Consider the following 57,671-nt stretch of genomic DNA (forward strand, 5'->3'; position numbering starts at 1 on the left):
GGCGAGCATAACGGAACATTCCGTGGAAACAACTTGGCTTTTGTGACAGCGAAAGAAGCCATTGAGACTTATTGGAAAGATGATGCGTTTGAAAAAGAAATCAAACGTAAAGGTGAGTACATTCATCAGCGTACACAAGCCATCGTGAATGAGTTCGGAGAAGGCAATTTCACGTTACATGGTCGAGGCATGATGCGTGGTATTAACTGTGTGAGTGGCGAGTTAGCCAGCAAAATCACTAAGAAATGTTTCCAGCATGGTTTGATGATTGAGACATCCGGTGCAGACGATCAGGTGGTTAAGTTTTTATGTCCATTGATTATCAGTGATCAAGATCTAAAAGAAGGCATTGATATCCTCGAAAAATCCATTCGTGAGATCTGTGCGAAAGAAGATGATATGCCAGAAGCCAAAAGCTACTTTGATGAGAATTACGACATTGCCGTGTAAGCGGTGATGTTACTTATTGCATTGATATTGGATTAATAACAGATTTTAAGAGGATTTTATGTTTGCACGTGATTTAGCACAATGTGAAAAAACCGAGCGTCGAGTCGTATCTCCTGATGGTAATTGGGAAAGTACACGTTTGATCCTGAAGGAAGACAACATGGGGTTTTCTTTCCACATTACCACTATTTATGAAGGCAAAGACTTCGATATGCATTATCAGAACCATTTGGAATCTGTGTACTGCATTTCTGGTGAAGGCGAAGTTGAGAGCCGAGAAACAGGCCAAAAACACGCGATTAAACCTGGCGTTGTGTATGTGTTAGATAAGCATGATCCACATACATTACGTGCTTTTAAAGAGTTGAAGCTGGCTTGTGTTTTCAATCCCCCTATCACAGGTAACGAAGTGCATAACTCAGAAGGTGCCTACGAACTATTGGATTAGGCGGAAAAAGTAGGGCGGCAGCTAAAATTGATATCAAAAAGTGCTTAAAATTTTTACAGCCTTGTGACAATATAGCGACAATTTTTCACTTTGATCATTTTGGGTGCTTTTGCCCCAACAAAATATTGGATTTGTAATGGGACAACATACAGTTGAGAAAATCGGCGGTACGTCCATGAGTGACTACTGTTCGGTTAGAGATAATATTATTTTCAAACCGGCACAAACGGGTAATTTTTACAATCGTATTTTTGTGGTATCCGCTTACGGTGGCATGACAGATAAGCTGTTAGAGCATAAAAAAACAGGTGATGCTGGTGTGTATGCCTTGTTTGCACAAGAGCGCAAACAAAATCATTGGTTTCCTGCTTTGCAAGAAGTTCGTCAAGCTATGATGGCGATTAACCATGAGCTGTTTGATGCAGGAGATCTACGAGATCAAGCTGATGCGTTTCTTGGCAGTCGTTTGCAGGAAGCGCAAGAGTGCTTAGAAGACTTACACCGTCTTTGTCAGCATGGTCACTTCTCAATCAGTGAGCATTTGGCAACCGTGCGTGAAATGTTGGCCAGTATTGGCGAAGCGCACAGTGCTTGGAACACAGCTCACTTGTTGCAACGTGATGGCGTAAATGCGGTTTTTGTTGATTTAACGGGTTGGAACAGTCCTGCTCATATGTCCTTGGATGAGCGTATTTTAGATGCCTTCAAAGACATAGACCTAAGCAAAGAGCTTCCCATTACAACCGGTTATGCTCACAGTGAAACGGGTTTAATGTCGACGTTTGATCGCGGTTACAGTGAAATGACGTTCAGTCGTATTGCGGTGTTAACCAAGGCGCATGAAGCGGTGATTCATAAAGAGTTCCATTTGAGTAGTGCGGATCCTCGTTTGGTGGGTGAAACCAATGCGGTTCCAATCGGTCGTACAAACTACGATGTGGCCGATCAGTTGGCCAACTTAGGAATGGAAGCCATTCACCCGAAAGCAGCGAAAGGTTTGCGTCAAAGTGGTATTTCATTGCGTGTGAAAAACACCTTTGAGCCAGAGCATACTGGTACATTAATAACCGGTGACTACGTCAGTGATGCACCTTGTGTCGAGATTATTGCGGGTTGTCGCGGTGTGTTTGCAGTTGAATTATTTGATCAAGACATGGCCGGTGACATTGACCAGTTCGATGGCGCTATCCTGAAAGTCTTGAAGCAATTTAATGCGCATATTATTGCTAAAGACATCAATGCAAATACCATCACGCATTATTTGGCGATTAACCTAAAAACGCTAAAACGTGTTATGAAGGTGTTGAGTGAGCGCTTTTCTGAGGCTGAAATCACTCAGCGTAAAGTGGCTATCGTATCGGCCATTGGCAGTGATATGAAAACCACAGGTATGCTAGCGAAAGCAGTAAAAGCCATCGCCGAGCAAGAAGTGAACGTGTTAGCGATGCACCAATCTATGCGTCAGGTCGATATGCAGTTTGTGATTGATGAAGAAGATTATGAAAAGGCCATTTGTAGCCTTCATAAAGAACTGGTTGAAGTGCACAACCACGGTCGAGCAATTTGCTTAGCTTCTTAATAGGCTGAGGCTCTTTTAAGGCCAGGCTAAATTCAACAACATCAAAGCCCAAATGCTTAGGCATTTGGGTTTTTTTATTGCTTAAAAGTTATGTTTCTTGATCATGATGAACAATAGGTGGTGCTTTGTTAAAGTCTTCTGCAGAAACAGCTCGGCTCACATAGAAACCTTGACCAAAATCACATTGGAAGTCAGCTAGCATTTGCCATTGTTGTCTGGTCTCAATGCCTTCGGCCAATACCTTGATATTCAACTTGTGCGCCATTGCTATAATCGCTTCGACAATATTTCGGTCATTTTCGTCTTCGGTAATGTCTCGGACAAAATGACGATCAATTTTCAATAAATCCACGGGCAGGTTTTTCAGTTGAGCAAGCGATGAATAGCCTGTTCCGAAATCATCAATGGCGATGCAGATCCCCATTTGCTTAAGCGTTTGAAGTAAGCTTTTCGCTAATTTTATGTCTTCAAGAATGTCTGTTTCAGTGATCTCAAAACCGAGCTGTCGAGCCGGAACTTGATATTGAATTAAGAGTTTTTCAACGTGACTGACAAAACGAGGGTCGGCTAATTGTTGAGAGGCTAGGTTTATGTGCAATAAGATGTCAGACAATCCCGCTTTTTTACGTTCGGCTAAATAAGCAATACCTGTCTCAATCACCCAATGGCCAAGTTCAACGATTTGTCCGGTTTTTTCCGCCACAGGAATGAACTCATTCGGGAAAATTAGGCCTTTATCAGGGTGATTCCAGCGTACTAATGCTTCGGCACCAATGACCCTGTTGGTTTGCAAATCAAATTGAGGTTGGTAATACAGTACGAACTCTTGATTTCTTAGGGCCTGGGAAAGGTCATCTTCGGCTTTAATGGTGTTGTAGGTGTTGACCTTCATACTTTCTGTGTACAGCGAATACTGGTTTTTTCCCAATTGTTTAGCATGATAAAGTGCCATATCTGCGTTTTGCATTATGGTAACCAAGTCATAGCCATGTTCTGGAATCATGGCAATACCAAGGCTGGTACTGAGAGTGAATTCTCGTTGATTAAACTTAATTGGGTTGTGTACGCTTTTTAGTATCTTAGTCGCAAAGGCCTCGGCTTCTTCTGTGCTTTTAATGTCCCCTAATAGAATGCCAAACTCATCGCCCCCTAAACGCACTACTTGATCTGATATACCTTTGAGAGCATTAAGGCGCTCAGCAATAATCACCAGAACCTGATCTCCTATATCGTGACCAACGGTGTCGTTAATGCGCTTAAAGTTATCTAGGTCAAAATAAATAAAAGCCGAAATGCGACTGCGTAATTGGTTCTTATACAGTGTATTGGGCAAGTTATCCTGTAAATAGCGGCGGTTAGGAAGACTGGTTAATGGGTCTCGATAAGCTAAATCTTCTAGAGCTGCGGTTTTTTCTTTTACCAGCTTGCTTAATCTTAAAGGTTGTATAAGTAGGGCATAGAGAGCAATTGAAAGTAAAAAGCCGATAATAACGCTAACGCTATAGCCTTTAAATTGATTGGACGCTAGTTCATCAGCGATGTTTTGACTTATGGTCAGGGTCCAAGTGCCGACGGGCAATACCAGTTGGCTTGACGATCTCAGCTCGCCAAGGGATTCAGCAGAAGAAGAAAGTGTGACGCGTTCAACTTTATCATTGTGTGGACGCCATAATTCGTACTGATAGCCGTCTTGTTCTAATTCTTTTAGTTGCGTTGCGTCGATTAAATCGTCTAAATAGACGAGGGTCGATGCGAGGCCCCAAAAGGATTCATTATCTTGGCCTTGATTCAAGTAAATTGGTGCCCGGGTGATAACGGCGACGCCGCCTTGAACCAGTGGTACGGGACCAATGGCAATCATCTTTTTAGTGATGATGGCTTGTTGAGTGGTTTCATGGTAAGGAGTGGAGTTGATTATGTCTAAACCAATGGCTGTTTCGTTACCTGCGAGCGGGTAGATTTTTTCAATAATACCATTTGGAGCCAATTGAATGTTTTCAATACCGCCAATGGATTCAATCAGTCGGTTAGCATAGCTATCAAACCAAGGTGAGTCACCATTATGCAATTCCACTTCATAAGACATGATTTTGGCGGAAGTAAAGGCGGAAGCTAGACGTCGTTCTAAGGCTGAAGCCTGTGAACGAGATAAACCATTGAGAATGGATGATTTTTGATGAACGATTGAGTTACTGGCAGACTGAGTCCAATAGCCACCAAGTAAAACAATGAAGCAAAATGCAATGGATACAATCACCAAGGCTAAGGGCTGCTTAAGTCGAGCTTGTTTCAAAAAAATGTCCTGTTTCCTTAAGGATTACTAGAAAATCATATTATGTCTAGTATGACGCGTCCGCTTCTTTTTGTTAATAAATGTATGCTCTAGCGGAGGATTTAGGGGGAAAAATAAAAAAGCCAAACATATCAACAATATGCCTGGCCTTTTGACATTACAAATAAAGCATTAAGCGAAAGCGAGAACCATGCCTGCGACGGCAATAACGCTACCCGTAATGCGATTGATAATAGGGGCCTGAATACTGGCTACAACGGCACCAAATGCCATACCAACGCTATGCAGCAAAATAGTCGCTGTTGCGAATCCTAAAGTATAAACGGCGCCGTTAGCCGTTAGGGGCATTTCTAAACCGTGAGCAGCACCATGGAATAGAGCAAAGAATCCCGCAACTAATGCGCAACTAAGCAATGAAAACTTGGCGCTGGCTAACAGTAGAGCCCCCATAAACAATACGGATAAGACTATGCCCTGTTCAATGAAAGGGACTTGAATGCCCACTACGGCCAGACCTCCACCAACAAGCATAGTGGTAACAAACGCAGCAGGAACGGCCCAAATAGCGCGACCACCTAAGGTTGTAGCCCAGATGCCAACAGCCACCATGGCCAATAAATGATCCAACCCACCTAGTGGATGAAGAAAGCCTGTCATAAAGCTATTAGTGTGTTCGTGCCCTGGGTGAGCAAGAGCAAGAGCGGGTAAAGTGGCCATCACAGCCAATACGATTTTAAGCGTGATTTGACGCATAATCTCATCTCCTAAAAAAACATCGAATACCATATTAAATGGCAAAGTAAGGCCACCGCTCTTGCGGCTGGAACTGAGAATGATTCTAACACAGCTATAGAAAAGATGGATTGAATGAAACAAAAGAAGACTTGGGTTTTATTCAGTTTGATGGGCATTTATTAGAAAAGGCTTGTCCGGGGACAAGCCTTTTTGTTTAGTAAAGGAATTGGTTGCCTATTTGATGAATTTCACTTGCTCGTGAATATTCTTCAAAATGTTACCTTTACGTTCATTAAAGGTTTTTTTGTTTTCTTCAAAGATGTTGCGACCTTTCGTATCAATGGAAATAATCAGTGGGCCAAACTCGCGCACACGGCTAACCCAAAGGGTTTCTGGCATTCCCAGATCTTTCCATTCAGCTTGTTCAATCTCTTCTACTTTGGTGGCCGCGACCACAGCGCAACCCCCAGGGAAAACAGCATGAACTGCTTTGTTTTCTAAACAGCCTTTGGCGGTTTCTTCACCCATACCGCCTTTGCCGATAATCAATTTCACCCCAGTTTCTTCGATGAACTGGCGCTCAAATTTTTCCATACGCATACTGGTCGTTGGGCCAATGGAAACCATTTCATAGGAACCATCTTCTTTCTCACGAACAATTGGGCCTGCGTGGAAAATAGCGCCATCTTTAATATCGACAGGCAATTTTTGTTTTAGCTCAATCAGACGTCGATGGGCAACGTCACGACAAGTGACAAGATGGCCTGTAAGATACACAATGTCGCCGACGTTTAGATCTTCTAATGCTTCGTCAGAAATAGGGGTGGTTAGTATTTTTTTACTCATAGAGTGACTCCATCGTGAGACAGTACTTCATAGCTTAAATCTGGGTTAAATTTGATGGTGCCACGACGGTGAGCCCAACAACCTGTAGAGACAGCTACCCCGATAGTAGAAGGGTGACGAGCGGAAGACTCAATGTTTACGCCCATGACAGTATTATCGCCTGTCAAACCTTGAGGTCCGATTCCTACTTCGTTTAGACCGCTTTCCAACAAATCTTCCATTAAGGCTGCTTTGGCATTTGGATTACGAGTATCTACCGGTCTTAGAATGGCCTTTTTAGATAAACGTGCGGCCGTTTCAACTGAGGTGGATACACCCACACCGACTAATAACGGTGGGCAAGCGTTGATACCACGAGAAGTAATAACATCGAATACAAAGTCAGCAACGCCCTCGTAACCTTCACCAGGCATCAGTACTTTGGCTGAACCTGGTAAAGTACAACCACCACCGGCCATGTAGACTTCAATCGTTGCGGTATCTTCACCAGGTACAATGTCCCAGTCTAACCATGGGATTTTAGAACCAGCGTTAGTACCTGTGTTTTTCTCGTCAAATGTTTCAACCGCATTATGGCGAAGTGGACCTTGACGAGTCGCTTCCAAAGTCGCGTTGCGAAGGATATCTTCCAGTTCACCTAACAAAGGGAATTTTGCGCCCGCTTGGATAAAATATTGAATTACCCCAGTATCCTGGCAGCTAGGACGATTCAATTTATCCGCGGCATCCTGGTTTTCCGCCATGGTGTCATAAATTTCGATGGCCATGGGGTTTTTTTCTTTTTGACGCAATTCAGCTTGTTTGTTTTTCACATCGCGTGGAAGGCGCTTACCAATATAGCTTGTGAACTTTGTCATGACGTCAGACATATACTCAACCGAGTTTTCGTGACTCATCAAAGCCTCCTTATTTACTTCTGTCTTTTTATAGAAATGATGGATTTATTTTAGTATTTATTTGAAATGAAGGTTAGAATATAAGGAAATTCAGTCTTTCCTAGGAGGAATAAATGGATACATTATCTGAGTTTACTTTTTTTATTGCTTTATCTCGTAATGGTAGTTTGTCCTCGACAGCAAGAGAATTAAATCTAACACCGTCAGCTGTCACAAAAAGATTGTCTAATTTAGAGTCAAGGCTAGGTGTTCGTCTTATTAACCGAACAACCCGACGTTTAAGTTTGACGAATGAAGGAGAGATATATTTAAAGTATGTAAAAAATATTGTGAGTCAAATAGACGAGATGGAGTCGGTGGTTTCGAAAAGAAGAGATTCACCGAAAGGTTTATTAAGAGTGAATGCGCCATTAGGGTTTGGGCGAAATTATATCTCTCCTATTATTTCTGAGTTTATTAATGAATATCCAGATATTGAAGTTCAGTTGATCTTAACAGACCGTCCCATTAGTTTGCCTGACGAATCGATCGACGTCTGTATCCGTTTTGGCACTGTGCCGGACTCTCGTGTGTTTGCTCGAAAAATTGCCCCTAATCGACGTCTTATCTGTGCTGCGCCAAAGTATTTTAAAGCCCGTGGGAAGCCTGTTGTACCAACCGATTTACTGTCTCATAACTGCATTATTATTAAGCAAAGTCAGCAGGTAGCAACGGCTTGGCGGTTTATTTTGGATAATACTGAAGAGGTGATCAAAGTTCACGGCAATTTGGTGACCAATGATGGTGAAATCGCATTGCGCTGGGCGTTAGATGGTCATGGTATTGTGATGAGAGCTGAATGGGATTTAGCGAAATATATTCGTCAAGGAAAGCTTGAAGTGGTGTTAGATAATTATGAAACACCTAATGCTGATATTTATGCGGTTTATATGGAGAAATTGAATTTGTCAGCGAGAGTGACTTGTTTTTTAGATTATTTAAAAGACAGTTTTATCGGTGAAGATAATACACGATCTTTTTGGTAAACAAGTCACTCTTAATGCTGTAAGCGATATTTTCTTAGGTGTTTTTATTTTCCTTAGAAAAGTATTCCGCTTGGTAATCTTAATAATAAGATTTCTTTCATGCAGAAGTAGAATAATAAAACAATCAGTATTGAGATTATGATATTAATAACCACTCGCATTGGTTTTGGTTTTTCAAATGTGGAAATGAACATGATGGAAATAAAGGCGATAATGGCGGCTAAGCCAAAACCTATTTTTGCCATGAAGATAGTCCACAATAAAATAACCAAAGAGACACCAGCTTGTCTTTTATTTGGTAGAAGTTTGGCGTTCTGATTAAATCCACCTTTTTTAATCGCTAGCTTAATAAATAATACAGCGGATAAGAAAATCATGGCGCCTGCGATGTAAGACGGGAAAACCGCCCCTAGGATCGACATGTTTTTCGTGTCATTAAATAACACTATGCCGACACCAACTAAGGCAAGAACAAAGACTAATACACTGGGTTTGCTGCTTGGCTCTTCAATAACCTCACGCTTCTTCTGTTTACGTGCTGCTAAAATTGGGAATAACAGCGCAATCACACAGCATACTATGATGCCGATCGAGATTGGTCGACCAAAAAACATTTCTAATGTGCGACCTTGAGCAGAACCAATCAAGTAAGTTTGCACAAAGCCTTGCTCGGCAATTTTACCCAATACTAAGCCCAGTACGATCGGTGAGGCGCTAAAGCCGAGTTTGGCTAAGAACCAAGCGGCAACACCCAATACAAACATAACGAAAGTATCGTGCGGGTTGCTGTGGATAGCATAACTACCAATGACGGTTAGGAAGGCGACACAGGGAACCAAAAGCTCTTTTGGTGTTTTAGAGATGGATTTGTAGGCATATTTACCCAAAATCAATCCAACTGGCAGCATCAGCAAGGTCGCAATAATTAGGCCATAGATAAAGGTATAAACAATGCTACCTTGATCTGTGAACAAAGAAGGCCCAGTTTTGATACCTTGAACCAACAAAGCCCCTAAGATAATGGCGTCTGGAGGCGTTCCAGGAATACCCAAAACCAAGGTAGGAATAAAACCACCACCAACCGTGGCATTGTTTGCAGATTCAGTTGCCACTATGCCTTCAGGTGCACCTTTACCAAATGTTTCAGACTCTTTCGAGCTTCGACGCGCTTCAGTGTATGCCACTAAACCGGCAATCGAGCCGCCAGCACCAGGCAAGATGCCAACAACGGTTCCTATGATGGAACTGCGCAACAAGTTAAATTTACGCTTTAGGATTAAACCAAAGGCTTCAGATAAAGACGACTTTCCCTTGATGGATTCAAATTTTAAGTGTGGTGCTTTGTTTGCTACCAAATCAATGATGACTGGAATACAGTACAAACCAATGATAGCAGACGTCAGATCAATACCACCCAGCAGGGAAACTTGATCAAAAGTAAAGCGTACATCACCGCCAACAACGGCCACCCCAACAGCAGAAAGCAATAAGCCAATACAAGCGCCTATTAACCCCTTAAGAGTATTGCCGACGGATAATGCGGAAATCAGTGTAAGGCCAAATACAGCCATCCAGAAATATTCAGATGGACCAAATGCCAACGCGACTTCGGCAAGAGGAGGAGCAAGGAATAGCAAAGCTAACCCACCGACTAGACCACCACCAACAGACGCTAACGTTGCCAAAGAGATGGCCAACGCCCCTTTACCTTGTTTTGCCAAAGGGTAACCGTCAAAGGTAGTCGCAATGGCAGAGGGAGTTCCTGGTGTGTTGACCAAAATGGCTGCGAAAGCGCCACCATAAATTGCCCCAGTGTATATGGCCCCTAGTACGATGAGGCCAGAAGCTGGCCCCATCACATAGGTAAATGGCACTAAGACAGCAACAGCCATTGTTGCAGAAAGCCCCGGCATGGCACCAATAATGGTACCGGCAATTACACCCACTAATGCCAACAACAGATTTAGTGGTGTAAGGGCTTCAATTAAATAGCTTACTAGTTCCATTTAAATTACCTATCAGTTACTTGATTAAACCCAAAAGTTGAGCGACACCTTGGTATTCTGCTTTATTTGCCTCGATGAATGCGTCCATGTTTTCGTAAGCGATATCAGTCAGTACAAAGCCATTGTCTTCCATTTTCTTAACGAACTCTGGGTCTTTGTTGATGTTACCAATGATATCAGACAGTTTTTGACGTACGTCTTCAGGTGTGGATTTAGGGACAGCAATACCACGGTATGCGCCACCGACTAGGTCAATGCCTAATTCCTTGAAGGTTGGTACATCAGGGAAAGCAGACAGTCTCTTTTCAGAAGACACTGCAAGCATACGCAGTTTGTCACCCGCACTTGCACCAGACGTTGCATAAGCAAAGCCAGCCATTACCTGACTCCCCATAAGAGAGGTCATAGCAGGCCCAATACCACTGAATGGTACATAGGTAGAGGTTACGCCGGTTAACTTGTCAAAGGTTGCTTGACCAATGTGGTTAGCTGAGTTTGAGCCAGAACCTGCGAACGTTACCATACCTGGATTTTTCTTCGCATAGTCAATCAGTTGACCTAGGTCTTTAAACTGACTATTAGCAGGTACAAAGATAGCGTTTGGTGTGTAGTGGAAGTAGTAAAGAGGGGTCAACTCGTCCGTTGTGTAACCCGAATCTTTTACGATAGGTTGCATAATACTATGCGGGATGTTGATCCCCATGATGGTGTGGCCATCACTTTCCATACCGTTTAACTGTGACCAAGCTACAGCACCACCGGCTCCAGGCATATACTGGATAACGGCTTTTTCACCAGCGTATTTTTCAAATACGGATTGCTGAAAGCGAGCAGACAAGTCTGATTCACCACCAGCATTAAATGGAATGATGTAGTTGATCGGTTTGCTAGGGAAGTCGTTCGCCACCGCACTTGTTGCTGTTACGCTAAGTGAGAGGGCAGTTAGCAAAGGTACGAAAAGAGATTTTAAGTTCTTATTTTTCATGATGTTCGCCTTTTTTAATTATTGTCAGCGATAAAAACTATAACGGATATAAAAGCCCTTACAACCAGCGTGGGTTAATACATTTTTGAAAATAATTCAATAATGAGTTATTTGTTTTGTTTTTATCAAATTGCATTAATATTACCCATTATCATATCTTTTACCGCCATTGAGGTCACTCGATCCTTACAATGCTTGCCATAGGGCTGAGGCCACTGGTCCTAATGGTTTATTGGCAATTTTGATTAGGCAGTAATGCATCTCAATGCGACAGTCGTAATCCCTAAGCTTGAGCTCTTTTAATTGTTCTTTAGCAAGGGCTTCCCGTACAAAATATTCAGGCAACCGTCCCCAACCCATGCCGGATTGAATCAGCGATAATTTGGTCGCAAAGTTATTCACATACCAATATCGCTGAGCATCTTGCACACCAACTTTTATGCCTCTGGTTAGCATCCCTGAGTCCTTCACAACTACTTGATAGGTATCGACTAATTGTCGAACACTGGTTAGAGAGTCAAATTTCTGAATTAACTTTTCGGTGGCCACATTGAGTAAATAACCCTGTCCTATCACCTTGTATTCCAATTGATTATTGCGCATTAGTTGGTCCGGTAGCGGAGAGATGGCGAGGTCGACTTTGTCTTCTTGCAGTTGCTCAAGTGGCCCAGAGAGATACTCTTGGCTAAGCACGATTTGAGTCGAAGCGAATGCTTGCTGGACTTGTTCCAAGGCTGGCAAGATTTGCTCTATTTCAAAAGAAGCTTCAATCGCCAAGCTGATGGCGCTTTCTTCTCCTTTTGCAAAGCAAGTAGCGGTATCCAATAAGTGGCGGTGTTCAGCAATCACTTGTTTGGCTTTCTGATAAATCACCTGGCCTTGTGCATTGAGTTGCATGCGGTACTGTTCGCGATTAAACAAAGGCAAGTTTAACTGTGATTCTAATTGTTTAATGGCGGCAGTTAACGCGGGTTGTGTTTTGTGTACTCGTTCTGCCGCTTGGCTCAATGAACGGCTTTCTGCGACCGCGATTAATACCTTGAGTTGATCAATCGAAACCATAATAAAACCTGATGAAGTTTATAATAATAAATAAATATATTTTATATTAATGCATGATGGATAATTTCGCTATTAAACAGATCTCAATGAGGAAAATATTATGAAAGCGACATTAAAAATCTGGGCCCCAACTCTTTTATTGGCCTTGCCTTTGATTCTAGCTGGCGTGGCCAAATTGTCTGGAGTGCCAGCCATGCATCAAAGTTTTAATATGATGGGCTTGCCTGAATGGTTTGGTTACTTTATCGGCGCTTTAGAGCTATTGGCGGGTGTCGGTTTATTGGTACCTAAATGGGCGGCTTTGGCGGCAACTGGCATGGTGCCAATTTTGTTAGGCGCGGCATACTTTCATTTGGCTTACGCTGTGCCATCCGCGGTGCCTGCTTTGATCCTTTTATTATTAGCTCTTGTCATTGTTACGCTGCGTCGTAAACAGGCTATCTGGTATCCCGTTTAATCTTGACTTGTCTCATTATTCGCTGAAAGTCTGGGAATTTCCTCTGACCCATTGAGCGCCATGTGATAAAGTGGCGCCTATTATGAATCCACACAAAGCAGAGTTACTCTGCTTTGTTGTTTCTCAAGATAGGATAAGCTCGTGTCAGATACCCAAACTATTCAGATCAAACAGTTAGAAAAACTTCGTACAGCTTGGCAACCCGCGGTTGAGTTTCTTTTTGGGGAAGCGGTACCAGAAGCGCGCTTTTCAGGCTTTGAAATTGGTGAAGAAGTGGCGAAACCCGTTGCTGTCTTTGATGAGAATACGCCTTATCAATACAAAATATTGATTCCAGCGCGCAGTTTTACCAATCAGGTCATTTTATTGGCTGATGTTTTACAGGAAATGGTCAAAGGGCTTTGGCCAATGGAAAAAGATGCCAGCCGTACCAATTTATGTGAAGGTGTTGCCGTATTTGGTGCCATTACTGGCATTAAACAAGTGTTCGGAGAGGAAAGTGTTGATTCTTATCTGAATGCTCTAAAAGAGCAGGCTTTCACCTATTACGATGCTTTTTCCTATGTGGCTATTTTGTTGGCCGATGATCCTCAAGCGATTAAAAAACTGCGTGCTGTTCAGCCATTATTGTACAAGGTTGAAAAAGCGGATTTTGATCAAGCGGGACTCAAAGTCGAGCGTAAAATGAGAGACATCTTGTTGTTAACATTTCGTGGCTAACCATCTACATGAAACATTAAAAAAGGCCGCTATTGCGGCCTTTTTTAATGTATTGCTGTTACTTGGCTTTTGCCTGCAGTTCTTGTAACTCTTCGCTAAACCAAATTTTACGCTTGAAGCGAGGGTTTTTCGAAGACATGTCGATCTTATAAGGATTGGCTTCTTGGTGATCAGGTAGACCAAGAATGTTGCATAATTCTTGAGCCAACCACTTTTCAACTTTAAGGACCACCATCTTCTTACGCAGACGACCTTGCTCATCACGATTCAAAATCGTTGGCAGCGTGTTTAATGTCAGAATCTCTCCCAAAGCAGGGTGTGCCATACGTTCACGACCTTCATCGCTGGCATAGAAGTGAGATACAGCAAAGACCATGCGTTGCGGATTAATCTGTTGCAAGAATTGGCAGGATTTCACAACGGTAGAACCGGTACGAACCATGTCGTCAAACAGAATGATGCTGGCACCGTCTAGGCCGTCAAAAGTGTGTTCACTTTCTTTATGTAGGGTAATTTCAACCTTACGCTCGGCGGTACGTTCTTTATCCAACATGATGAATTTGGCTTTGCTCAGACCAAGGCGATTAAACATCTCTTTGACGAAATCACGAGCGCCTTTGTCTGGTGCACAAAGTACCAGACCTTCACCGTCTTTACCGTAATGTAGAATGTCTGAGTTTAGTAAGTAGTGAGCGTAGATTTCGTAAGGGATTAGATTGTGGAAGTCGCCAGCAAAGACTTCATTGAAGATTTTCTGCACAGAATCGGAGTGATTGTGAATCGTCATCACTGTATCAACGCCAGAAAGCTTTAGTAGCTGAGCATATAATTTGGCAGTGAAGGGTTGGCCGTCGAATTTTTTAATGTCTTGGATGTCGCGTTCGAAACTGGTCTCCCCTAAGTCTTTGCTCGGACCACGATCTTGGGCACTGTAGAATAAGTCGGGCTCCACTAGAATGACGCGTTCCGCTCCGTTTTCTTTCGCTGCTCTGGCTATGATCATATTGGCCATGGCCAGTTCTTGGCGGCTTTTTATATGACTGCCTGTACTGACAATCACCACGGATTTACCGTTTAACTTTTGGCCAATGTTTTGAAAGTCTTGCTCGTCTGAAATGAAGCGAGGACAGAACTCTGAGTTCATGAACTGTTTCATACTGATGAGGTCAGCAATGTCATCAAATTGGCCCATGGCATAGGCAATATCAATAGCAAACGGATTGTCAGATGAGTTACTAACAATTACGACATTAGTTGACTGACTGGTCGACAAAGTCATGAAAGATCCTTAACTAAGGGGTAGGGGAAATTTGCGCCAATTTTAATACTTGTTGGCGCGTTTCGATAGGGCAAATGATGGATAAATTCCATTTTTCACAAAGATGTGTGTTTGCTTATCGTATTGCTTCTCATCTAGCGAAATGAATAGGCCAGATGAGAAGAGGGTTGAGCGGTTAAACAATTAACCTTGTTGACAGTGCTGGTAACAGCTTGGTGACCTTGGGCACACGGAACCGCGTGAGCAGATCAACCTAGCATCATTATCGATACCCCGTTCAACCCAATTAATATTGAGAATACGAGCGACACTCAACAAGTCTTTTTTGATGCTCTTGGGGATTTGTGACGAGCCACTGTTGGCAACACAGGCTTGTTTGAGATCATTGGCAATGCTCAGTGCATCTTTTCCTTGAGCGGCGATGGCTGGATTAAGGTCAATACCAGAACAAAGAACATGGCTTTTACCTGCCAGATCTTCCACCTTGACGGATTCACAAGCATAGATCCGCGCTTCATCGCCAACGTTTAGAATGGATATCTGTGCTGAGGTGCCGGTAAAGGATTCATTTATCATGCGAAATACCGCCCAATGTTGGCAGGGATCTTCCACTAAACTCATATTGCCCCAGGGCAAAGGAATACCATTACCACGATAGACGGCTTTGAGTTTTCCGGGGGCATAAGCATCAAAATAATGCCAGTGAGGATAGGGGGAAGCGGCGGTCATACGGCGCATAGCAACAGACTCTGAAACACCGGCCAATTTCGCCGTATTGATTTCATAACCATTGCGATCTAATAACTGTCTAAAGGGTACTTTTGGACACAATAAAGCGCCTGCAAAAAAACTGCACTCAAAGTCACGCCAGGCTAATAGAATGTCTTGTGCATCCATGCCAGAGGTTTGTATCTTGGCATTTTTATCTTGTAAGGGCGTAATTTCATTCCGGCCAGTCACTAAGACATTTTTCATACCGTCTTTATCGTGTAAAACCGCATGACCTATGTGTACCGCCAAATTGTATTTCAGACGTTGGGTCTGATTTTTCATGATTTGGTTGATGTAAATGGTGCTTGGTGGATCAAAAAACGAGGTCACTACATGGTTTTCATCAATGCCCATACTCTCCAGTACGGAAAGTGGCGTTTTACGAAACCATTTAATTTGCATGCCCATCTGTTTCGTAATGGCAATCAATTCATCAATGCTTATTGGCAAGCGTTTTAACCCAACTTCTTCTGCGGCTCTCTCTAAATCGGGAAAGTGATTTTGATGGTGTTCTTGGTGCGCACGAATCAGTAGGTGTGCGAATTGGCGACCGCTGGTACCGGTTTGTGACAACATTTCCGGTATGGCAATTTGCAAAATTTCATTTGAGAACAAGAAATTGGGTTCCAGTGCCATACCACTAATGCCTCCGCCCGAACCTTTTGAGGGGGTAATGGCATCTTCTTCTGGAATGTCGTCCAGAAACCAACTGACGGTTTTTTGAAAAACCTCCGCAATGACTTCTAAAACCTCTTCACTCGGTACTCGTTTGCCTCTTTCAATCATCGACAAATACGAAACCGATGGTGCGGATTCAGGGTCAAGTTTGATGCAACGTGAAGACAAGTCTTCCATGGTCAAACGGTTACGTTTCCTGAGGTTACGGATTTTTGTGCCAAGAAAATGGGCTTTGCGATTTAAGCTATTTTTATTTTTCATTTTTGTAAAATTTACACTGTGTAATTCTTATTGTGAAATTTTAGGTTAGTCCGACATAGACTATAAATCAAGCAAGTGATTAGACATTTGTGAAACCACATTGATTGAATGTGGCTTGATGAAGATAAGAATAAAGGTAACCAACATGACTATGCCGCAACCCAAAAATAATAGTGTGATACAGCCCGACTTTAGTCGCTTCATCAACGAAGAAGTATTGCCATTGCACAAGATGGATGCCAATCAATTTTGGCAAGACTTTTCGCAATTGATTGAAGATCTTTCTCCTATCAATCGCCAACTTTTGGCAAAACGTGACAGCTTACAACAACAAATTGATGACTGGCATTTGGCTCGCAAAGGCCAACCAATGGACATCAATGAATACGAAGCGTTCCTACGGGAAATTGGTTATTTGGTAGAAGAGGGTGAGGATTTCACCATCACGACCACGAATGTAGACGATGAAATTGCCAAGCTAGCAGGGCCGCAATTGGTTGTGCCTGTTAAAAATGCACGTTTTGCTTTGAACGCCGCCAATGCTCGTTGGGGCAGTTTATACGATGCTTTTTATGGCACAGATGTGATTGCCAAAAACAATGGTCTCGAGACAAATAAAGGCTATAACCCAGCTCGCGGCGAAGCGGTTATTAAAAAAGCGAAAGCATTTTTGGACGAGGTTTTCCCATTAGAAAATGGCTCTCACCAAGATGTGTCCAGTTATGTCGTTTACTACCATCATTTGTTGGCATTTTTTGAAGATGGCAGTCAATCCGGCTTGAAACAAGCTTGTCAGCTGGTGGCGGTAAATGGCCAGCGCAGTGAGCCAGAAGCCATTTTATTGCGCAATCATGGCCTACATGTGGAAATCCAGTTTGATCGTAATGGTGTTAATGGTGCGAAAGATAAGGCCAATATCAACGACATTCTGGTTGAGTCGGCTCTGAGTACCATCATTGACTGCGAAGACTCCGTCGCTGCGGTGGACACAGAAGACAAAATTGAGGTGTACCGTAATTGGCTTGGCTTAATGCAAGGCACGTTAGAAGCCAGCTTCAAAAAAGACGGTGAGATACAAACGCGCCGTATGAATCCAGATAAATTCTTTACCGATCTGGATGGGCAAGCTTATCCATTACACGGTCGCTCATTGCTGTTAATACGCAACGTTGGCCACCTAATGGAATGCGATCTTATGCAGGATGGTTTGGGTAACTTCGTACCAGAAGGCATTGTCGATGCAGTAGTCACCTCCTTGATAGCAGCTTTGGATTTGAAGAAAACCGAAGGTTTACGTAACAGTCGTACTGGCAGTATCTACATTGTTAAACCAAAAATGCACGGCCCAGAAGAAGTGGCGTTTAGCTGTGAGTTGTTTTCCCGAGTTGAAGACATGCTGGGCTTAGCCAGAAACACGCTAAAAATCGGCATTATGGATGAAGAGCGTCGTACTACCTTGAATCTGAAAGAATGCATTCGTGCAGCTAAAGAAAGAGTGGTGTTTATCAACACTGGCTTCTTGGACAGAACCGGTGACGAGATTCATACCAGCATGCAAGCGGGGGCTTTTTTACCGAAAGAACAAATCAAATCTCAGGCTTGGATTCAAGCTTACGAGAATCGCAATGTGGAAATCGGTTTGGCATGCGGTTTACCCGGTCGAGCACAAATTGGTAAGGGCATGTGGGCCATGCCGGATGAAATGGCAGCCATGATGGAAGCCAAAGTGACGCACCCTAAATCCGGTGCGAATACGGCTTGGGTGCCGTCACCAACAGCGGCGACTTTGCACGCTTTGCATTATCACCAAATCGATGTGTTTGCGCGTCACGAAAGAGTGAAACAGCGCACGCCAGCCAGTCTGAAAGATTTGCTGACAGTGCCCTTAATTCCCGACAACTTAACTTTGTCTGAGAAAGTAATCGAGCGAGAAGTGGATAACAACATTCAAGGTTTGTTGGGCTACGTTGTGCGCTGGGTTGAAGACGGTGTGGGCTGTTCCAAAGTGCCAGACATTAACAATGTTGGATTGATGGAAGACAGAGCAACCTTACGTATTTCCAGCCAGCACCTAGCGAATTGGTTGCTGCACGGTATTTGTAGCAGAGCGCAAATCGAAGAGTCTATGCAGCGTATGGCTAAGGTTGTGGATGAACAAAACCAAGCCACACCAGGATACCGTCCTATGTCTGAGCAAGGGGCAAACAGCCAGGCCTTTAAGGCTGCGCAAGATTTGATATTCAAAGGAGTGATTCAAGCTAATGGTTACACAGAGCCTTTGCTTCACGCCTACCGAATAAAAGTAAAACAAGCGTGAATTTCACGAATACATAACCCAATTTAACACCATAAAGAGCGAGAAATACTATGCAAACTTATAAAAATAAAATGCAACAAGCGAGTCAACTCATTGGTCAGCAAGGTACGACTTGGGCGGGAATGAACCCAGAGTATGTCGCTCGTATGCAGTTACAAAACCGTTTTAATACGGGCTTGGATATTGCGAAATACACTGCAAAGATCATGCGTGAAGACATGGCAAGTTACGATCAAGATCAAGCTAACTACACCCAGTCTTTGGGTTGCTGGCATGGTTTTATCGGCCAACAAAAAATGATTTCCATTAAGAAACATTTTGGCACCACTCGTAGTCGCTACTTGTACCTTTCAGGCTGGATGGTCGCTGCAATGCGCTCCGAGTTTGGTCCTCTGCCAGATCAGTCTATGCATGAGAAAACTTCCGTTCCTGCTTTGATTGAAGAACTGTATACCTTTTTAAAACAAGCCGATGCTCGTGAGATGCAACATTTGTTTAAAGAGTTGGATGAAGCTCAAGCATCCGGTGATCAAGTGCGTGAACAAGCGGCACAAGAAAGCATCGATAATTTTGAAACCCACGTCGTGCCAATCATTGCTGACATTGATGCAGGCTTTGGTAATGAAGAAGCGACGTATCTGTTAGCCAAAAAAATGATTGAAGCCGGCGCTTGCTGCATCCAAATTGAAAACCAGGTATCAGATGCGAAACAATGTGGTCACCAAGACGGTAAAGTAACCGTGCCACATGAAGACTTTCTTGCCAAGATCAATGCCGTGCGTTATGCCTTCCTTGAGTTGGGCGTAGATGACGGTGTGATTGTAGCGCGTACCGACTCTTTAGGTGCCGGTCTTACTCAGAAAATTCCTGTATCTCAATCGGCTGGTGATTTGGCTGAGCAATATAGTGCCTTTATTGATGGCGAAGAAGTGACTTCTTTAGAGCAAATGCAATCTGGCGATATGTTGTTAAAGCAAGGAGATACTTGCATTAAACCAACTCGTTTGGCGAATGGTCTAGTGCGCTTCAAGCCGAACACTGGAGCGGATCGTGTGGTATTGGATTGTATTACATCCTTGCAGCACGGTGCTGATCTACTATGGATCGAAACGGAGAAGCCACACATTGGTCAGATTGCTGAGCTGGTAAACCGTATTCGTGAGGTGGTACCAAATGCCAAGTTGGTATACAACAACAGCCCATCGTTTAACTGGACGTTAAATTTCCGTCAGCAAGTGTTTGATGCTTGGCAAGAAGCTGGTAAAGACACCAGTGCCTATGACCGTGACCGTCTGATGTCACAAGAGTTCGATGGTACGACCTTGTCAGATGAAGCTGACGAACGCATTCGTAACTTCCAGCGTGATGCTGCGGCTCAAGCAGGGATTTTCCATCATTTGATTACTTTACCTACTTACCACACTGCAGCATTGTCTACTGATAATCTGGCAAAAGATTACTTTGGTGAGCAGGGTATGTTGGGCTACGTAAAAGAAGTACAACGTAAAGAAATTCGTGAGGGTCTAGCTTGTGTGAAACACCAAGACATGTCGGGTTCCAATATTGGTGATGACCACAAAGAGTACTTCTCAGGCGACAATGCGCTGAAAGCCTCTGGTAAAGACAACACCATGAATCAATTCGCGGCGATTTAATTCCCCAAGAAACATAGTGTCAATCCAAAGGGCCTAGCCGTTCCCCGCTAGGCCCTTTTTTATGATGACGAGTTCCAGTTTTTTTCGATTAAGCCATGTCATGAAAGCGTCATCACGCTCTCTTATGCTGTTTTGACGATTAAAAAATACACAATGGGGCGAGCGATGATAAGTAAAGTGTGGTTGATTGGTTTGATTTCTACTCTTGTTTTAAGCGGTTGTATGAGCCATTCCAGTTCATCAACTTCTGGGTCTACTGAGTTCGCGGAAGATTTTCCCAAACAAGGTGCGTCTTTGCCTTATGAGGTGTTAAGAGGCGATCTGTTGGATGGGAAAACCAACCAGCCCTTTGAGGTTCGTAATGGTGGTTTTGGTTCGGCTATGACAGCTCATCCAAGTGTTCGTCATCAGTTTTATGCGCTGACAGATCGTGGCCCGAATGCCAATTACACGGGGGATTATGGCAAAGGGAAAACTTTCCCTGTGGCCGATTATACGCCACGTATTGGCTTATTTGAGGTATCTGAAGGCGGTCAAATTACTCAGCTAAAAAGTATTTTATTAAAACGTCCTGATGGTCAATTGATTTCAGGTTTACCAAATACTTCAGCGCTTGGTGGTACAGGTGAAACGCCTTACCACGCGAATGGGCAGCCAGTCTTAATGGACGATTCAAAACCCTATGACGCCCAAACGAATCCAATTAAATTAGACGATTATGGGTTAGATGGAGAAGGTTTAGTCGCATTAAATGATGGTTCTTTCTGGGTTAGCGACGAGTATGGACCACATATGGTTCATTATAATGCTGATGGTGTTGAAATTGGCCGTATTAATGCATTCAAGATGGATTCCCGTAATACCTTTAATCTTCCTAGCGTCTTTCAGCATCGCCGCGCCAATCGAGGCATGGAAGGGCTCGCCATTACACCAGATGAACAAACTTTGGTTGGCATTATGCAATCGACTATGCAGAACCCTAACAAAGCAGCCCAAAAGGGCAACCTGACTCGCATTGTGACGGTGGATCTACAAACAGGTAAGACAGAGCAATACTTGTATCGTCAGGAAAAAAATGAAAACTCTAACTCAGAAATTGCCGCTTTGACTCAGACTCAATTTTTAGTCATTGAACGAGATGGTAGTTTCTTGCTAGGCGGCCCGAAAAAAGCCAACCCTAAGGCGCAAAAACAGGTATATCGTATTGATTTAAGTTCCGCAACGCCGTTATCCAGTGTGGCTTTGTCAAATTCAATCTCGCGAGATGAAAGTCATGGTTTGTTGATCGATGGTTTGACCTTAGAGCAATTTGCTCAGCAAAGAGGTTGGGCGGCTCTGGCGGAAAAGGGCATTAAGCCTGTGGCTAAAACCCTGGTGGTCGACATGGTGAAAGAAGTGGCGTATCCACATGATAAAATGGAAGGCTTGTGGATCATTGATGATCATCATCTTGGTGTACTAAATGATGATGATTTTGCAACTTGGTCAACGAAAGGTAAGCTTGAGCAAAAATACTTGAATGGCACCACCATTGATTCGAATCAACTCTACATTATCAAAGCTGAGTTACTGGCAAAGTAAATCGAGTAGAAACAGAAAGCAGTTTGAAAGAGCGCATTGGCGCTCTTTTTTTTTGCTTTTATATAATGGCTTGGGGGTGATTGTTAGTTCAGTGGGCGTGACACTGTTTAGTTTCTGATACTAAGGAAGGTGAGAATAAGTCCTCTTGCCTCAGCATGAGAATAAAAGCTTGTTATTCGTTTCTTCCCTAAGCACTAAATGTTAATAATTAGAGGGACGCGGTTGAGGAGTGTTATATATTGTTTAGATTATGTACTCTAGTCTTTTTTCGATGTTATGGTTACAACATTCACTTAAACGCATTAAATACCAGTATTGACCCTCGATCTATTTGAGAAAAGGCCTTGATGAATTCACGCTACACCCTTGGTGATAAACAAGTCAGTGAGATTAGTTTAAAGGATTTAGCGCGCCGCTCCCGCTTCGGCGGTTTATTTTATTTATTGGCATTCTGGGCCGCTGTATTCAGTTCTGCAACGGCCCGTGAGCATTTAGCGGTAATAGGCGCTTTTTCGGTTTGTTTTGTGCTGCTGCAGCTAAACCGTCTTTACCTTTACCATAAGGTCTTTTCCAGTAACGCACTGTCTGTTCCGCGGTACTTTGCACGTTACTCCTTCGTTTATAATGCTTCTGCGCTTGTTTGGACCAGTGGTTCTGCATGGTTTTTTTACGTTAACCCATCGATTGATATCTCGGTCACTGTGAATGTGATGTCGGCTGCGGGGATCAGTATTGGTGGTGTGACCATATTGGCTTTATCTTATAAGATGCTCCGTAACTATTGTTTGCTGATAGGCTTACCTTTTGCGTTTGCTGCGGCGGCTTTTTTGGAGGGACCTGGTAATTGGATTGTCATGGGGTTAATCATTGGATATGGCTTCTTTATTTACCTGACAGGGAAGCAGCTTAACGTCACTTACTGGCAAGCATTGAATGATAATTTGAAGTTGTCTGAGCAGGCAGAAGAGCTGGCCGCTGCGAAAGAAGCGGCCGAAGTTGCCGGTCAAGCTAAAGCCGATTTCTTAGCCGCCATGACCCATGAAATACGCACTCCTTTGAACGGCGTATTAGGAATGGCACAGCTACTTTCTATGGGAGATTTGAGTGACCAGCAACGTCAGCAAGTGACTGTTATAAATAATGCTGGAAGCACGTTAATGCATATCATTAATAATATTTTGGATTACTCCAAAATTCACGCACAACAACTGACCTTAGAAAAAACACCCTTTAGTCCACAAAATGTAGTGAATGACGTGGTGCAACTGCTTTCAACACAGTCTGAAAAGAAGGGAATTAAGCTTTATTGTGATGTTCAAAATGTTCCTGAGTGTGTACTAGGGGACCCTCATCGGCTTCATCAAATTCTTTATAACTTGGTCGGTAATGCGTTTAAATTCACCCATGAAGGAGAGGTGGCCATTCAAGTGTCTGGCGAAAAACTAGCTGAGGACTCGAATGAGTACAGGGTGTCTTTTGCGGTTAAAGACACAGGGATTGGTATTGCGCCAAAGGATCAACAGCAAATTTTTGAGCAGTTCTATCAGGTTAATCAATTTAATCCAGACATCCGAGGAACCGGTCTAGGTTTGAGTATCACTCAGCGTATAGTGGAACTTCTTGGTGGGACAATATCTTTGCAGAGTGAGCTTGGAGTTGGCACTGTGTTCACGGTCACTTTACCCTTTGATAAGGTAGAAAAAACGCCTGTGAAAAAAGTGGAATTGGCTCCTCAAAGCTTGGCAAGCGCGCCTGAGCTCTCGCCATCATTACGTGTATTGTTGGTTGAAGACAATAAAGTGAATCAAATCGTCTGTGAGCAATTTCTACTGAAATTAGGATGTCGTGTTGAGGTGGCGGAAAATGGGTTGATTGCCAAAGAGCGGTTTCAGCAGTCGCAAGTTTATGATGTGATTTTCATGGATTGCAATATGCCTGAAATGGATGGCTTTTCCGCTACTCGAGCCATTCGCCAGATAGAAGCAGAGCAGCAATTATCAGAAACACCAATAGTCGCTTTGACGGCGCACATCGAAGAAGACATCAAACGTAAATGTTTGCAGTCAGGAATGAACGCTTTTTTAAGTAAACCGTTTTTATTCGAAGACCTTGAGCGTGTGATTAATAGTGTACGTGTGGAACGAACAGACTAAGCCTGTTTGAGGTATTTTATTTGCCTCCGCTATGTTTTCTTGATGCACTGCTTAGGATTCTAGTTCAACGCGATTACGACCTTTTTCCTTGCCTCGATAAAGTGCTTTATCGGCCCGTTTAATAATTTTTAAGGCGTTGTCTCTTTCCCCATGCAGTGTGGCGATGCCTAGGGTAATGGTTAAAGGGATTTGAAAAGAGCTAAAGCGGCCTTTAGCAATGATGTGTCTTAATTGCTCAGCAATCTTCTCTGCTGCTGATAGATCCGTGTTAGGCAAAACGATGATAAATTCTTCACCACCAAAACGCGCTAAATAATGATGTACTTGAATACTTTCATTTAGTCGGTCCGCGACCTCGATAAGGCAAGTGTCACCTACATCGTGTCCATATTGGTCATTAATTTTTTTGAAGTAATCAATGTCAATCAGCATCAAGCAAAAGGGTGAGTTTATTTCCTTTGCCTGTTCTAATTCTTGCGCAAAGTGTAAGTTCAAGCCTCGTCTATTAAGCAGCTCTGTTAACGGATCCTGTAAATTTTCGGCTTTTAGTTTCTTTGTTAATTCTGTGTAGCGGTTGAGAAAAAACTGTCCAAACATGGCACTGAACATAATGGAGAGGATTAACCAAAACCCTCTTAGATAAGAGGTATGAGCGTCATAGTATTCGCCTGAAACATTGATTATGGTGTGGCTAAAAATCGTTGCGAATAGAATGGTCACGATTAAAAACAGACTCATTAAGAGTGATTCGACTCGTCCCCCGATCAAAGCGCCCACTATGGGGTATAACGGCAAAAAGAAGGCGACTTGACTGTTCACGCCCCCAGATATGAATAGCATGGGCAACATAATGATTAGAGCAGAAATAAGTGCTAGGGAAATGTGCCATTTAGGCCATTTATTCGAGCGCACCAAAACATATAAGCTGCCGGTAATGATGAGATCGAAGATGCCCAACCAGAAATAATATGGGTGTAATTCTGCAATGATCGGACGGGCAATCAAGGAAAACAGCAGGGTGACGAAAGCCACTTCGATGATTCTCAGGGTAAGTTTGTGATTTAACTGTGTTTGGCTTACGTCTGACATAGGGCACTTAAGTCTGCGTTGCTAAAATGATTTCCTCATCATACCTAACTGAAAATGTGTGTCTTTAGGTGATTTGTTAACGCGTTTTTATGCTACTCAGTACTAGCATAAAAAGAGGCGTTTGATAGGCATCATGGTGCATGAAATTAGGCTAAAAATCGAATTTTCAGAGATTTTATTTAGTCAAACTGAGTCTTGTTGCTAGATTGTGGTAGCGTTATGGCAAATGAAAGCGCTAAGGAATGAAAATGCTGAAGAATAAATGGTTAACCTGCTTTAGTCTTGTCTTGTCGACCTTTACTAGCTTGTCGGTATACGGTGAAACGTTAGAAGTGCCAAGATGGTTTGAAATCATGTACGTGGATCAACAAGCGGCCAAACAATTTGGTAATGATTTTGAAGTGTCGTTAACGCCAGGACAGCATCAAATTGTGTTGCGCTTTAATAAAATTTTGCGCACTGGTGGCGATTCAGAAGTGTTTCAATCTGAGCCTATTGTGATGGATGTAGACGTCACTCAAGGGGCTTACTTACAGCTTAAAGCGCCTTACATATCATCTTCTCGACAAGCCGAAGAGTACGCTGCGGCTCCAACATTTACACTGCATGATGAGGCCAGTGGTCGAGAGGTTAGTTATCAAAAGCGGGTGTTGAAAGAAAAAGCGGGGTTGCAAAATTTGCGAGATTATCTGGCTGAAGTAAAGCAACTCAATAACCGTACTGTTGAGGATTCTAATGGTCCGAGCGCGGCCCCTTCGCGTATGGAGACGGATCCAGCTCTAGAGATGATGAAGTTTTGGTACAACAAATCCGATCCGGCAACACGAAAAGCCATGCGTATTTGGATTGCAGATGCTCAATACCAAGCGAAGGTTTCAAATATACAGCTAGATATGATGATGTTGTGGTACAACAAGGCGGATGATGACGCTAAGAAAGCGTTTCAGATTTGGTTGGTGAACGAATAGCAGAAGAAGCATTAAAGCGTGCCAATACCAATGACGTCGTCATGCTGTATTGGCACTCTTCTATTATCTAGTTGGTCTCGTTAACGAGATTGGCTCGAGCGGCAATTTTTTGATTAAACTTATCATTCACCCAGAGTGCCATGAGTATGATGCCGCCACCAATGGTTAGGCGCATAATATCGGCATCACGATTCCAGAATAGGACATTGACTATGATGCCAGCTGGGATCAATAAGTTGTTGGCGACGGCCAGCGTCCCAATGTTGACTAACGTTGCCCCTTTGTTCCAAGCAAAGTACCCAAGCCCAGAAGCGACAATACCAAGATACGTCAAAATGGCCCATTGTAGGGCAGTGGTTGGCAGTTTATCTGGGTTACCCATGGTCAAATAACATGGAATGACCACGGCCAGCGCTCCAATGAAAAACCAGCCAAAAACGGTTCTTTGAGGCAAATCAGGGCGCTGTTTCTCAATCACACGTTTGTAGCCAACTTGCCCTGCGGCAAAGCAAAGGTTAGCCCCTTGTACAATTAACAGTCCTTTAATGAAGCCATCGTCGACCCCTTGATAACGAATGGCAACCGCTCCCAAAATCGCCAATAAGGCACTTACCGCAAATCCTACATTAAGTCGACGATCTAGAATGTCATTCAATAGTGTGACATACAACGGCGTCATGACAGTAAAGAGCAGAACTTCAGGCACGGATAAGTAGAGAAAGGATTGGTAGTAAAAACCGTACATGATACCAAGTTGTAATGCCCCACAAACCATCAGGAGTAAGGCTATTTTGGCTTCAATCTGGCGCAGTTTCAAAAATGGCAAAAATACCAATGTGGCTAATGAAACCCGCATCAGCACTGAAAACCAAGCATCGACTTGTCCGGCAAGATAAACACCAATCAAGCTAAAGGAAAAGGCCCATAATAGGGTCACGGCGAGAAGTATAGGCATGACTTAGATTCCGTTAATAAATTTGTCGCTAAGTTTACTGGCTTCTACTTAGGAGGGAAAGCAGTTTACTTTTCCAATTTTAAAAGTTTACTAATGTTTTTTTTGCACATTATCTATGCTGCGAGTCAGTGTTTGGTTGCTTTAGTGAATATTGTCTTATTGTGAATTCTTTGTGGTAACACAGCTTTGTTTGACGTAAAGGCTTATTGCTTATCATGATCTTCTTTTGCAGGTGAGAACCTTGATCTAGATTAATTTTTTCTTTTTTTGAGCGAGTAGTTTAGTGGCTAACACTTTGTTCTACAAAAAACACTATGTTCAATAAAAAGGAGTTGATTATGAAAGCGATCTATCCATTGGTTTTAGCCTCTGCTTTGTGTTCATCGTTTGCTTTAGCGCACGATGCCGGTGACTGGTTTGTTCGTGGCGGTCTGGCGACAGTGATGCCAAATGAAAGCAGTGATGACGTGGCGGGCAACGGTGAATTAGAGTTGAATAATGATACCCAAGTGGGGGTGACGTTGACGTACATGCTGTCGGATAAATTAGGTTTGGAAGTGCTAGCAGCAACCCCTTTTACACATGATGTATCGACTCGTGATCTTGGTAAAGTGGCTGAAGTCTCTCATTTACCGCCTTCTTTTATGGCGCAATATTACTTTGGTGAAGCAAACAGTCAGGTTCGTTCTTATGTAGGTGCTGGCTTGAATTACACGATTTTCTTTGACGAAGAAGGTAAAGGGGCTCTAGCTGGTACAGATGTGAGTCTAGATAACTCTTTCGGTTTGGCTGCTCAAGTTGGCGTTGACGTAACCTTCGCTGACAATTGGTTCGCTAACGCGTCGCTCTGGTATATGGACATTAATACGGATGTAGAGACGACAGTTGGCACCATCGATGCTGACATTGATCCGATCACGTTTATGGCCAGTGTCGGTTACACTTTTTAGTGATTGAAGCGTCTCTATCAACTTAAGTTTTTAGATTGATCCAGACATTGTCCACTAAAAAAGCTCTTAGCGAGACGGCTAAGGGCTTTTATTTTCGCTTTATACTAATCCATAATGTGCGCCAGTTTATGGTTTGAGTGATCAATATGGTAGTGGAAGCGTTGGTGTCGTTTGAGCAAAGGTTTAGGTTTTTTTTACAGGCGCAGGAAACAGCGGATGTTGCTCATGACCTTAACCACATTTTTCGAGTGGTAAAAGTGGCTAAGCAGTTAGCCGTTGAAGAAGGTGCAGAGCTTGATGTCGTGGTGCCTGCAGCTTGGTTGCACGATTGTGTGTCATTGCCTAAAAATCACCCTCAGCGTGCTTTCGCATCTCGTATGGCGGCAGATAAAGCTGTGGCCTTTTTGCGTTCAATTGATTACCCAGAATGCTTTTTAGAGGCGATTCATCACTGTATTTGTGCCCACAGTTTTAGTGCGCAAATAACGCCGAAAACCATTGAAGCAGAGATTGTTCAGGACGCTGATCGTTTGGATGCTCTGGGCGCGATTGGAGTCGCTCGTTGTATGCAGGTCAGTGGCGCACTCAATCGCGCCTTGTATCATACCGATGACCCTTTTTGTGAGTCTCGACCTTTAGACGACAAACACTATTCGATTGATCATTTCTTTGTGAAACTTTTCAATATTTCCGATTCATTAAAGACCGCAGCTGCGCGTCGTGAAGGAAAACGACGTGAGAGCTTTATGCGGCAATTCTTAACTCAGCTGGAAGAGGAAATCTAGTCTCCTCTTTCGGCATTAAATTCATTCATATTCTGAATCATTTTTTGACCTATGGTTAAAAACTGACTCAATTCCTCATCGGTTAAACCCGTTTTTAAGGCATTTAATGTAGCATAATCTGCTTGCTGAAGTGCTTCAAAGATAGATTCACCTTGTTCCGTAAGGGTCAATATTTGACTGCGTTTATCTTTCGGGTTGGGGTGCTTTTCAATCAGTCCCTGATCAATCAATTCTTTTAATAATCGAGTAATTTGTCCTTTATCTTTGTAGGTCATTTCTGCAATTGAATGAGCGGTACATTCCGCTGTGTCATGGATGCTTTTCAGCATCAGGAAAGACAAGGGCGTTAGTGAAAGTTGTTGGCGTTTCATTGTTTGCTTCATAGACCTTTGTAGGCCAATTATGGTTTGCACAAAGATCTGTTGTAACTGAGATTCGAAATGAGGCATAGAGACTAAGGATTCCAATTTGGTTGACAAGGTCAACTTGTTGATGCAATAATTGACATTATCAACTACTTCTTCTGAGTAGACAACTAAAATCCCCCTGAGAGAATACTTATGTCAAAAATGCTTCAAAAAATTGCCATCATTGCCAGTTTAGTTACGGTTATGGGGGGCACACTGACTTTTGTCATGACCTGGCGTAATCTGGGGTTTGGTGATGACTTTATGATGTCTTGGCTATCAACTTTTGCGTTGTGCGTATTGTGTATTGCGCCAATTGGAGGTGTGATTTCCTATTTAGTGCATCGTTTGGTGGATGGCACTTTGCCTAACGTCTCTAAGCTGAAACAAGACCTAGTATTCGGTTTGATTATGGCGTTGATAATGGAATCCATTATGGCGGTTGTCACTACCATCAACTTACATGGCTGGTTGGCGATAGAGGCTTTCATTAAACAATGGGGGGTGACCTTCCTAGCCGCGCTGCCTATGGGCATTGTTTTTTCTATGTTGATGTCTTTAGTCATTAAGCGTCGCCTGACGGCTTATTTGGTTAAAGCCTAGGGAAGGTGGGAGTAAGCCCTCTTGCCCTGCGAGTCTTAGTAGACTAATTCGTACCTTACCTAGGTCAATCTATCGACAAAGGGCAACGGATTTAATTTGAGCAATGACCGACATGCCGATAGACAGTCCTAATTGTTGAGCTGAAAAGCTGGTAATTCTAGACACAATAGGAATGTCGTCAATCAACAGCCTTACTTGGGTCATACTAGGGTTGTTGATTTCTTGTTGCAGGTCATCAATGACGGCTGAGAGGCGGTTCAGGATGCTGGATTGATCCGCATGGGTTAAGCTCAAACTGACGTCTCTGGCTTGAATTCTCAATCTAACCGTTTCTCCCAGTACCTCGTCTCCTTGTGCAAATACTATCGATTGGTGACCAAGACGAATCGTCGATAGCTGCCAGTCAGCATTTTGCTCGATGACCTTTCCAGAGATCAACACACTGGCATCTTGGTGATTGGCAAAGGAGGAGTCTAATTGACTAAGTAGGTCGGATGCTTTACCTGATTCCACCAATTTCCCTTGCTCTATTACTAAAATATGATTCGCTAATCGACTAACCTCATCTAGAGAATGGCTAACGTATAAAATTGGGATATCTGTCGCTAGGCAGACTTTTTCAAGGTAAGGCAAGATGCCTTGCTTTAGACAATTGTCTAACGCCGATAAAGGCTCATCCATCAACAGCATACTAGGTTGTGACAACATGGCCCGAGCAATGGCGACACGTTGTGCTTCGCCACCGGATATTTGATTTGGATAACGCGCTAGTAAAGGGGCTAAGTTCATTAGAGACAACACATCTTGATAGTCAAAGCGTTGTCTTTTTTGTTTCGCTCGTCTAATAGCAAAGTTGAGATTTTGCTGCACCGTTAGATGGGGGAATAGGCTTGTATCTTGAAATACGAAACCAATTGGTCTTTGGTGAGTTGGTAAAAAAGTCTGATCATCTTGCCAAGTTTCCCCCGCAAACTCTAAATGACCTTGGATATTAGGTTGGAGGCCTGCAATACAGCGTAATAATGTTGTTTTCCCTGAGCCAGAAGGCCCGAACAACGCAGTCACACCTGAAGGTTCGAGCTGAACATTCAACTCTAAGGCAAAGTCTGAGGAGGAGTGTTTTGCTTGATTAAACTGAACCTTCAAGCCCGACTGAGTCATCACCAGATTCCTTTTTTATGTTGCTCATGTGTGTTTCTCTGAGCAAAGTAGAGCAGGCATAAAACGACAAACGCAAAAGCCATCATTATTAGAGATAAGGTGTGTGCCTGTGGGTATTCTAATGCTTCGACATGATCGTAAATTTGCACGGAAATGACCTTGGTTTCACCTGGGATATTACCGCCAATCATCAAGACAACACCGAACTCACCAACGGTGTGGGCAAACCCCAATACCGCCGCACTAATAAACCCCGATTTCGACAATGGCATGACAACGGAGAAGAATCGGTCCATTGGCGAAGCGCCGAGGGTCGCCGCGGCATCCAAATGCTTTTCTGAGAGACTGGTAAAGGTATTTTGCAGTGGCTGCATGACAAAAGGTAGAGAGTACAACATAGACGCGACCACAAGGCCTGCAAAGCTAAAGGGTAAGGACGCAATGCCTAAATCAGACAACATTTTGCCTAGGGTGCTGTTTGGACTTAGCAAGATGAGTAAATAAAAGCCCAATACGGTTGGTGGCAGTACTAGGGGCATGGTGATCAAAGCGTTGATAGGGGCTTTGAGAATAGAGCGTGTTCGTGCCAGCCACCAAGCGATAGGAGTACAGAGTATCAGCAAGAGTAAGGTGACGACACTGGCCAATTTTAAGGTGAGCCAGATGGCCGTTAGGTCGGCTGGGCTAAGGTTCATCATAAGCGGTTAGTCAGCACTGTCATAGCCAAATGACCGTAGCTTTGCTTGTGTATCTGGCCTCAGTAAAAATGCCATAAAATCGCGTGCTAAGGAAAGCTTGTCTGAGTGAGATAGGATAACACCCGCTTGAAGAATCGGTTCATGAAAGTTGTCTGGAATGGTCACTGTGTGACCTTCTGAGTTGTCTTTCAAGGTTTGAGATAAAGCGACAAAACCGTATGCCACATTTCCCGAACGGACAAATTGATAAGTCTGACCAATGTTCTCACCTGTGATGAGTTTGTGTTCGACCAATGACCAGATGCCTATGTGCTGCAGAGCTTGTTGCGCAGCCTTACCGTATGGTGCCAATTTAGGGTTCGCAATGGCAATCTTGTTTGCCACTTTCAATGTCTTAGTCATGTCGTCTGAGATGGAGGAAGAAGGAGCCCATAAAGCCAGTTTGCCTTTGGCATAAACCGCAAAGCTGTCCGCTTGTGCTAATCCTTTATTGATTAATGTGCGTGGCTTTTGCACATCGGCAGACAGAAACACATCATAGGGAGCAAGATGCTGTATTTGCGCGAATAACTTTCCAGAGGAACCAAAGGATAGGCTTAAATTGTGCCCTGTTTCCTGTTGGAAATCTTCCGCAATGACTTTGATGGGATTGATGAAATTTGATGCTACAGCGAGTTTAAGGGTTTGTGCTTTGGCCGTAGACGGAAGATAAGCGAGCATTAAAAAGGCAAAGATAAGGCAGACTTTGAGTACACAGGGGCTAAGCTTGATGGTCATAGTAGAGTTGCTTTTCATCTTGCTTAGTTATCCCTGTGGCGAGATTGGCTCAAGGACCCCCTTAAGCCAAAAGTAAATAGCAATTTCCTTGCTCAATGCCTACCGTGGCTTTCTTCAAATGACTACCTTGACAAGGGCCTGTTATACAAGTGCCATCCAATGGGGAAAAAAGAGCACCATGATGATGACATTTTAAATAATCTTCATCGGCGACAACCTCTTGATCAGACCAATGTAATGGCTTGTTTTGGTGTGGACAGCGATTCTCGTAGGCCACAATTTCGCCTTTTTGGCGAGTGACTAAGAAATCGTAATCTTCAATTTTTAGTGTTAGCGCCTTTCCTTCGGGTAGGTCTTGCGCATTAGGTATTAGATGCTTCTGAAACACGTGATGACCGTACTATTTTTATAATGATTAGAATGACTAAAATAAACGGAAGCCAAGCTTCTATTTACCACCAACTGAAACAAAAATACGCAGCGAAATGCCAGCTCGATCTATTTTCTGCGTAGGAAGACTCTAATTCGGTAAGTTAATTGAGTCAATATGCAAGAATTGAGTTAGTTTATTTTTCAGCGTTGCTTGCCTAAGCTTTGCTCCCTATACTTGCGACCCATGGCCAAGAAAACTTCCAAAAAACCAACGCGTAAGTCCTCGACGAAACGTAAAAAAAACGCTCAGCCCTCTGTCCTGAAGCGTGTCCTTCGCACGATGTTCAAATGGGGATGTCTTTTCGCACTCATCGCCAGTGTGCCTTTTTCTATTTGGGTCTGGTGGCTTAACGGACAAGTCGTTAGTCGTTTTGAAGGGCAGAAATGGCAAGTCCCATCAGAAGTTTACAGCGCGCCTATCATCCTCAAAAGCGGTGCGCCTTGGAAAAAAGCTGACCTAGAAAACCTGTTGGAAGAAACCGGCTATCGATTTGGGCGTAACAGTCAAAAGGTTGGGTGGGCAGCTCGAAGTCGCACTAAAGTCAGCGCGCATTTACGTTCTTATGTTGATCATCAGGGCTTTCATGACAGCCAGCGTCGTATTTTTTCCTTTGAACGTGGTGAATTGCAAATTAATGCGCTGAATGGTGATGCCATAGAGGAAGCCCGTATTGAACCGCAGCGTATTGGCTTTTTGTATGGGGGGAATACGGAGAGCCGCCAGATTTTAACCTATGATCAAATCCCACAAACTTTATTAGATATTTTGGTGGCAGTCGAAGACCAAGATTTCTACCAGCATTGGGGGATTTCGTTAACCGGTATTGCTCGTGCTTTGGTGGTCAATTTAACCCATGGTTCACGACGACAAGGTGGGTCTACGCTGACTCAGCAGCTTGTCAAAAATATGTACTTAAGTTCAGAACGAACCTATACCCGTAAACTCACAGAAGTCATAATGAGCTTATTGTTAGAGTTCCATTATTCTAAACAAGACATCATTACTGCTTACATGAATGAAGTGTATCTAGCGCAAATTGGCAATCGCGCTTTGCATGGTTTTGCCGCGGCAAGTCAGCACTTTTTTGGTCGACCACTAAACGAATTAAACATTGATGAATTTGCCTTGCTGGTAGGCATGGTGAAAGGGCCTTCTTTGTACAATCCTCAACGCTCACCGGAACGCGCCAAAACTCGACGTAATGTGGTGCTGGCCGTATTGAACCGCCAAGGAAGATTGTCGCAAGCGGATTATCAGAGTCTCATAAAGCAGCCAATTCGTTTGGCTGACAAAAAGCGTGAACGTTCAGTGTACGGTGATTATTTAGACCTAGTGGCCATGCAGTTATCTCGAGATTTTGATGAAAATACCTTGGCGACAGAGAATTTAAAAATTTACACCGGTGTCGACATTCGTGCACAGCGTGCGGCTAGCCAAGCGATGCAGCGCCAAGTTGCGAATCTTGAACGAGGTGACCGTCGATTGTTAGGGTTGCAAGGGGCAATGGTGGTTACTGATCGTGTTTCAGGGCAGGTGCGAGCGATTGTTGGTTCAAGTGATCAATATTACACCGGCTTTAATCGTGCGCTTGGTGCTGTTCGCCCCATTGGTTCTCTAGTGAAACCGCCTTTGTATTTATCTGCATTGGCTACTGGGCGTTATACCTGGTGGACAAAAATTAAAGACGAGCGTTTACGCTTCAAAGTTGGTGCGGATATTTGGGCTCCAGAGAACTATGACCGACGAGTTCATGGTGAAGTGCACTTATATGAAGCCATGGCCAAGTCTTATAATCTGGCAACGATTTCTTTGGCGAATCAAATAGGCTTTGACCGAGTCGGTGACACCTTGCGACAGCTAGGAGTGAAACGTCCTTTTACCATGCATCCTGCGATGGCATTGGGCGCTCTTGAGTTGTCACCGTTTGAAGTGTCTCGATTATACCAACCGATCGCATCGCGAGGGCAAAGTAGTGAGTTAGGGGTTGTGTTAGCGGTAATGGACCAAAATAATCGCTTGATTAAGCGCTTTAATCGACAAACTGATGTGCCTTTTACTGACGCTATACTGGCTGTCACCTTAGATGGTATGACCAAAACGCCTGAAATCGGTACTGCCCGAGCGGCGAAAGCGGCCTTGCCAAATTTGACCTTTGCCGCGAAAACCGGAACCACAAACCAGCAAAAGGACAGTTGGTACATTGGCATTACAGGGGATTACTCAACCACAGTTTGGCTTGGTGATGATGATAATGTCCCTCTTAGTATTACTGGCAGTAGCGGTGCACAAAAAGTCTGGATTGATTTTACGCGTCATGTAAATTCAACCTCACTGCCCAAGGATTTGCCGTCTGGAGCTGGACGTTTTCAGGTGTTGAATGACGCGTTTGAAAAGGCCGCAGATCGCTGTGATAACAAAGTGTCATTGGCATTTGTACTTGGTACAGAACCGAAGAAATCGAGTTCCTGCTTTTGGCCTTTTTGATGAATGTCATTTAAAGCCATCTCGCGACGCTTGTTTTTTATTCGTCATAATCATAGAGTAAGCTATTGTTGTGTATGTGTTTTTGTCATTTTTTAGGGGGCAAGCTTGCTAAATAATCCTGATAAGGCTGGTCTTGAATGACGCCGCGAGTCGTTTCATCCTATTTATTTAGCCTGGTGCTGATGCTGTTGTCGCAAAGTAGTTTGGCGGCAGGGAGCAGTTTTGCTGCTTGTGATGAACTCACCGCAACAGGCAATTCAGAATATCCTCCTTTTTTATGGCGCGATAAGCAAAATGCAATGCAATTACAGGGCGTCAATCGGATCATTATGGATGAATTAAGCCGTCGTATTCAGGTGCCAATTCGATTGCAGCATGTGGGGCCTTGGTCAAGAGCTCAAAGTGAAGTGAAAGCTGGTCGCGTAGACCTGATGGCGGGTGCATTTTATACCAGTAATCGAGCCGACTACATGGATTACTTTACACCGGTTCTCTTGTATACCCAGAGCGTGGTTTGGCAGCGCAAAGCGACACCGTTTCCTTTTCAAAGGAAAGAAGATTTACAAGGTCGTTGGGGCGTTACCGTGATAAATAATAGCTTTGGTGAGCAATTTGATCGTTACGCAAAGGACAATCTTAACATCTTGACCGTCGCCAGTTTAGCGCAAGCGTTAAAGATGCTGGCCGCGAATCGGGTGGATTACGTACTTTATGAAAAAAGCCCTGCTCAAGCTTACGCAGGACTACTCGGTTTATCGCAAGAGCTTGAGGCTGTTTCGCCTCAAATCAGCAGCGAGGGGCTTTATCTGACATTATCAAAAGCCTCTGCTTGTAACACCCCAGGCCTTCGTCATCGCATTGCTGTTGCCTTGAGAGATATGAGTCAAGAAGGCTTTATGGAGCAAGCCTTGCTTGATGGTGCGGCGCTTTGGTCACTTAAAAATCGTCAGGCATTATTGAATTAAAGACGAATACAATTCAATCCATTGGTCAGTTACCTTGTCCCAGCTGTAGTCATATTGCATGGCGTTAATTTGTTTTTGATGCCAAATTTCAGGTTGATGATACGCTTCTAAACAGCGCTGTAAGCAGGCTTTTAAGGCCTCGCTTGTGGCGTCCTGAAAGTGGAAGCCGTTCGCCTTTCCTCCCTCTTCAAAAACGGTATCAGCCAACCCACCTGTTCGTCGTACTAGAGGTAGTGTGCCGTATTTAAGGGCATAAAGCTGAGTAAGACCACAAGGTTCAAATCGAGATGGAATCAAGAGTACGTCCAATCCAGCTTGTAGGCGATGAGAATAGGCTTCGTCATAACCAATACGAATAGCCACTTGCTCTGGGAATTGCTGTTGTAGCGCCATAAATCCTTGTTCTAGGGTTTTATCCCCTGATCCTAATAAGACAAAACGAGCGCCTTGAGCGAGTATCTCAGGCAGTGTTTCGAGGATTAGATCAAGGCCTTTCTGTTCTGTAAGTCGGCTCACGACACCAAATAATGGTTTCGTTAGATCGGTTGATAAATTGTTTTCAGCTAAAAGTGCCTGTTTATTAGTGGTTTTCTGTTGTAGTGACGCAGTACTGTAAGTCTGGCGAATCAAGGGATCAATTTCTGGGTTCCAAGCATTGTAATCGACGCCATTGAGTATGCCTGTGAGTTTATCGGATAGGACGTTGAGAATGCCGTCTAGACCGTCACCATATTCTGGTGTGAGGATTTCTTGAGCGTAAGAAGGGCTGACAGTCGTAATGGCATCCGCGTAGACTAAGCCTGCTTTAAGGCCTGAAAATCGGCCATAGAACTCCATGCCTTGCATCGTAAGCAATTCTGTCGACAGCTGAGTGCTGGCAAATTTATGCATCTCAAAACTGCCGTTGTAGCGCAAGTTATGGACGGTTGTTACGACGGCAACAGATTTGTTTTTCCAGCTTTCTAAATAAGCTGCTGCGAACCCTGTCTGCCAGTCATTTAAGTGAAGAATGTCTGCTTGCCAACCAGTTAGTTCACTGTTGCTGACTAAGTAGGCAGCTGCCCAAGAAAAGGCACAAAAGCGTAGATGATTATCCTCGAAGTCTTGGCCATTTTTATCCACATAGGGGCCGTCCTCTCTCTCATAAAGTGCCTGACATTGAACTAACCAAATGGGCGTATCATTTTCCGGTATGTGAGTTTCAAGAATGCGTAAATCCCCGACACCAAATGGGTTGCCTAAGTTGATAGTCTTCTGAATAGGCGCTACCTTTTCTAATATGCCTTGATAAGCTGGCATGATGAGCTTGACGTCATGACCCTTTGTTCGCAGAGCAAGCGGTAAAGATCCTGCGACATCAGCCAATCCTCCAGTTTTGATCAATGGGTAAATTTCCGAGGCTGCGAAAAGTATTTTCATGGTTAGGTGTCTTTATTTTGTGTAGTAGGTTGTTGAAGTATACCTAACTGACGTTTGGATGAGAGTAATTTATCACTTTAAAGGGCTTCACATGGACTTAAATACAGCGCGCATGAAAACCATCTCCATCATCTTAGCAGGTGGGCGTGGTTCTAGATTAAAACAGTTAACGGATCAACGCTCTAAGCCAGCTGTGCCAATTGCTGGCAAGTATAAAATCATCGATTTCCCTCTGTCCAATTGCATTAATTCTGGTATGCGACGGATTGCGGTATTAACTCAATATCGATCTCATACATTGAATCAGCATGTGCAACGAGGTTGGAATTTTCTACGCTCGGACTTTAATGAGTTCATTGAATTATGGCCAGCTCAACAACAAACTGGAGGTGATTGGTATCGCGGTACAGCGGATGCCGTCTATCAGAATTTGGCCATGATTAGAGACTTACAAAGCGAATACATATTGGTGTTGGCTGGCGATCATGTCTACAAGCAAGATTACAGCTTGATGTTAAAAGAACACCTTGAAAGTGGTGCGGATGTGACTGTTTCTTGCATTGAAGTGCCAGTGGAAGAAGCCCATCAGTTTGGCATCATGCACGTAGATGAAGATGACAATATCATCGCTTTTGAAGAGAAACCTACCCATCCTCCAACCATGCCCGGTAAGCCTGAAGTGTCCTTGGCGAGTATGGGGATTTATATCTTTAATACCAAATTTTTATCTGAGAACTTGTGTTCAGATGCGCAAGATAATGAATCTAGCCACGACTTTGGCAAAGATTTAATTCCCTATTTTGTGGGGCGAAGCCATATTAAAGCTCATCATTTCTCCCACAGCGTGGTCGTGAACGAAAATTATCCACAAGATGCTTATTGGCGTGACGTGGGAACATTAACAGCCTATTGGGAAGCCAATATGGACCTCACTAAACTCGTGCCTGAATTGGATTTGTACGATGAGGATTGGCCCATTCGGACGGCTCACTATCAACGGCCGGCGGCGAAGTTTAATTACAACTACGAAGAGCGCATTGGAACAGCTTTAAACTCGGTGGTATCAGCGGGTTGCATTGTTTCGGGGTCGACCGTGGAGCAATCTATTTTATTCAATAATGTGCGCGTGAACTCATATTCTCATGTAAATGAGTGCGTTATTTTGCCGCGGTGTGACGTAGGTCGTCATTGTCGTTTAAACAAGGTCGTGGTGGATTCTGATTGCCGGATTCCTGAAGGTACCGTGATTGGCGAAGACCCACAACAAGATAGCGCGCGTTTTTACCGAAACGAAGATGGCATTACCTTGGTCACTCAAGCCATGATTGAAGCATTGAGCTGAATAATGCGTAATTAGTTACCTCGGCTTGCTTGAAAAGTGGAAATTAGGGCGCATTAGTAGGGTTTAGCTTGCGTGTTTCGGTTATCCCCGTAACCTGTGGATAACCCTATTGGTGACTTAATGATAACTCATTGGAGGCCAGTATAAATCGTGCTTTGCGAGGGGGTGTTTAATTCTTCTTCAGTGCCGAAATTAAGTATGAATCTTGCGCAATGTTGTTTCTTTTTTATGCTGACCAGAAGTAGGGGAGCTTATGTTTACAGGTATTATTCAAGGCAAAGCAAGTGTTCAATCGGTTACTCAAGATGGTCGAAATAAACGTTTAGAAATCTTGTTCCCTGAAGGAGTAATGTTAAGCCAGCAGTTGGGGGCCAGTGTTGCCATCAATGGTGTGTGTTTAACAGTGGCGGAAATAGCCCATGATGTACTGACATTCGATGTCATTGATACGACACTTGCCTTGACCAATATCGGCTTATTGAAAGCTGGTGATACAGTGAATTTTGAGCGTGCAGCTCGCATGGGCGACGAAATTGGTGGCCACGTAATGTCGGGTCATATCATGACGTCAGTGACGGTTTCCCGTATTGAAAAAATTGATGAAAGTGTGCACATTCGTTTCGTTACGGATCGTCAGCACGAAGTGGATGCGCGACGCTATTTGTTTGATAAAGGCTATGTGGGCTTGAATGGGGCGAGTTTGACCATCAGTGACATAGGTGATGATTGGTTGGAAGTGTCTCTAATTCCAGAAACGTTGCGATTAACAACGTTTTCGACTTTGTCCGTTGGTGACAAGGTGAATTTGGAGATTGATGCTCATACTCAAGCAACGGTGGATACGGTAGAGCGGGTATTAAAAGAGAAAGGCATTGTCTTGCCTTGAAGGAAGACGTGAAATCAATGGAGTCCTAAGCGGAATTTCGGTAGAATGCTCGGCAAATTCTAACCAGATAATAGGTTGATAACTAGGCTTGATACGCTTAGCAAGTGAGTATCTTGTGGGAAACTGGCTATCTTGTGGCTCCTTATCAACCTGTGATCATTTTAATATCGCTTTTATAGTGTGAGAAAATAGTGTCTTCAAACAATCTTAAGCACATACGCAATTTTAGTATTATCGCCCACATTGACCACGGAAAATCCACTTTGGCGGACCGTTTTATTCAAGCTTGTGAAGGTTTGAGTGAGCGCGAGATGTCGGCTCAAGTACTGGATTCAATGGACATTGAACGTGAGCGTGGCATTACCATCAAGGCGCAAAGTGTGACCTTGGATTACCAGGCAAAAGACGGCCAAACCTACCAGTTAAACTTCATTGATACCCCAGGGCACGTGGACTTCTCGTACGAAGTGTCTCGCTCACTGGCTGCTTGTGAAGGGGCTTTGCTGGTGGTGGATGCGGCGCAAGGTGTAGAAGCACAGTCTGTTGCCAACTGTTATACCGCGATTGAACAGGGTCTTGAAGTCATGCCGGTCTTGAACAAGATTGACTTGCCGCAAGCCGAACCTGAGCGAGTCAGTGCTGAGATTGAAGAAATCATCGGCATTGATGCGATGGATGCCGTGACCTGTTCTGCGAAAACCGGAATGGGCGTTGAAGACGTGTTAGAGCGCTTGGTGGCTACGGTCCCTGCACCTGAAGGTGATACTGAAGCGCCATTGCAAGCCCTCATCATTGACTCATGGTTTGATAACTACTTGGGCGTTGTGTCTTTGGTTCGAATCAAACAGGGTACTTTGCGTAAGAAAGACAAGATTTTCATTAAATCCACCAAGCAAGCACATCCAGTAGATATGGCTGGTATTTTTACGCCAAAACGTAAAGAAACCGGTGTCTTGAAAGCGGGTGAAGTAGGCTATGTTGTGGCGGGTATTAAAGACATTCATGGCGCGCCAGTGGGTGACACCATCACTCATGCTTCGACTCCCGATGTGGAGCAATTGTCTGGTTTCCAAAAAGTAAAACCACAGGTCTACGCAGGCTTGTTCCCTGTCAGCTCAGATGATTACGAAGACTTCCGTGTTGCCTTAGGCAAATTGACGCTAAACGATGCATCTTTGTTCTATGAGCCAGAAAGCTCAGATGCACTAGGGTTTGGTTTCCGTTGTGGTTTCCTTGGCATGCTACATATGGAAATCATCCAAGAGCGTTTGGAACGTGAATACGATCTGGATTTGATCACAACCGCACCAACGGTAGTGTATGAAATTGAGCTAAACAATGGCGAGGTGGTGTATGTTGATAGCCCCTCTAAAATGCCTGACCCGGGAACGGTCAAAGAAATGCGTGAACCGATTGTTGAGGCCAACATTCTGGTGCCGCAAGAGTTTTTAGGTAACGTTATTACACTTTGTGTGGAAAAGCGTGGTGTTCAAAAAGACATGCAATATGTTGGTCGTCAGGTGCAATTACGTTATGAGTTGCCGATGAACGAAGTGGTGATGGATTTCTTTGATAAATTGAAATCTTGTAGCCGTGGTTTTGCCTCCTTAGATTACAGCTTCTCGCATTTCAGCGCAGCGGCTTTGTGTCGCTTAGACATCTTGATCAATGGTGAGCGTGTCGATGCTTTGGCTTTGATTATGCACAAGGATAATGTTCAATTTAAAGGGCGTGCTTTGTGTGAAAAAATGAAAGATTTGATTCCTCGTCAAATGTTTGACGTGGCGATTCAAGGTGCGGTTGGAGCAAAAGTGATTTCGCGTACGACCGTTAAAGCCATGCGCAAAAACGTAACAGCGAAATGTTACGGTGGTGACGTGAGTCGTAAGAAGAAATTGTTACAGAAGCAGAAAGAAGGTAAGAAACGCATGAAGCAGGTTGGTAATGTAGAAGTGCCACAATCTGCTTTCCTTGCGGTTTTGCAGCTGGACAGCTAATAAAAAACCAAATCGATGCGTGAGCATCTCGGTGGAGTAATGTTGTATGGGTTTTGATTTTGAGTTGATACTGGCCGTTGCCTTTTTGGTTACTGGTGCTTTCTGGGTATATGACCGTATTGTGTTTGCGCCAAAGCGCAAACAGATTTTGTCTGGTATGGATCAAGCGGCGCAAAAGGCCATAAGTAAAGAGGCCAAAGAGCGTTTGGCTGATACGCCTAAGCTGGTATCCGAAGTCAAATCCTACTTTGTTATTATCGCGGTAATATTTGGTTTGCGTTCGTTTGTGGTTGAGCCATTTCAAATTCCATCTGGGTCTATGTTACCGACGTTGCAGATAGGCGACTTCATTTTGGTGAACAAGTTCGACTATGGTTTGCGCTTGCCTGTGACCAATACGACGTTAATCCCAACTTCTGAGCCAAAACGCGGTGATGTAGTGGTGTTTAAATATCCTTTGGATCCTAGTCTAAACTACATTAAGCGTTTGGTGGGGTTACCTGGTGACAAGATCCGTTATCGCGATAAGGTGTTAACGGTGAATGGTCAGCAGGTCAGTAAAGCGTTTTTGGCCGCTTTGCCTATTTCGCTAAATCCGAATAGAGAGCCTGTCGCTTTATTTAAGGAAAACTTAGGTGGTGTAGAACACGATATCTATAATAGTAATCGTAACACGCCACATGAAGGTGATTGGGTTGTGCCGGAAGGTCATTATTTTGTCATGGGTGATAACCGCGATAACAGCGCAGATAGTCGCTTCTGGGGCTTTGTGCCAGAAGAAAACATGAAGGGCCGAGCATTTTATGTGTGGCTTCATTGGGATGATTTTTTCAGTATCCCAAGTTTTAAAAATAACGGTTTGATTGAATAAATAATTGGAGACATTTTGAGTTCACTGTATCAGAAGTTGTGTCGGCGCATAGGCTACTTTTTTGCCGACCTTGGATTGCTTGAACTGGCGCTGACACACCGCAGTTATGGCGGGAAAAATAATGAGCGCCTTGAGTTCTTGGGTGATTCGATTCTCAATTATGTGATAGCGGAAGACTTGTTTCATCGTTTTCCAAAAGCCAAGGAAGGAGAATTAAGTCGCTTACGTGCGTCATTGGTTAAAGGGGATACCTTGGCTGAATTAGCACGAGAATTTCAGCTTGGCGATTTTTTAAAGCTGGGCGCTGGAGAATTGAAAAGCGGCGGCTTTCGTCGTGATTCGATTTTAGCGGACAGTGTCGAAGGCATTATTGGTGCTATGTACTTAGATGCTGGCATGGACGTTTGTCGTCAACATATTTTAGCGTGGTACAAAGATCGTTTAGAAGCGACCTCCCTGAAAGTGGTGACGAAAGACGCCAAAACGCGTTTGCAAGAATATCTGCAAGCCAGGAAACATGCTCTGCCTCAGTACGAAGTTGTCGACATCGTTGGTGAACCTCATGATCAAACCTTTCATGTGCATTGCCACATAGAAGTGTGTAATGACGCCATAGAAGGTCGCGGTAATAGTCGTCGTATTGCTGAACAAAATGCTGCGGCAAAAGCCCTAGAAAAATTGGAAGAAGTGAATGTCTGATGTTGAAGTAACCCATTGCGGTTATATTGCCATAGTTGGCCGCCCGAATGTGGGCAAATCGACCCTGCTCAACCATATTCTAGGGCAAAAGCTTTCGATTACCTCTCGTAAGCCTCAGACCACGCGGGATCAGATTCTTGGTGTGAAAACCGAGGGTCATATTCAGGCTATTTATGTGGACACTCCTGGGTTGCATTTGGGTGAAACCAAAGCCATTAACCGCATTATGAATCGCACCGCAACAGCCGCATTGAAAGATGTGGATTTGGTGCTGTTTGTGGTTGATGCGGATCGTTGGACAGAAGAAGATGAGTCTGTTTTACAAAAGGTTAAGTTTGCTTCTTGCCCTGTGGTCCTCGTTGTAAATAAGGTCGATCAACTGGATCAGAAGGACGAGCTGTTACCGCGTTTGGCGAATTTATCTGAACGCATGGACTTTGCTCAAATTGTGCCGATCTCGGCACTGCGAAATAAAAACCTAGATCGACTTGAGCGTTTAGTGGAAAGCTATATTCCAGAGGGAATGCAGTATTACCCAGAAGATCAAATCACCAATCGCAGTTCGCGTTTCTTAGCAGCTGAAATCGTCCGTGAAAAAATTACCCGTCAATTGGGCCAGGAAGTGCCCTATGAAGTGGCGGTGCAAATTGAAGAGTTTGTTTACGAAGAATCTGCGATTCATATTAGTGCCTTGATTTTGGTTGAACGCAATGGTCAAAAGCGCATCATCATTGGTGATCGTGGTGAAAAAATTAAGCTTATTGGTAAAGAAGCTCGCATTGATATGGAAGAGTTGTTTCAACATAAAGTGATGTTGAATTTATGGATTAAAGTGCGTTCTGGTTGGTCTGATGATGAGCGTGCTTTAGCCAGTCTGGGTTATCAGGAAGAATAAGTCGGATGCGCGCTAATGGGTATGTCATTCATACTCGTCCGTTTCAGGACAATAAGGTGTTGGTTGACCTATTGACCGAAGAACAGGGGTTGATGCGCGGTGTTTGGCGATTACCAAAAAAAGAGGCTCGGGTCTTACCTGGGCCTTTTTTGCGTTATGAACTGGAGTATGTGGGACGCAGTGACTTAAAGACGATCAAAAGCTTGGAGTCTCTGTCTGCCCCAAGTTCACTGGAAGGGCTCAATTTGTACGCGGCCTTGTATGTTCATGAATTACTAGAGAAGCTGTTGCCGAGCAATTTGCCTCTGCCAGATGTTTACGCACTATATCAATGGTTAATTGAAAATCTACATGCTGGTGCGCCCATTGCGCCTTTATTAAGGCGTTTTGAAGTGGGTCTGTTTGCTGACTTGGGATCAAGCATTAGCATGGGCGTAACGGGGCGTGGTGAACCGTTGGACGCGAAGCAGATGTATCAGTTTCATGGCCAATTTGGGTTACGTCCTTATCATGGAGAGATATTGAAACAAGTCCCCATTCTCTTCGTCGAAGGGCAAGTAGCGTTACAATATCATGCTGGAGCATGGCGCGATAAACAGGTTTTAAGCTTAGCAAAAGTATTGCATCGACATTGGTTAGATGGCTTGTTAAATGGTAAGCCTGTGGTATCTCGTGAGTTGCTGCCTGCCACTTCATTTAATGGTGAGCTGCATTTGGGTGTACCAGTATTTCGAGCTTTATAAGGGCGTTTTAACGATAAGGGTAGCGTTGTGATTTTAGGTGTTGGAACAGATTTAGTTGAGATTGAACGTGTGTCTAATTCGGTTGCGCGTTTGGGTGATCGTTTTATAGATCGTATTCTCACGGCACAAGAAAAGCAGCGATGGCAGGCGATTTCGCATCCAGATCAAGCTAATGCTTATGTGGCAAAACGTTTTGCTGCGAAAGAAGCGGCGGTCAAAGCTTTGGGAACAGGCATTGGTTCTGGCGTCAGTTTTCAGCACTTTAATGTGATTAACTTACCTTCTGGTCAGCCTTATTTAGAGGTGGACCAAAGTATCTCTGAGCGTTTTGAACACCCTGTTGTGTGGCATTTAAGTTTAACGGATGAGCGTGCCTATGCGCAGGCTTTTGTTATTCTTGAGGCCAAGTAATCAGGTCTCGATGATTTAACAGGTCATCAATGGCGTGAATAAAATCTTCCGCTACGCCTTCTACGTCTTCCATCCCCAGTTCTTTTAAGTGTGTTTCTAAAAAACCAGCATGACGTGCAATATTAAAGGTGCCTGTGTATTTGGACGCACCATGAATACGGTGAACCACTTCAATGAGTTTGTCTGTGTCTTGGTGTTCTAAGTGATGTTGAATCAGCTTTTTCTCATTGTCGAGAGAGTCGGCTAACATGGTAAACATTTCCTGAGCGATGTCTGCTTTACCATTGACGATGTCTAACGCTTTTTGCATATCGAAAATATTTACTAATGTGGCATCAACTTGTTGCTGGAAGGTTTTGGTATTAGAGCACCACTCGTCAATGGTGCGAAACAATACTTCTTCATCAATAGGTTTGGTTAAATAAGCATTCATGCCACTGGCGAGAATTTGTTGTTGCTCTGAGCCAAGGGCGTGTGCCGTCAGGGCAATGATGGGTGTGTTTTGATAGGCATTTAGTTGTCGTAACTGTTGGGTGGTCTCCATGCCGTCCATTTCTGGCATCTGGATGTCCATGAAAATGAGATCAAATGCTTGCTCAGATGCCAATGCCAAGGCTTGCTGACCACTGTAGGCTAACGTCACGTCGATCCCGTGCGGTTGCAGCCAATGACTTAGCAGTTGTAAATTGATTGGTGCATCATCAACCGCTAGGATTTTAAGGCCTTTGCGAGTCTGGTTTGATTCAACCGGCAGGCTAATATCATCGTTTTGAATCTCTCTTTGATCGATTTGTTGCAGTGCTTTATAGAGGCGATCATGACTGACGGGCTTGAGCAAAATTTCGCTAGCAAGCGCTTTAAGCTCCGGGTTTTGAGTAATGCTTCTGGGTGGCTGGATCATGACAATACAAGGAATGGCAAAATGTTGATTGGCGTAACTAATCAATTCCTTGGTCTCTTCTACACTGCTTTCTTCAGGACCTAAGCTCAGTACAATGCCGTCAATGGTGTCAGCTTTTTCCTGTAAAGCGGATACCAATTGTTCTATGTCGCTACAACGGGTGGTTGTAACACCGATGCTATGTAAATAGCTGGTCAGATGGGCACGGTAGGTGCTGCTTGGTTCCAGTAAAATGATGTGTCTGTCTAATGAGTCTTTTTGGTTTATTAGGTTGCCAGAGGCCTGCAGGCAAAGAGAGAAGCGAAACGTTGAGCCGATACTTGGGTCGCTGCTGACTTCGATTTTACCTTGCATTTGTTCGACCAGTTTTTTACTGATAACCAGACCTAGACCCGTACCGCCAAATTGTCGTGTTGTGCTGGTGTCTACTTGTGAAAATGGTTTGAAGAGGCGATCAATTTTATGTTCTGGAATACCAATGCCTGTGTCGACAATTTGGAACAGCAGAGTCAATTTGTTGTCTGACTGGGTCTGACAAGATACTTTGGTTTTGACTGAGCCTTGATGAGTAAATTTAATGGCGTTGCCGATTAGGTTGGTGAGGATTTGACGGATACGAGTGCTGTCACCAATGATCCATTCTGGCAGTTGTGTATCGTATTCTGTTACTAGGTCGATCTGCTTTTCTTTGGTTAGCAGGTTGATGCTCAGGGTTTGATAAACATCATCAATTAGGGCGCGAAGATTAAAGTGATTGCTCTCTAAGCTTAATTTTCCAGCTTCAATTTTGGAAAAGTCTAAGATGTCGCCAATGATGGCGAGCAAACTGTTTGTCGATTGTTCAATGGTATCGATGTACAGCTTATGCTGTGGATCTTTGATGCCTTTTTGCAGGGTTTTGGTATAGCCCAATATGGCATTCAGTGGGGTTCTGACTTCATGACTGATATTCGCGAGAAATTGTGATTTTAAGCGATTCGACTCCATGGCTTCCCGGTTAGCTATGTGTAACTGGGCGCTTTTTTCTTCCATACTGTCCATGCTGCGGCGAAGGTCTTCCGTTGCTTGCTCTATCCCCGCGGTCATTTCATGTTTGTTGTGTTCAAGTCGCTCTGTTAGGTACAGCAAATCTTTTTGCAGAGATTGATATTCTGCTGGGAGGCGCAACAACTTTGCAGCAGAAAACTGCTCTTTGGAGAGTTTATTTAAGGTGTTTTCGACATTTTTTACTGGCAGCATTAATTGTTTGGTGATGCGTAAGAAGATCAATCCACTGCCTAAATTAAACGCAAAGAAAACCAATAGGACTAAGCTGGCGTATTGGTATTTTTGGATTTGAACTATAGCGGTATCGGCTTGAATTTTGACCCAACCAATTAGGTTTTGTTGGCTTATGGGGCCAAATAAGTCAGCTTGTGGGTTAAAGGCACCGTCTAATGCACTGTTGTTGTAATGAACCGCGCTAATGGAAACTAAATGATTGGGGAATGTTTGTATTTCGCTGGTGGGGAAGCCTGTCGTTTTGACGACGAATTCTGTACCCAGTTCGGCGATGATTTTTTGCTCGCTGTTGAATAATTGGACGCTGCTGATGTATTGATTACTGAGAGCATTTTGTAAAATGCGATACATCATGTTTTGGTCAGAAAAGACAATGGCGTATTCGCTGGTGGTGGCGACTTGTTCTGTGATGTGTTGTGTACGTTGATACAGGTTGTCGTCGAGATCACTAAAGCGACTGAACATTAAAAAAACACAGGTGATGACGGAGATACCAAAAACCGGTGCGAATAGAGACCAAAACAATTTATTGTCATGGTTTAGCTGAAGTTTTGGTAAACGAATATTAATCATGAGGTCCTAATGGTTATCGACTAATAACAGGCGAAATTGTCCTTGTCTTGGCGTTTTTCACATTCTTCTTGATACTGCTGGCAGTTTTTTTCATCGCCTTGTGTCGACGCATCATAAAGGCACTGACGCCATTGAGTTCTCAGCTCCAAATTGCTTAAATCGCTGGCTATATTTTCATTTTTCTCGCAGCCACTGAGGAAGATCACAAGAGTAAAAACCGCAAAAATCTGTTGGTAGCCCATGTGCTTGCCTTATCATTGAGTGGTTGAAACTAAGTTTATAACGCTTTCTTATTGTACTCTTGCTAGCAAGTGGTCTTAAATAGGCTCAATAATGAGTTAAGTGTCATTCTGTCCGTAATTAATGTCAATGAAGTTTTTATATGATCGAGTATCCAACTATCGAGTCTTTGATTGGGCAAACCCCTTTGGTGCGCCTGCAAAGAATCAACCCAAACCCTAACAATACCATACTGTTAAAACTGGAAGGGCAAAACCCTGCTGGTTCAGTAAAAGATCGTCCTGCCTTAAATATGATTTTGCAGGCTGAGCGACGCGGTGAAATTAAACCAGGTGACAGTTTAATCGAAGCGACCAGTGGTAATACCGGCATTGCATTGGCAATGGCCGCGGCCATTAAGGGTTATAAAATGCACTTGATCATGCCTGATAACATGAGCCAAGAGCGTAAGTCTGCGATGGCAGCGTATGGGGCAGTGTTGCACTTGGTTAGCAAACAAGAGGGCATGGAAAGAGCCAGAGATTTGGCTCAAGAGATGCAGGATCAAGGCATTGGTAAAGTGCTTAATCAGTTTGCAAATCAAGACAATCCCAATGCGCATTACCTGTCAACTGGGCCTGAAATCTGGCAGCAAACACAAGGTACGGTCACGCATTTTGTCAGTTCCATGGGAACCACTGGGACCATTATGGGAGTCTCTCAGTATTTGAAAGAGCAGAATGAGCAGATCCAGATTATAGGGTTGCAGCCACAAGATGGTGCCAGCATTCCAGGTATTCGACGTTGGCCTAAAGAGTATTTGCCGTCTATTTTCGATGATACTCGAGTCGATACTGTGATGGATGTGTCCCAGCAGGATGCGGAGCAAACCATGCGCCGTCTTGCTAAAGAGGAAGGGATTTTCTGTGGTGTGTCATCTGGCGGTTCCGTGGCAATGGCAATGGCGTTATCTGAGCAGTTAAATGACGCCGTGATCGTGGCCATTGTATGTGATCGTGGTGACCGATATTTGTCGACAGGCGTGTTTGATTAAAAAAGTTGTCGTGTTGATCTCTGCTCAGATGCGTTAGAATGCGGGCCAAATATCCATTTTACTGCCAATCGAGAACGCATCTTGAGAAGAAGAAATTCAGCCCGTCGCCCGATAAAAAAAGCCTCGTTAGGGCCAATACAAACTTATCAAATTGATGGTTTGACCCATGAAGCGAAAGGGGTCGCTCGCCTTAATGGTAAAGTCACCTTTATTGAAGGCGCTTTACCTGGAGAGACAGTCACCGCTCAGGTGACTAAACCTGGTCGTCGTTTCGACGAAGCCATTTTGAATACCCTTGTTGAAACCAGTGATGATCGAGTGTCGCCAGCTTGCCAGCACTTTGGGGATTGTGGTGGCTGCAGTTTCCAGCATTTAGAGGAGTCCAAACAGCGCCTTGCTAAAGCGGACTGGCTGGCTGGTCAATTAAGAAACTTACTACCGAAAGAACAAATTGAGTGTTTATTTGATGTGAGCTCAGGCTATCGCCGTCGAGCTCGTCTGGCGATTGATCATAAAAAAAATACACTGGTCCTTGGTTTTCGCAGTAAGGCCTCTAATCGAGTTGTTGATATTGAACAATGTCATGTCTTAACACCGTCATTACAAGCCTTATTTGTTTCCCTTAAAGCGTGTTTAAAGCAGAATCCTATTCTACCGTCACTGGGCCATATTGAGTTGTTAGAAGACAGCAAAGGTCAGTCTGTACTACTGCGCCTAGTGTCTGACATTACCACTCTTCAACAACAGGCTTACCTTGATTGGGCGCAACAGCAGGGTGTGAATTTATATTGGCAGGCACCAAAAGCGAGCAGAGCGGATCTGACAGAAGAGCAAATGCGCTATTATGATATGGGAAATTTGCGCTTGAAATATCATCCTCAAGACTTTATTCAAGTAAATGAGGTGATGAATCAAAAAATGGTAGCGCAAGCCATGACTTGGTTGGCGCCACAGAAAGACGATGCCGTGTTAGATTTGTTCTGTGGTGTTGGGAATTTTTCTTTGCCATTAGCCCAACTTGCTGGCAGTGTAATTGGCGTCGAGTTACAGGAATCAATGGTTCAAGCTGGTCGACATAATGCCAGTTTGAATGGTTTGGATAATCTGACCTTTGTGGCGGCGGATTTAACGCAGCCTGTAGAAGGGCAGTTTTTAACCAAAAAAATTAATAAGATATTGCTTGATCCACCGCGAGCCGGAGCGTTTGAGTTTTTAGATACCATTATTCATATCGCGCCCCAGCAAATCTTGTATGTTTCTTGCAATGCCTCTACTTTGGCGAGAGATGCTGAGTATTTAGTGTCAAATGGCTACAAGGTTGTGCGAGCGGGATTAATGGATATGTTTCCGCAAACCTCACATGTGGAAACCATGATGCTATTGCAAAAGCAAAAGTGAATTGAAGGACGGATAAATGGTAACAGTAAGAAAAGATCATCCAGTATTAGAAGATGGCAGTGTTGATATTGATGCTTGGATGTCGAATTTCTCCGATCTAATCGATGACAGTGCACGAGTGCCTCTAAGGATGGCCTGTGAGTTGGCGCGACAAGCTGAGTTGCAATGTGCTCGACCTTCCTATTGGGGACCGCAAGCCAGTACCTTTCGTGCTGGTTTGGAAATGGTTGAGATTTTATCCGGTTTCCGAGCTGATCAAGATTCCCTTGTTGCTGCCGCTTTGTATCGAGCCGTTCGAGAAGATCAGCTGCCGATTAGCCGTGTGGTTGATATGTTTGGTCGTAAAGTGGCTTCTCTTGTTGAAGGTGTGATCCGCATGGGAGAGGTGTCAAAGAATTTGACTGCAGACACCGCAGCTGAGGTATTAGGCAGTAACGAAAATCAGCTGGAATCACTGCGTAAAATGCTGGTTTCAATCATCGATGATGTGCGCGTCGTCTTGATTAAACTGGCCGAGAGAGCTTGTGCGATCAAAGAAGCCAAATATCAAGACGAAGATCGTCGCGTCGCGGTCGCTTTGGAAGTACAAAGTGTCTACGCTCCTTTAGCGCATCGTTTAGGGATTGGTCACATCAAATGGGAGCTCGAAGACCTTTCGTTCCGATACCTTTACCCAACCGAATACAAACGCATTGCCAAATGGCTGGATGAAAAACGTCTTGATCGTCAGCAGTACATAGAAGATGTGATTGGTTTGCTCGATCAACGTCTTAAAGGCATTAATATTCATGCGGATTTAATGGGACGAGCAAAACACATTTACAGTATTTGGCGCAAAATGAAGCGTAAAAATATTGGCTTCGATGAAGTTTATGATGTGCGTGCTGTGCGCATCTTAGTGGACGAACCAATGGAATGTTATGGTGTTCTTGGTGTGGTTCACAATTTATGGCGCCCCATTCCACAAGAGTTTGACGATTACATCAGTAACCCTAAATCAAACGGTTACCAATCGCTTCATACGGCCGTTGTTGGGCCTCAAGGTCGTGCTTTAGAAATACAAATTCGTACTCATAAAATGCATGAAGATGCGGAACTTGGGGTGTGTGCTCATTGGAAATACAAAGGCACAGACCTAAGTTCGAATAGCAGCAGTTACGAAGAAAAACTGCAATGGCTGAGAACCATTTTGGACTTCCATGAGGTTCAAGGGGATTTAGAATCTTTATCCGAACAAGTACGCAGTGATATTGAGCAAGACCGTATCTATGTGTTTACGCCAGATGGTCACGTAGTGGATTTGCCCGTCAACGCGACGCCGGTTGATTTTGCTTACCGTGTGCATACAGAAATTGGTCACCGGTGTCGTGGTGCTAAGGTAAACGGCAAGATCATTTCTTTGGTGACGCATCTTAAAACGGGTGACAAGGTTGAAATCCTGACCACAAAAGAAGGCGGCCCAAGCCGGGATTGGTTACATCCAACCTTAGGTTATGTGCAAACCAACCGTGCCCGCGCGAAAATTCAGAACTGGTTTCGCAAGGAAGATCGAGACAAAAACCTTGAAGCGGGTAAGGCTTTATTGGACAAGCAGCTCAAGCGTTTGGGCGTGGACGACAGTCGAGTTGACTTACAAACCGTCGCGGCACGATTTAACTTCTCCAATGCAGATGAAGTCTATGTGGCATTAGGGGCAGGGGACATTCAACTGGCTCGAGTGCTAAGAGTGGTTGATGAGTTCTTCAGTCTGGACGGTGAAGCGCCGAGCACAACTCGCCCGATTCGTTTGAAGAAGAGTCGTCATAAATCTTCTGATAACGACATTCATATTCTCGGTGTTGGAAAGCTCTTAACTCAGATGGCTAAATGTTGTACGCCGATTCCTGGTGATGACATTGCCGGTTACATTACTCACGGTCGTGGGGTTTCGGTACACCGTCAGGATTGCATTAATATCGTGCAGTTAGGCATGGATGAGCCCGAGCGTATTATTGATGTGAGCTGGGGCGAGCGTTTAGATAATCAATACCCTGTGAATATTCAAGTGGAAGCATACGACAGAACAGGTTTGCTTAATGACATTACTGGCTTACTTGCCAATGAGAAAGTGAACCTATTATCGATGAATACCTTATCCGCAAAAGAGAATCACACAGCCAGTATTCGATTTACCATCGAGGTAGGAGAATTGAGTGTGTTGAGTAAGTTATTACATCGAATTAATCAACTGCCAAATGTATTAAACGTGTTTAGAGAGAAAGACTTTTGAGTGAAGCCATCCAACGCTTACAATATTTAATGACTTGTTTGCGTGATAAAGACTTTGGTTGCGCTTGGGATAAGAAGCAAACTTATCAGACCATTGCGCCTTATACCTTGGAAGAAGCTTATGAAGTCATTGATGCCATAGAAAGAGCGGATTTTGATGACCTAAAAGATGAACTTGGGGATTTACTGTTCCAGGTTATCTTTTACTCTCAAATAGCGCGTGAAGATGACAAGTTTGATTTTGATGATGTGGTGAATGGCATTGTGGCTAAAATGCTGCGTCGTCATCCACATATTTTTCCACAAGGTGAGCTTGACCGTTTTGGTGAACCAAGCAACTTGTCTGAATCAGACATTTCCGCTCAGTGGCAAGCAATTAAGGAACAGGAGAAAGCGTCAAAACCTAAGCAGGGTGTATTGGATGATGTACCAAGCGCTATGCCGAGTATGATGCAAGCGGTTAAATTGCAACAAAAAGCCGCTAAGTTTGGGTTTGATTGGCAGGATATTTCGCCAGTGTTCGCCAAAATTCGCGAAGAATTGGATGAGTTGGAAGAAGCCATACAACTTGGCGAGCAGGGACATATTGCTGAAGAAATGGGCGATGTGTTATTTGCTATGACCAATTTGGCACGCCATTTAAAGGTGTCACCAGATATAGCATTAAACAAAACCAATACTAAGTTTCGACGTCGCTTTGCTAGAATCGAGACGTTGTTAGTAGCACAGAATAGAAAATTAACGGACTGTTCTTTGGCAGAATTGGACCGTTACTGGGAGCAAGCTAAAAGCGAAGGTTTATAGCCTTGTAATAGAAAGAATAATAACGCGACTCAATAAGTGTTTGTGGTACTTTTTTAGGAGGTTGAGGTGAGTGATCGTCAAGCGTCGTTACGTGAAAATGTTAGGTTGCTGGGAGATTGTCTCGGCGAAAGCATGAGTAATCACTTGGGAGAGGGCTTTCTTGAAAAAGTGGAAAACATCCGCCTGCTCTCAAAAGATGGTCGACAATCAGGGGATTCTGCTGCACTCATTGATGCTTTAGAAGCGTTAGATGACAAAGAAATTGTACCTGTTGCCCGAGCATTCAATCAGTTCCTTAACCTATCCAACATTGCGGAACAATATCATCGCGTTCACCGTCGTCGCACCAATGAAAGTTTGGGGGTGTATCACAATCCTGTGGGGGATTTGCTGGAACGCCTAGCGAAACAAAATTACACCTCAGAGCAAATGATCGAAGCGTTACAGGGACAGTCTATCGAGCTGGTTTTAACGGCTCACCCTACCGAGGTGGTACGCCGTTCATTAATTCGTAAATACGATAATATTTCCAGTGAATTGGAAGCCCTCGATAAAGATAACATCCTGCCTCTGGAAGAAACGAAACACATTCGTCGCCTTAAAGAAATTATCACTCAAGCTTGGCACACAGATGAGATCCGTGAAGAGCGTCCGACGCCAGTGGATGAAGCTAAATGGGGATTTGCGGTCATTGAGCAGTCTTTGTGGCAAGCCGTTCCTCGCTTTTTTCGTCAACTAGATGAGCAGTTTAGCGAGCATTCCCAACAGGAGCATTTGCCTTTGGACTTGGCGCCCATTCGTTTCGCTACCTGGATGGGAGGGGACCGTGATGGTAACCCGAATGTGACTCACAAAGTGACTAAAGAAGTGGCCTTATTGGCTCGCTGGATGGCGGCTGATCTTTATATCAAAGACTTAAACGTTCTGCGTTCTGAATTTTCCATGACACAATGCAATGACGCTTTACGAGCGCGAGTGGGTGACAGTGCTCAGCCTTATCGTGAAGTGTTGCGCCAGCTTGAAACGAAAATGCATAAAACGAAAAACTGGGCCAAAGCGTGTTTGGATGGTGAGTCGGTATCAGACGAAGGAGTGTTTCTCAACAGTGAAGAGTTAATCAGTGACTTGGTGCTGTGTTATCAGTCTCTTCTGGACAGTGGAATGAAGGTGATCGCCAATGGCTCGTTGCTTGACTTGATTCGTTGTGCCGCCACGTTTGGTATGACATTGGTGCGTTTGGATGTTCGTCAAGATTCGGCGCGACACATTGACACTTTATCAGCCATTACTCGATTTTATGGGCTTGGGGATTATGCTGAATGGGATGAGGCGTCTCGTCAGGCGTTCTTATTGGCGGAATTGAATTCTAAGCGCCCTTTGTTACCGCTGGATTGGTCACCCACAGACGAAGTGAAAGAGGTGTTAGATACCTTTGCTATGATAGCGCAAGGAGATCAAAGTTCGTTTGGTTCTTATGTGATTTCGATGGCCAGTGCTCCTTCTGATGTGTTGGCGGTTGCTTTGATGTTGAAAGAGTCTGGGGTAAGTTTCCCCATGCGAATTGTGCCTTTGTTTGAAACCTTGGCAGATTTGGATAATGCAGAACCCATTATCGAGCAATTGTTTTCCATGCCTTGGTATAAATCCTATATAAATGGCCGTCAGGAAGTCATGATTGGCTACTCTGATTCGGCAAAAGATGCGGGTCAAATTGCGGCGACTTGGGGGCAATATCGTGCACAGGAAGCCTTAACTCGACTGTGTCGGAAGCATGGTATTCATCTGACTTTGTTCCACGGGCGCGGTGGTACTGTTGGTCGTGGCGGCGGTCCGGCTCATGTGGCGATCTTATCCCAGCCTCCAGGTTCGGTGAATGGCGCGATTCGAGTCACAGAGCAAGGCGAAATGATTCGTTTCAAATTTGGTATTCCTGACATCGCCGTGCGCTCGTTAGAACTGTATTGTTCTGCGGTTATGGAAGCTACCTTGATACCTGCTGAGCCGCCAAAAGAAGAGTGGCGTGCCATCATGGATGAAATGGCCGAAGTCGGCATGAATCAGTACCGTTCTATTGTCCGTGGTCATGACGATTTTGTGCCTTATTTCCGAGCGACCACGCCTGAGCAAGAGTTGGCGAAATTGCCGCTCGGTTCAAGGCCGGCTCGACGTCGTTTGGATGGTGGTGTTGAAAGCTTGCGTGCCATTCCGTGGATATTTGCTTGGATGCAAATTCGCTTAATGTTACCTGCTTGGTTGGGCGCTGAGAGCGCAATAGAGCAAGCCATAGAGTCTGGGAATTTGGAAAAGCTTCGCGAGATGCATGATAAATGGCCTTTCTTTGGTGCTTATTTAGATATGTTAGACATGGTCTTGGCCAAAGCCGAGCCAGAGATTGCCGAATACTATGAAAAACGTTTGGTGCCTGAAGAGCTTCAAGGCTTGGGAAGACTGTTGCGAGCTAAGCTAAGTCAAGTAAGTGATTTGGTGAAGACGTTGAAGCAGCAGGAGCGTCTAATCGAAGACAACAAAACCATACGTCAGTCGATTGATGTGCGTAACCCTTATATTGATCCATTGCATTATTTACAGGCTGAGCTTTTGTTCCGAAGTCGTCGTGATGAGGAAAATGCAGAAGTGAATAAAGCCTTGATGATTACCATGGCTGGTATTGCCAGTGGTATGCAAAATACAGGCTAATTTATAAAAAAGATTAAAAAATACTCACTATTGGTAAGAAAATGACAAAAAAAGGCAGGTAAATTTGCAAAATGAAGGGCGGCTTGGGTATGCTTGGCGGCCATTCAATTTTTTAATATGCAAATAGTTTGTCTGTACACTTTTTATCGCGACCAAATGGGTTCGTTTTAGTCTTATTGTGTCAGCCAATCTTGCAATTCAGTTAACGCTGTCTTTTGGAGACTTTATTATGCGAGTAATTCTATTAGGTGCGCCAGGTGCAGGTAAAGGAACTCAGGCTCAGTTTATTACCGAAGAGTTTGGTATTCCGCAAATCTCGACAGGTGATATGTTGCGTGCCGCTGTAAAAGCAGGAAGCGAACTTGGTTTAAAAGCAAAAGCCGTTATGGATGCGGGTCAGCTTGTTTCTGATGACATTATCATTGGTTTAGTAAAAGAACGTCTAACCCAAGATGATTGCGCTAAAGGGGCTTTGTTTGATGGTTTTCCACGTACCATTCCACAAGCCGATGCGTTGAAAGATGCTGGTGTGAAAATTGACTACGTTGTCGAAATTGATGTGGCTGATGAAGAAATTGTTCAGCGCATGAGTGGCCGTCGTGTGCACGAAGCATCTGGTCGTAGTTACCACCTTGTTTACAATCCACCAAAAGTGGCAGGGAAAGATGACGTAACGGGTGAAGAACTTATTCAGCGTGCTGATGACACTGAAGAAACGGTTCGTAAGCGTTTAGGGGTGTA

The 57,671-nt window shown here is 43.9% G+C and carries 49 protein-coding genes (2 of these 49 cut by a window edge); 30 read left to right on the forward strand and 19 right to left on the reverse strand.

Annotation, left to right across the window (positions count from 1 at the left end; all coding sequences use genetic code 11):
• The 3 genes from ectB to DFP76_RS05250 all read left to right on the forward strand — a co-directional run.
• Window positions 1–450: the 3' end of a diaminobutyrate--2-oxoglutarate transaminase gene (ectB, locus tag DFP76_RS05240; RefSeq protein ID WP_113873595.1), read on the forward strand. Its footprint begins 864 nt before the window's first position; 450 of the gene's 1,314 nt are visible here — the last part of the coding sequence; its start codon lies off the left edge, out of view; it ends in the stop codon at window positions 448–450.
• 58 nt (window positions 451–508) lie between these two features.
• Window positions 509–898: an ectoine synthase gene (locus DFP76_RS05245; RefSeq protein WP_113873596.1), complete on the forward strand. Its 390-nt coding sequence runs from the start codon at window positions 509–511 to the stop codon at window positions 896–898.
• Window positions 899–1,034: 136 nt separating this feature from the next.
• Window positions 1,035–2,477 carry an aspartate kinase gene (locus tag DFP76_RS05250; RefSeq protein ID WP_113873597.1) on the forward strand — a complete coding sequence of 481 codons (1,443 nt, stop codon included), beginning with the start codon at window positions 1,035–1,037 and terminating at the stop codon, window positions 2,475–2,477.
• 88 nt (window positions 2,478–2,565) lie between these two features.
• Here DFP76_RS05250 and DFP76_RS05255 read toward each other — a convergent pair whose 3' ends face one another.
• The 4 genes from DFP76_RS05255 to ttdA all read right to left on the reverse strand — a co-directional run bounded on the left by DFP76_RS05255 (window position 2,566) and on the right by ttdA (window position 7,247).
• Window positions 2,566–4,770 carry a bifunctional diguanylate cyclase/phosphodiesterase gene (locus DFP76_RS05255; protein WP_113873598.1) on the reverse strand — a complete coding sequence of 735 codons (2,205 nt, stop codon included), beginning with the start codon at window positions 4,768–4,770 and terminating at the stop codon, window positions 2,566–2,568.
• Between the two features lie 171 nt (window positions 4,771–4,941).
• Window positions 4,942–5,523 carry a HupE/UreJ family protein gene (locus tag DFP76_RS05260; RefSeq protein WP_113873599.1) on the reverse strand — a complete coding sequence of 194 codons (582 nt, stop codon included), beginning with the start codon at window positions 5,521–5,523 and terminating at the stop codon, window positions 4,942–4,944.
• 216 nt (window positions 5,524–5,739) lie between these two features.
• Window positions 5,740–6,351, reverse strand: coding sequence for a L(+)-tartrate dehydratase subunit beta (ttdB, locus tag DFP76_RS05265; protein ID WP_113873600.1), 612 nt, complete (start codon window positions 6,349–6,351; stop codon window positions 5,740–5,742).
• On the reverse strand, window positions 6,348–7,247 hold the full coding sequence (gene ttdA, locus DFP76_RS05270; RefSeq protein WP_113873601.1) for a L(+)-tartrate dehydratase subunit alpha: 900 nt from the start codon (window positions 7,245–7,247) through the stop codon (window positions 6,348–6,350). Before ttdA ends, ttdB begins: the two co-directional genes overlap by 4 nt.
• Before the next feature lie 113 nt (window positions 7,248–7,360).
• Between ttdA and DFP76_RS05275 the strand changes: the two genes are divergently transcribed.
• Window positions 7,361–8,272 (forward strand): LysR family transcriptional regulator, encoded by a 912-nt coding sequence (locus DFP76_RS05275; RefSeq protein ID WP_113873602.1) that lies wholly within the window; start codon window positions 7,361–7,363, stop codon window positions 8,270–8,272.
• A 53-nt stretch (window positions 8,273–8,325) separates the two neighbouring features.
• Here the strand turns inward: DFP76_RS05275 and DFP76_RS05280 are convergent, their stop codons facing one another.
• The 3 genes from DFP76_RS05280 to DFP76_RS05290 all read right to left on the reverse strand — a co-directional run bounded on the left by DFP76_RS05280 (window position 8,326) and on the right by DFP76_RS05290 (window position 12,325).
• A complete protein-coding gene (locus DFP76_RS05280; RefSeq protein WP_113873603.1) occupies window positions 8,326–10,278 on the reverse strand; it encodes a tripartite tricarboxylate transporter permease in 1,953 nt (650 codons plus the stop codon).
• A gap of 16 nt (window positions 10,279–10,294) precedes the next feature.
• Window positions 10,295–11,263 (reverse strand): tripartite tricarboxylate transporter substrate binding protein, encoded by a 969-nt coding sequence (locus tag DFP76_RS05285; protein WP_113873604.1) that lies wholly within the window; start codon window positions 11,261–11,263, stop codon window positions 10,295–10,297.
• A gap of 186 nt (window positions 11,264–11,449) precedes the next feature.
• Entirely contained in the window at window positions 11,450–12,325 is an 876-nt protein-coding gene (locus tag DFP76_RS05290; RefSeq protein WP_113873605.1) for a LysR family transcriptional regulator, read from the reverse strand.
• A 100-nt stretch (window positions 12,326–12,425) separates the two neighbouring features.
• Here DFP76_RS05290 and DFP76_RS05295 point away from each other — a divergent pair, with 100 nt between their 5' ends.
• Entirely contained in the window at window positions 12,426–12,782 is a 357-nt protein-coding gene (locus DFP76_RS05295; protein WP_113873606.1) for a DoxX family protein, read from the forward strand.
• A gap of 141 nt (window positions 12,783–12,923) precedes the next feature.
• The gene (locus tag DFP76_RS05300; RefSeq protein ID WP_113873607.1) at window positions 12,924–13,502 is read left to right on the forward strand and encodes a hypothetical protein; all 579 of its coding nucleotides are present in this window, start codon (window positions 12,924–12,926) and stop codon (window positions 13,500–13,502) included.
• Window positions 13,503–13,560: 58 nt separating this feature from the next.
• Here DFP76_RS05300 and DFP76_RS05305 read toward each other — a convergent pair whose 3' ends face one another.
• Together DFP76_RS05305 and DFP76_RS05310 are read right to left on the reverse strand one after the other, a co-directional pair.
• Window positions 13,561–14,781 (reverse strand): ribose-phosphate diphosphokinase, encoded by a 1,221-nt coding sequence (locus DFP76_RS05305; protein ID WP_113873608.1) that lies wholly within the window; start codon window positions 14,779–14,781, stop codon window positions 13,561–13,563.
• Between the two features lie 183 nt (window positions 14,782–14,964).
• Window positions 14,965–16,491, reverse strand: coding sequence for a DUF3612 domain-containing protein (locus DFP76_RS05310; RefSeq protein WP_113873609.1), 1,527 nt, complete (start codon window positions 16,489–16,491; stop codon window positions 14,965–14,967).
• A gap of 145 nt (window positions 16,492–16,636) precedes the next feature.
• On the opposite strand from DFP76_RS05310, the gene DFP76_RS05315 reads away from it, so the two are divergent.
• From DFP76_RS05315 to DFP76_RS05330, 4 genes are all read left to right on the forward strand, one after another.
• Complete coding sequence (locus DFP76_RS05315; RefSeq protein WP_113873610.1) at window positions 16,637–18,808, forward strand: malate synthase G; 2,172 nt, start codon at window positions 16,637–16,639, stop codon at window positions 18,806–18,808.
• Window positions 18,809–18,858: 50 nt separating this feature from the next.
• On the forward strand, window positions 18,859–20,463 hold the full coding sequence (locus DFP76_RS05320; protein ID WP_113873611.1) for an isocitrate lyase: 1,605 nt from the start codon (window positions 18,859–18,861) through the stop codon (window positions 20,461–20,463).
• A 165-nt stretch (window positions 20,464–20,628) separates the two neighbouring features.
• The gene (locus DFP76_RS05325) at window positions 20,629–22,044 is read left to right on the forward strand and encodes an esterase-like activity of phytase family protein (protein ID WP_113873612.1); all 1,416 of its coding nucleotides are present in this window, start codon (window positions 20,629–20,631) and stop codon (window positions 22,042–22,044) included.
• A 347-nt stretch (window positions 22,045–22,391) separates the two neighbouring features.
• Window positions 22,392–24,197 carry an ATP-binding protein gene (locus tag DFP76_RS05330; protein WP_113873613.1) on the forward strand — a complete coding sequence of 602 codons (1,806 nt, stop codon included), beginning with the start codon at window positions 22,392–22,394 and terminating at the stop codon, window positions 24,195–24,197.
• 51 nt (window positions 24,198–24,248) lie between these two features.
• Here the strand turns inward: DFP76_RS05330 and DFP76_RS05335 are convergent, their stop codons facing one another.
• A complete protein-coding gene (locus tag DFP76_RS05335; RefSeq protein ID WP_113873614.1) occupies window positions 24,249–25,286 on the reverse strand; it encodes a GGDEF domain-containing protein in 1,038 nt (345 codons plus the stop codon).
• 248 nt (window positions 25,287–25,534) lie between these two features.
• Here DFP76_RS05335 and DFP76_RS05340 point away from each other — a divergent pair, with 248 nt between their 5' ends.
• Window positions 25,535–26,254, forward strand: a complete 720-nt coding sequence (locus tag DFP76_RS05340) for a YccT family protein (RefSeq protein WP_113873615.1) — start codon at window positions 25,535–25,537, stop codon at window positions 26,252–26,254.
• A gap of 67 nt (window positions 26,255–26,321) precedes the next feature.
• Here the strand turns inward: DFP76_RS05340 and DFP76_RS05345 are convergent, their stop codons facing one another.
• Complete coding sequence (locus tag DFP76_RS05345; RefSeq protein ID WP_113873616.1) at window positions 26,322–27,209, reverse strand: carboxylate/amino acid/amine transporter; 888 nt, start codon at window positions 27,207–27,209, stop codon at window positions 26,322–26,324.
• A gap of 338 nt (window positions 27,210–27,547) precedes the next feature.
• On the opposite strand from DFP76_RS05345, the gene DFP76_RS05350 reads away from it, so the two are divergent.
• The gene (locus DFP76_RS05350) at window positions 27,548–28,159 is read left to right on the forward strand and encodes an OmpW family outer membrane protein (RefSeq protein WP_113873617.1); all 612 of its coding nucleotides are present in this window, start codon (window positions 27,548–27,550) and stop codon (window positions 28,157–28,159) included.
• Between the two features lie 146 nt (window positions 28,160–28,305).
• On the forward strand, window positions 28,306–28,944 hold the full coding sequence (locus DFP76_RS05355; RefSeq protein ID WP_113873618.1) for an HD domain-containing protein: 639 nt from the start codon (window positions 28,306–28,308) through the stop codon (window positions 28,942–28,944).
• Here DFP76_RS05355 and DFP76_RS05360 read toward each other — a convergent pair.
• Window positions 28,941–29,315, reverse strand: coding sequence for a MarR family winged helix-turn-helix transcriptional regulator (locus tag DFP76_RS05360; RefSeq protein ID WP_181799792.1), 375 nt, complete (start codon window positions 29,313–29,315; stop codon window positions 28,941–28,943). The genes DFP76_RS05355 and DFP76_RS05360 overlap by 4 nt on opposite strands.
• Window positions 29,316–29,504: 189 nt before the next feature.
• Here DFP76_RS05360 and DFP76_RS05365 point away from each other — a divergent pair, with 189 nt between their 5' ends.
• Window positions 29,505–29,954, forward strand: coding sequence for a DUF2798 domain-containing protein (locus DFP76_RS05365; RefSeq protein ID WP_113873620.1), 450 nt, complete (start codon window positions 29,505–29,507; stop codon window positions 29,952–29,954).
• Between the two features lie 69 nt (window positions 29,955–30,023).
• Here DFP76_RS05365 and modC read toward each other — a convergent pair whose 3' ends face one another.
• The 4 genes from modC to DFP76_RS05385 are packed head-to-tail and all read right to left on the reverse strand — an operon-like array spanning window position 30,024 to window position 32,978.
• Entirely contained in the window at window positions 30,024–31,115 is a 1,092-nt protein-coding gene (modC, locus tag DFP76_RS05370) for a molybdenum ABC transporter ATP-binding protein (protein ID WP_113873621.1), read from the reverse strand.
• Window positions 31,115–31,813: a molybdate ABC transporter permease subunit gene (gene modB / locus DFP76_RS05375; RefSeq protein WP_113873622.1), complete on the reverse strand. Its 699-nt coding sequence runs from the start codon at window positions 31,811–31,813 to the stop codon at window positions 31,115–31,117. The genes modC and modB overlap by 1 nt, the downstream gene beginning before the upstream one ends.
• 6 nt (window positions 31,814–31,819) lie before the next feature.
• Window positions 31,820–32,608 (reverse strand): molybdate ABC transporter substrate-binding protein, encoded by a 789-nt coding sequence (modA, locus tag DFP76_RS05380; protein ID WP_113873623.1) that lies wholly within the window; start codon window positions 32,606–32,608, stop codon window positions 31,820–31,822.
• A gap of 43 nt (window positions 32,609–32,651) precedes the next feature.
• Window positions 32,652–32,978 carry a Rieske (2Fe-2S) protein gene (locus DFP76_RS05385; protein WP_063333870.1) on the reverse strand — a complete coding sequence of 109 codons (327 nt, stop codon included), beginning with the start codon at window positions 32,976–32,978 and terminating at the stop codon, window positions 32,652–32,654.
• Between the two features lie 324 nt (window positions 32,979–33,302).
• Here DFP76_RS05385 and DFP76_RS05390 point away from each other — a divergent pair, with 324 nt between their 5' ends.
• Together DFP76_RS05390 and DFP76_RS05395 are read left to right on the forward strand one after the other, a co-directional pair.
• Window positions 33,303–35,507, forward strand: a complete 2,205-nt coding sequence (locus tag DFP76_RS05390; RefSeq protein WP_245931876.1) for a transglycosylase domain-containing protein — start codon at window positions 33,303–33,305, stop codon at window positions 35,505–35,507.
• Between the two features lie 137 nt (window positions 35,508–35,644).
• Window positions 35,645–36,472 carry a substrate-binding periplasmic protein gene (locus DFP76_RS05395; protein WP_113873625.1) on the forward strand — a complete coding sequence of 276 codons (828 nt, stop codon included), beginning with the start codon at window positions 35,645–35,647 and terminating at the stop codon, window positions 36,470–36,472.
• Here the strand turns inward: DFP76_RS05395 and glgA are convergent.
• Window positions 36,461–37,891: a glycogen synthase GlgA gene (gene glgA / locus DFP76_RS05400; protein WP_113873626.1), complete on the reverse strand. Its 1,431-nt coding sequence runs from the start codon at window positions 37,889–37,891 to the stop codon at window positions 36,461–36,463. The genes DFP76_RS05395 and glgA overlap by 12 nt on opposite strands.
• Before the next feature lie 91 nt (window positions 37,892–37,982).
• Here glgA and glgC point away from each other — a divergent pair, with 91 nt between their 5' ends.
• The 8 genes from glgC (at window position 37,983) to acpS (ending at window position 45,735) form a co-directional block, all read left to right on the forward strand.
• A complete protein-coding gene (gene glgC, locus DFP76_RS05405; protein ID WP_113873627.1) occupies window positions 37,983–39,233 on the forward strand; it encodes a glucose-1-phosphate adenylyltransferase in 1,251 nt (416 codons plus the stop codon).
• 253 nt (window positions 39,234–39,486) lie between these two features.
• Complete coding sequence (locus DFP76_RS05410; RefSeq protein ID WP_113873628.1) at window positions 39,487–40,119, forward strand: riboflavin synthase subunit alpha; 633 nt, start codon at window positions 39,487–39,489, stop codon at window positions 40,117–40,119.
• Between the two features lie 191 nt (window positions 40,120–40,310).
• A complete protein-coding gene (lepA, locus tag DFP76_RS05415; protein ID WP_113873629.1) occupies window positions 40,311–42,116 on the forward strand; it encodes a translation elongation factor 4 in 1,806 nt (601 codons plus the stop codon).
• A gap of 46 nt (window positions 42,117–42,162) precedes the next feature.
• Window positions 42,163–42,987 carry a signal peptidase I gene (lepB, locus tag DFP76_RS05420; protein ID WP_113873630.1) on the forward strand — a complete coding sequence of 275 codons (825 nt, stop codon included), beginning with the start codon at window positions 42,163–42,165 and terminating at the stop codon, window positions 42,985–42,987.
• Window positions 42,988–43,002: 15 nt separating this feature from the next.
• Window positions 43,003–43,686 carry a ribonuclease III gene (rnc, locus tag DFP76_RS05425; protein WP_113873631.1) on the forward strand — a complete coding sequence of 228 codons (684 nt, stop codon included), beginning with the start codon at window positions 43,003–43,005 and terminating at the stop codon, window positions 43,684–43,686.
• Complete coding sequence (era, locus tag DFP76_RS05430) at window positions 43,679–44,581, forward strand: GTPase Era (RefSeq protein ID WP_113873632.1); 903 nt, start codon at window positions 43,679–43,681, stop codon at window positions 44,579–44,581. The genes rnc and era overlap by 8 nt, the downstream gene beginning before the upstream one ends.
• A gap of 5 nt (window positions 44,582–44,586) precedes the next feature.
• A complete protein-coding gene (gene recO / locus DFP76_RS05435) occupies window positions 44,587–45,324 on the forward strand; it encodes a DNA repair protein RecO (protein WP_113873633.1) in 738 nt (245 codons plus the stop codon).
• 27 nt (window positions 45,325–45,351) lie between these two features.
• Window positions 45,352–45,735, forward strand: coding sequence for a holo-ACP synthase (gene acpS, locus DFP76_RS05440; RefSeq protein ID WP_113873634.1), 384 nt, complete (start codon window positions 45,352–45,354; stop codon window positions 45,733–45,735).
• Here the strand turns inward: acpS and DFP76_RS05445 are convergent.
• On the reverse strand, window positions 45,716–48,490 hold the full coding sequence (locus DFP76_RS05445) for a response regulator (RefSeq protein WP_113873635.1): 2,775 nt from the start codon (window positions 48,488–48,490) through the stop codon (window positions 45,716–45,718). The genes acpS and DFP76_RS05445 overlap by 20 nt on opposite strands.
• Window positions 48,491–48,510: 20 nt before the next feature.
• Window positions 48,511–48,732: a hypothetical protein gene (locus tag DFP76_RS05450; RefSeq protein ID WP_113873636.1), complete on the reverse strand. Its 222-nt coding sequence runs from the start codon at window positions 48,730–48,732 to the stop codon at window positions 48,511–48,513.
• Between the two features lie 140 nt (window positions 48,733–48,872).
• On the opposite strand from DFP76_RS05450, the gene cysM reads away from it, so the two are divergent.
• The 6 genes from cysM to adk all read left to right on the forward strand — a co-directional run.
• Window positions 48,873–49,763 carry a cysteine synthase CysM gene (gene cysM / locus DFP76_RS05455; protein WP_113873637.1) on the forward strand — a complete coding sequence of 297 codons (891 nt, stop codon included), beginning with the start codon at window positions 48,873–48,875 and terminating at the stop codon, window positions 49,761–49,763.
• An 81-nt stretch (window positions 49,764–49,844) separates the two neighbouring features.
• Complete coding sequence (rlmD, locus tag DFP76_RS05460) at window positions 49,845–51,161, forward strand: 23S rRNA (uracil(1939)-C(5))-methyltransferase RlmD (RefSeq protein ID WP_113873638.1); 1,317 nt, start codon at window positions 49,845–49,847, stop codon at window positions 51,159–51,161.
• A 16-nt stretch (window positions 51,162–51,177) separates the two neighbouring features.
• On the forward strand, window positions 51,178–53,430 hold the full coding sequence (relA, locus tag DFP76_RS05465; RefSeq protein WP_113873639.1) for a GTP diphosphokinase: 2,253 nt from the start codon (window positions 51,178–51,180) through the stop codon (window positions 53,428–53,430).
• Window positions 53,427–54,233 (forward strand): nucleoside triphosphate pyrophosphohydrolase, encoded by an 807-nt coding sequence (gene mazG, locus DFP76_RS05470; protein ID WP_113873640.1) that lies wholly within the window; start codon window positions 53,427–53,429, stop codon window positions 54,231–54,233. Before relA ends, mazG begins: the two co-directional genes overlap by 4 nt.
• Window positions 54,234–54,299: 66 nt before the next feature.
• Window positions 54,300–56,930, forward strand: coding sequence for a phosphoenolpyruvate carboxylase (gene ppc / locus DFP76_RS05475; RefSeq protein WP_113873641.1), 2,631 nt, complete (start codon window positions 54,300–54,302; stop codon window positions 56,928–56,930).
• A gap of 229 nt (window positions 56,931–57,159) precedes the next feature.
• Window positions 57,160–57,671: the 5' portion of an adenylate kinase gene (adk, locus tag DFP76_RS05480; RefSeq protein WP_113873642.1), read on the forward strand. 145 nt of this gene lie beyond the right edge of the window; the window shows 512 of its 657 coding nt (coding positions 1–512); it begins with the start codon at window positions 57,160–57,162; its stop codon lies beyond the right edge, outside the window.

The sequence above is a fragment of the Marinomonas aquiplantarum genome, assembly GCF_003314975.1.
GTDB lineage: Bacteria > Pseudomonadota > Gammaproteobacteria > Pseudomonadales > Marinomonadaceae > Marinomonas > Marinomonas aquiplantarum.

Coding starts and splice junctions, on each gene's coding strand:
- DFP76_RS05410 (WP_113873628.1), top strand. CDS start 39,487: ATGTTTACAGGTATTATTCAAGGCAAAGCAAGTGTTCAATCGGTTACT.
- DFP76_RS05310 (WP_113873609.1), bottom strand. CDS start 16,491: ATGAAAAATAAAAATAGCTTAAATCGCAAAGCCCATTTTCTTGGCACA.
- modA (WP_113873623.1), bottom strand. CDS start 32,608: ATGAAAAGCAACTCTACTATGACCATCAAGCTTAGCCCCTGTGTACTC.
- DFP76_RS05260 (WP_113873599.1), bottom strand. CDS start 5,523: ATGCGTCAAATCACGCTTAAAATCGTATTGGCTGTGATGGCCACTTTA.
- DFP76_RS05305 (WP_113873608.1), bottom strand. CDS start 14,781: ATGACTTTGTCGACCAGTCAGTCAACTAATGTCGTAATTGTTAGTAAC.
- ttdB (WP_113873600.1), bottom strand. CDS start 6,351: ATGAGTAAAAAAATACTAACCACCCCTATTTCTGACGAAGCATTAGAA.
- DFP76_RS05345 (WP_113873616.1), bottom strand. CDS start 27,209: ATGCCTATACTTCTCGCCGTGACCCTATTATGGGCCTTTTCCTTTAGC.
- DFP76_RS05245 (WP_113873596.1), top strand. CDS start 509: ATGTTTGCACGTGATTTAGCACAATGTGAAAAAACCGAGCGTCGAGTC.
- DFP76_RS05365 (WP_113873620.1), top strand. CDS start 29,505: ATGTCAAAAATGCTTCAAAAAATTGCCATCATTGCCAGTTTAGTTACG.
- DFP76_RS05280 (WP_113873603.1), bottom strand. CDS start 10,278: ATGGAACTAGTAAGCTATTTAATTGAAGCCCTTACACCACTAAATCTG.
- glgC (WP_113873627.1), top strand. CDS start 37,983: ATGGACTTAAATACAGCGCGCATGAAAACCATCTCCATCATCTTAGCA.
- DFP76_RS05450 (WP_113873636.1), bottom strand. CDS start 48,732: ATGGGCTACCAACAGATTTTTGCGGTTTTTACTCTTGTGATCTTCCTC.
- DFP76_RS05330 (WP_113873613.1), top strand. CDS start 22,392: ATGAATTCACGCTACACCCTTGGTGATAAACAAGTCAGTGAGATTAGT.
- ttdA (WP_113873601.1), bottom strand. CDS start 7,247: ATGAGTCACGAAAACTCGGTTGAGTATATGTCTGACGTCATGACAAAG.
- modB (WP_113873622.1), bottom strand. CDS start 31,813: ATGATGAACCTTAGCCCAGCCGACCTAACGGCCATCTGGCTCACCTTA.
- modC (WP_113873621.1), bottom strand. CDS start 31,115: ATGACTCAGTCGGGCTTGAAGGTTCAGTTTAATCAAGCAAAACACTCC.
- DFP76_RS05250 (WP_113873597.1), top strand. CDS start 1,035: ATGGGACAACATACAGTTGAGAAAATCGGCGGTACGTCCATGAGTGAC.
- recO (WP_113873633.1), top strand. CDS start 44,587: ATGCGCGCTAATGGGTATGTCATTCATACTCGTCCGTTTCAGGACAAT.
- era (WP_113873632.1), top strand. CDS start 43,679: ATGTCTGATGTTGAAGTAACCCATTGCGGTTATATTGCCATAGTTGGC.
- DFP76_RS05390 (WP_245931876.1), top strand. CDS start 33,303: ATGTTCAAATGGGGATGTCTTTTCGCACTCATCGCCAGTGTGCCTTTT.
- lepB (WP_113873630.1), top strand. CDS start 42,163: ATGGGTTTTGATTTTGAGTTGATACTGGCCGTTGCCTTTTTGGTTACT.
- DFP76_RS05285 (WP_113873604.1), bottom strand. CDS start 11,263: ATGAAAAATAAGAACTTAAAATCTCTTTTCGTACCTTTGCTAACTGCC.
- DFP76_RS05335 (WP_113873614.1), bottom strand. CDS start 25,286: ATGTCAGACGTAAGCCAAACACAGTTAAATCACAAACTTACCCTGAGA.
- DFP76_RS05315 (WP_113873610.1), top strand. CDS start 16,637: ATGACTATGCCGCAACCCAAAAATAATAGTGTGATACAGCCCGACTTT.
- DFP76_RS05355 (WP_113873618.1), top strand. CDS start 28,306: ATGGTAGTGGAAGCGTTGGTGTCGTTTGAGCAAAGGTTTAGGTTTTTT.
- DFP76_RS05295 (WP_113873606.1), top strand. CDS start 12,426: ATGAAAGCGACATTAAAAATCTGGGCCCCAACTCTTTTATTGGCCTTG.
- DFP76_RS05290 (WP_113873605.1), bottom strand. CDS start 12,325: ATGGTTTCGATTGATCAACTCAAGGTATTAATCGCGGTCGCAGAAAGC.
- DFP76_RS05445 (WP_113873635.1), bottom strand. CDS start 48,490: ATGATTAATATTCGTTTACCAAAACTTCAGCTAAACCATGACAATAAA.
- DFP76_RS05325 (WP_113873612.1), top strand. CDS start 20,629: ATGATAAGTAAAGTGTGGTTGATTGGTTTGATTTCTACTCTTGTTTTA.
- DFP76_RS05350 (WP_113873617.1), top strand. CDS start 27,548: ATGAAAGCGATCTATCCATTGGTTTTAGCCTCTGCTTTGTGTTCATCG.
- DFP76_RS05395 (WP_113873625.1), top strand. CDS start 35,645: ATGACGCCGCGAGTCGTTTCATCCTATTTATTTAGCCTGGTGCTGATG.
- DFP76_RS05360 (WP_181799792.1), bottom strand. CDS start 29,315: ATGAAACGCCAACAACTTTCACTAACGCCCTTGTCTTTCCTGATGCTG.
- DFP76_RS05340 (WP_113873615.1), top strand. CDS start 25,535: ATGCTGAAGAATAAATGGTTAACCTGCTTTAGTCTTGTCTTGTCGACC.
- DFP76_RS05320 (WP_113873611.1), top strand. CDS start 18,859: ATGCAAACTTATAAAAATAAAATGCAACAAGCGAGTCAACTCATTGGT.
- glgA (WP_113873626.1), bottom strand. CDS start 37,891: ATGAAAATACTTTTCGCAGCCTCGGAAATTTACCCATTGATCAAAACT.
- cysM (WP_113873637.1), top strand. CDS start 48,873: ATGATCGAGTATCCAACTATCGAGTCTTTGATTGGGCAAACCCCTTTG.
- DFP76_RS05275 (WP_113873602.1), top strand. CDS start 7,361: ATGGATACATTATCTGAGTTTACTTTTTTTATTGCTTTATCTCGTAAT.
- relA (WP_113873639.1), top strand. CDS start 51,178: ATGGTAACAGTAAGAAAAGATCATCCAGTATTAGAAGATGGCAGTGTT.